This is a genomic window from Streptomyces sp. SKN60 (assembly GCF_026236535.1).
In the GTDB taxonomy this organism is placed as follows: domain Bacteria; phylum Actinomycetota; class Actinomycetes; order Streptomycetales; family Streptomycetaceae; genus Streptomyces.
This window is the reverse complement of sequence record NZ_JAHTMW010000012.1, coordinates 1-54,318: the sequence shown is the minus strand read 5'-3', so window position 1 is coordinate 54,318 and position 54,318 is coordinate 1. Positions and strand designations below refer to the sequence as shown.

The window sequence follows — 54,318 nt, the reverse complement described above, 5'->3', positions numbered from 1 at the left end:
GCGGCCGCCGTCGCCGACCACGGCGAGGGCATGCTGCTCGTCCGTCACCTCGACTCCGCCGTGCAGGGCACCGTGCCCGCCCTGCTCGACGAGGTCCGCGCCGTCGGCCACCCCCGCACCGTCCAGGTCCTGGTGGCCCTCGCCGCCGCCCACCCCGACCCGGCCCTCGCGAAGGCGGTCCGCCGCGCCGCCTTCCAGGTCCACACCGGCGGGGCCTGAGGGGCTTATCCGGCGCTCGCGCCGGGGGCGTACGTCCCGAAGCTCCAGACGTTGCCCTCGGCGTCCCGCGCCATGTAGTCGCGGGAGCCGTAGTCCTGGTCGGTGGGCGGCATGACGATCTTCACGCCGTGGGCGACGGCCCGGGCGTGGTGGTCGTCGACGTCGTCCACCCGCACGTAGATGCCGGTCGGGCCGCCGCCGGACATGATCCTGTCGAAGGTGCTGCCGGTGCCCGTGCTGCCGAGCATCACCATGCCGTTGCCGTAGGACAGCTCGGCGTGCATCACCCGGCCGTCCTCGCCCTCGTACACGGCGTGCACGGTGAAGCCGAAGGCCTCCGTGAGCTGCTTGATCGCGGCCTTCGCGTCCTCGTAGCGCAGGGCGGGGCAGATGTCGGGTGCGTCGGTCATGCCGGTCGTGTCCTCTCGTCGGCCGGTGGTTCACCGGAAGGTGTTGCACTGCGCCATGTCGCCGGTGCGGTAGCCCTGGTAGAACCACTGCCGGCGCTGGGCGGCCGAGCCGTGGGTCCAGTTCTCCGGGGTGACCCGGCCCTGGAAGCGCTCCTGGATCCGGTCGTCGCCGACCGCCGCCGCCGCGTCCAGGCCGTCGCGGATGTCGTCGTCCGTGAGCCGGGTGAGCAGCGGGCGGCCCGTCTTGTCGTCCGGGGTGGTCGTCGCGTGCCGCGCCCACACTCCCGCGTAGCAGTCGGCCTGCAGCTCGACCTTCACCGCGTTGGAGTTCGCGCCGGTCCGGCCGTCCTGGGCGCGGGACAGGGTGCCCATCAGGTTCTGCACGTGGTGGCCGTACTCGTGCGCCACCACATAGGCCTGCGCGAAGGGCCCGCCGGTGGAGCCGAACTTGGTGCGCAGCTCGTCGAAGAAGCCCAGGTCCAGATAGACCTGCCGGTCGCCGGGGCAGTAGAAGGGGCCGACCGCCGAGCTGGCCTGTCCGCAGGCGGTGGGGACCTGTCGGCTGAACATGACGGTCGAGGCGGCGCCGTAGCGGCCGCCGCGCCGCGCGTACTCGGCGCGCCAGTAGTCCTGCAGGCTGTTGACGACCGCCACGATCCGGCAGTCCTCGCGGGTGTTGGCGTCCGCGCCGGTCCGGCAGCTCTGCTGCACCTGGGCGACGGAGGAGGCGCTCGCGGCCGGCTCGTCGCCGCCCGAGGACAGTCCGAGCTGCTCCGGGCCCACCCCGAAGAGCAGGCCGAGGATCAGCGCGATGACGCCCGCGATGCCGCCGCCGACCGTGGCCCGGCCGCCGGGAATGCGGCTGCCCCGGACGTCCTTGACCTCTGATGTGTCCAGGTTGGCGTCGTCGTCGAACTGCATGGCCACCGCCCTCCGCGTCTCTGCCGAGTATCAGCAGACAAGGAACGCTTCACCCGTTTTACGAGGCATGTGAGGTATGTCGCATGGCCGAAAAGCAGTTGCAGGTGCCCGTTAGACTGGCCGCATGGCCATTCTCCCCGTGCATTAGCGGCGTCGAAGCTCCGCCCAGCCGTCCTTCCGCCGTTTCCCACCGCCCTGGAGTCTGTCCGTGATCACCGCTTCCGGCATCGAGCTGCGCGCCGGCGCCCGAGTCCTCATCGAGAACGCCTCCTTCCGCGTCGCCAAGGGCGACCGCATCGGCCTCGTCGGCCGCAACGGAGCGGGCAAGACCACGCTCACCAAGTGCCTGGCCGGCGAGGGCCAGCCCGCCGGCGGCACCATCACCCGCTCCGGCGAGGTCGGCTACCTCCCGCAGGACCCGCGCACCGGCGACCTCGACGTGCTCGCCCGCGACCGCGTCCTGTCCGCCCGCGGCCTCGACGTCCTGCTCCGCAAGATGCGGCAGAACGAGGAGCGCATCGCCAACGGCTCCGGCGCCACCCGCGACAAGGCCCTCAAGCAGTACGAACGCCAGGAGACCGAGTTCCTCACCAAGGGCGGGTACGCCGCCGAGGCCGAGGCCGCGACCATCGCCGCCGCCCTCGGGCTGCCCGACCGGGTCCTCGGCCAGCCGCTGCACACCCTCTCCGGCGGTCAGCGCCGCCGCATCGAGCTCGCCCGCATCCTCTTCTCCGACGCGGACACCCTGCTCCTCGACGAGCCCACCAACCACCTCGACGCCGACTCGATCGTCTGGCTGCGCGACTACCTCAAGACCTACCGCGGCGGCTTCATCGTCATCTCCCACGACGTCGACCTGGTCGAGACCGTCGTCAACAAGGTCTTCTACCTGGACGCCAACCGCTCGGTGATCGACGTCTACAACATGGGCTGGAAGCTCTACCAGCAGCAGCGCGAGGCCGACGAGAAGCGCCGCCGCCGCGAGCGCCAGAACGCGGAGAAGAAGGCCGCCGCGCTCAACTCGCAGGCCGACAAGATGCGCGCCAAGGCCACCAAGACCGTCGCCGCGCAGAACATGGCCAAGCGCGCCGAGCGGCTGCTCTCCGGCCTTGAGGCGGTCCGCGCCTCCGACAAGGTCGCCAAGCTGCGCTTCCCGGAGCCCGCGCCCTGCGGCAAGACCCCGCTCACCGCGGAGGGCCTGTCCAAGTCGTACGGTTCCCTCGAAATCTTCACCGACGTGAACCTGGCCATCGACAAGGGCTCCCGGGTCGTCATCCTCGGCCTCAACGGCGCCGGCAAGACCACCCTGCTCCGCCTCCTCGGCGGCGTCGAGCAGCCCGACACCGGCGAGGTCACCCCGGGCCACGGCCTCAAGCTCGGCTACTACGCGCAGGAGCACGAGACCCTCGACCCCGCGCGCACCGTCCTGGAGAACATGCGCTCCGCCGCGCCCGACCTCGACCTGGTCGAGGTGCGCAAGGTGCTCGGCTCCTTCCTGTTCTCCGGCGACGACGTGGACAAGCCGGCCGGCGTGCTCTCCGGCGGTGAGAAGACCCGGCTCGCGCTCGCGACCCTGGTCGTCTCCTCGGCGAACGTGCTGCTCCTCGACGAGCCGACCAACAACCTGGACCCGGCCAGCCGCGAGGAGATCCTCGGCGCGCTGCGCACGTACAAGGGCGCGGTCGTGCTGGTCACCCACGACGAGGGCGCCGTCGAGGCGCTCGACCCGGAGCGGATCATCCTGCTCCCGGACGGCGTCGAGGACCTGTGGGGCGCGGACTACGCGGATCTGGTCGCCCTGGCCTGACCCGCCGTACTGGATCATTCGGCTCATGGGTGATCCATCATCTGAGTGAGAGCATCTCGTACCTCCGGCGCGGGCCCTGCGGAATCCTTCCGCCAGGGCCCGCGCCGCACTCGTTCCGGCCTCACCGCGCTGACCTGGCACTTCCCGTCCGAGCGCGCCGCCGGGCCGGTTCCGGAGCGTTCGGAACGATCAATTCCGGTCGTGGCGATCGGCGCCGCTCGGCGCAAGCTCGTGGCACGGACCTTGTCGAATGGGTGGCCAGGACGTCCGAGAGGGGTGATCATGAGAAGTCCAGAGCGCACTTCCCATGAGGAGGCACGGGTGGCCGAGACTCTGAAGAAGGGCAGCCGGGTGACCGGCGCCGCGCGCGACAAGCTCGCGGCAGACCTGAAGAAGAAGTACGACTCCGGTGCGAGCATCCGGGCGCTGGCCGAGGAAACCGGCCGCTCCTACGGATTCGTCCACCGGATGCTCAGCGAGTCCGGAGTCACGCTGCGCGGACGCGGCGGAGCGACACGGGGCAAGAAGGCGGCCTCGGCCTGACATCGGGCTGACACAGGGGCGGCTCGACCGGTCCACCGGGTCTCTCGGTGGCCACCCGGTCGGCCGTGCGGTCGACCGGGTGGTTACTGTGCAGTCACTTAGCATCGGATGCAGTGCTGCACCGTAACCGGGAGACGCCCCATGACTACGTTCGACGACTCCGAGCACGCAGAGCTCGTTTTCGACAAGGACGGTGTACGGCTCACCGTCGAGGACGCCGTTGCCACGGTGACCCTGACCAATCCGGCGAAGCGCAACGCCCAGTCTCCCGCTCTGTGGCGGGCGTTGACGGAGGCCGGCCGGTCGCTTCCGGGCAATGTGCGGATCGTCGTCCTGCGGGGTGAGGGCAAGTCCTTCTCCGCCGGACTCGACCGCCAGGCGTTCACGCCCGAGGGCTTCGACGGAGAGCCGTCCTTCCTGGAGATGGCGCGCGGGTCCGAGGCGGACCTCGACGCGCTCATCGCCGAGTACCAGGAGGCGTTCACCTGGTGGCGCCGCAGCGACATCGTGTCGATCGCGGCCGTCCAGGGCCACGCCATCGGCGCCGGATTCCAGCTCGCGCTCGCGTGCGACCTGCGGATCGTCGCCGACGACGTGCAGTTCGCCATGCGCGAGACCAGCCTCGGTCTGGTCCCGGACCTCACCGGCACGCACCCCCTGGTCTCCCTCGTGGGCTACGCCCGCGCCCTGGAGATCTGCGCGACCGGCCGTTTCGTGCACGCCGAGGAGGCCGAGCGCATCGGCCTGGCCAACGTCGCCGTGCCCGCCGCCGAACTCGGCGCGGCCGTACGGGACCTCAGCGCCGCCCTGCTCGCCGCACCGCGCTCCGCCGTCATCGAGACCAAGGCGCTCCTCCAGGGCGCCTCGGGCCGCTCGTACGAGGACCAGCGCACCGCCGAGCGCGCCGCCCAGGCCCGCCGCCTGCGCGACCTCGCGGGCCTCGGCGAGTAACGCCTCCGCCTCCGGCGGGTGACGCGCCTCGGCGGCCGAGCCGGCGCGGTCGGCCCGCCGGCTGCGCCGCCGGCCTTGCCGCCTGTGCCCGCGGTCCTTCAGCCCGGCCGCGGCCGGCGCCGGGCCGGGCGCTGCGGTGTCGCTCCGGCCCCGGGCCGCGCGCGGTCTCACCGCAGTTCCGACACCACCACCGTGACCGTCGTCGCCTCCGGGGCGGCGGCGGTCACGGCCGTGCGCAGGGCGCGGGCCGTGTCGACGGCGCGGTGGTCCTCCGTCACCGCGGCCGCCACCTCGACCCGCAGCCGGCCGTCCGGCAGGCGCAGCACTGGCGGGCCGAAGGCGTCGGTCAGGGCCGCCACCCCGGGGACCGCGAGGGCCGCGAGGGCGGCGGGGTCGTCGGGAGCGGGCGGCGAGGTTCGCCCGGGCGGCCCAGTGGGCGCCGGCGAATCCGGGAGCGCGTCGAGCAGCTCCGTCACCCGGAGGTCCACCTCCGCCACCACAAGGCCCAGCGGGCCCTCCGCCGTACGGAGCAGCGCCGCCCGCAGCCGGTCCGCCAGCTCCGGCAGCGGGCGCCCCGTCACCGCCGCGAAGTCGAGGGTCACCCGCAGCGGCCCGGGCGGCAGCCCGCCCGGCGGTACGGGGAAGGGGGAGTCGCCCGTGTCGTCCGCGAGCCGGAACCGCGGAACGCCCGGGGCCAGGCCCCGTACCCCGCGGGCAGCCGCCAGGAGCGCGCCCCGTACCGCCCGCTCCGCGATCCACGCGCCGTCCGCCGCCTCACCGAGCGGCAACAACCGGTCCGTCGTCATTGCTCCAGCCTGCCGCATCCCCGGCGCGATACCGGGCAAGCCGCCTTAGTGTGGGCGAACAAGGCAAAAGCCTCAGGGAAGGACGGGTGGCGATGGCTGACAACGCACACTCCGACCAGCAGAACCCCGTGACCAGGCGTGGCGGCGGCGATCCGGCCGCCCGGGGCCGCACCACCATCGCGGACGGTGTCGTCGAGAAGATCGCCGGGCTCGCCGCCCGGGATGTCGTCGGCGTCCACGCCATGGGCAGCGGCCTGTCCCGCACCCTCGGCGCCGTGCGCGACCGGGTGCCCGGCGGGGGCGGCAAGTCCGGCGGTGTGACCCGCGGCGTCAAGGCCGAGGTCGGCGAGGTGCAGACCGCGCTCGACCTGGAGATCGTCGTCGACTACGGCGTCTCCATCGCCGACGTCGCCGGCGCGGTGCGCGAGAACGTCATCGCCGCCGTCGAGCGGATGACCGGCCTGGAGGTCGTCGAGGTCAACATCGCCGTCAGCGACGTGAAGCTGCCGGACGAAGAGGAAGAAGAGCCGGAGACCCGGCTCCAGTAGCCGCGGGCGGCACGGCGGAGAGGACACAGCATGAGCATGGCGGTGGTCGGCCTGGTGGCCGGCATGGCGCTCGGCTTCGCCGGGTACTTCGGCGGCTTCGGCGCGTTCGTCCTGGTCGCCGCCCTCGGCGCGGTCGGCTTCGTCGTCGGCCGGTTCCTCGACGGGGACCTGGAGCCGGGCGACTTCTTCCGGGGCCGCGAGCGCGGCGACCGGCGGCGGTGACCCGGGTGCCGGACCTGCTCGACCCGCGGCCCGACCGGGCGGACCCGGTCGGCGCCGCCGCCCGCGGCGCGACCACGATCGCCGACCGGGTGGTGGCCAAGATCGCCGCGCAGGCGGCCCGCGAGGCGATCACCGTCCCCAGGGACGGCAGGCCGCCGCACGCCTCGGTCGTCGTCCACCGGGACGTCGCCCGGGTCTCGGTGAGCCTCGAACTCGACTACCCCGCCGACCTCGGGCACCAGTGCGGCGCCGTGCGCGGCCGGGTCCGCGGGCGGGTGGAGGACCTCACCGGCATCGAGGTCCACGAGGTCGCCGTACACGTCGAACGGCTCCACTCGGCGCACACGGCCCACGACCGGAAACGGGGGCGGCTGGCATGACCGCCGGACCGGAGGCCGACGCGGGCGAGGGGCCCGGGGCCGTGCCCGTCCTGGAGAAGGACCCGCCCCCCGAGGACCACGGACCGCCCGTACGCCGCTTCTGGGCCGTGCGCCGGATCCCCGCCGCCGTCGTCGCGGCCGTCCTCCTCGGCGCCGCCGGACTGCTCCTCTACGACGTCGCCGCCGTCCGCGCCGAGCACACCGCCATGGCCTGGCGCCGCTCCCTCGCCGACGACCTCGCCACCCGCCCCCTCGACGACATCGTGGTGGTGGTCGGCGCGTGCGTCGCCGTGCTGCTCGGACTGTGGCTCCTGGTCCTCGCGCTCACCCCCGGCCTGCGCGCCGTGCTGCCGATGCGCCGTGAACACGCCGACGTGCGCGCCGGGCTCGACCGCGAGGCCGCCGCGCTCGCCCTGCGCGACCGCGCCATGGAGGTCTCCGGCATCCAGTCCGTACGGGTCAGGATGCGCCGGTCCAAGGTCGGCGTCCGGGCCGTCTCCCACTTCCGCGAACTCGACGAGGTCCGCGCCGACCTGGAGACCGTCCTCCACGGCGGCATCGACGAACTGGGCCTCGCGCACCCGCCGGCCCTGACGGTACGGGTGGCCCGCCCGCCCAGGAAGGGGTGACCCGGTGACCGTGGTGCTCCGGCGCGTCAACCGGATCGTGCTCGCCCTCGTCGGACTCGTGCTCGTGGTCGGCGGCGGCGCCGTCCTCGCGGCCGCCCTCGACCTGCCCGTACCGTCCTGGTGGCCCTGGTCGGGCCCCGACGACGTGCTGCTCAGCCGCTCCGAGCGGCAGCACTGGCGCGCCGAGAGCTGGTGGTGGCCGCTGGTCATCGCCCTGCTCGGGCTGATCGTGCTGCTCACCCTGTGGTGGCTGGTCGTCCAGTTCCGCCGCGCCCGGCTCCGCGAGGTCCTGGTGGACAGCGGCGACGGCGAGGAGGCCGTGCTGCGCGGCCGGGCCCTGGAGACCGTCCTGGAGGCCGACGCGACCGCCCAGGAGGGCGTCGCCCGGGCCAAGGTCGCGCTCACCGGCCGCCGCACCGCCCCCCGCACCCGGGTGGCCCTGCTCCTGGAGGCGTACGCCTCCCCGGCCGACGCCCTGACCACCCTGTCCGACGAGGCCCTCGCCCACGCCCGGAGCTCCACCGGCCTGCCCGCGCTGCCCACCGAGGCCCGGCTGCGCGCGGTCAAGCACCGTGCGCGCCGGGTGGCCTGACGCCGGCTCGGAAATCCTGGTGCGGAACCCGGCTCAGAAGCCGCTGCGGGCGCCGCCGTCCACCGGCAGCATCACACCCGTCAGATACGAGGCGGCGGGGGAGAGCAGGAACGCGGCCGTGCGGCCGAACTCCTCCGGGGTGCCGTACCGCCGCAGCGGGATCGTCGCCTCGTTCGCCGTGCGCGAGGCCTCCGCGTCCCCGGACAGCGCGTCCAGCTGGCGCACCCGGTCGGTGTCGATCCGGCTCGGCAGCAGCCCGACCACCCGGATGCCGCGCGGGCCCAGGTCGTTGGCGAGGGATTTCGCGAAGCCGGCCAGGCCGGGCCGAAGCCCGTTGGAGATGGTCAGACCGGGGATCGGCTCGTGCACCGAACCCGAGAGCACGAAGCCGATGACCCCGCCCTCCGGCAGCGTCTCCGCCGCCGCCCGGGCCAGCCGCACCGCGCCCAGGAACACCGTCTCGAAGGCGGCCGCCCACTGCTCGTCGGTGTTGTCGGCGGCGAAGCCCGGCGCCGGGCCGCCCACGCTGATCAGCACGCCGTCGAAGCCGCCGAACCGGGCCCGCGCCTCGGCGATCAGCCGCTCCGGGGTGCCCGGGTCGGAATTGTCCGCCGCCAGGCCCGCCGCGTTCGGCCCGAGTCCGGCCACCGCCTCGGCGACGCTCTTCTCCTCGCGCCCGGTCAGCAGCACCTGCGCGCCCTCGGCGAGCAGCGCCTCCGCCGACGCCCGTCCGAGCCCGCGGGTCGCGCCGGTCACCACGTACACACGGTCCTTCAGTCCAAGATCCATGGACCTATCCTGCCGCCTCCTCGGCGGCCAGCGCGAGGGCGGTGCCCACCAGGCCGATGTGGCTGAAGGCCTGCGGGAAGTTCCCCAGCTGACGGCCCGACGCCGGGTCGTACTCCTCGGCCAGCAGCCCCACGTCGCTGCACAGCCCCACCAGCCGGTCGAACAGCTCCCGGGCCTCCTTCAGCCGGCCGGTCAGCCGCAGCGCGTCCGCCAGCCAGAACGAGCACACCAGGAAGGTGCCCTCCTCGCCCGGCAGTCCGTCGACCGACGAGCCCGAGGTCGAGTAGCGGCGCACGAAGCCGTCGTGCGTCAGCTCCGCCCGTACCGCGTCGACCGTGCCCACCACCCGCGGGTCGTCCGGCGGCAGGAAGCCCACCCGGGGGATCAGCAGCGTCGCCGCGTCCAGCTCGGACGAGCCGTAGTACTGCGTGAAGGTGTTGCGCTCCGGGTCGAAGCCCTTCGCGCACACCTCCGCGTGGATCTCGTCCCGCATCGCCCGCCAGCGCGCCGCGTCCCCCGGCAGCGACGGATCGTCCTGAAGGGTGCGCACCGCACGGTCCGCCGCCACCCAGGCCATCACCTTGGAGTGCACGAAGTGCCGGCGCCCGCCGCGCACCTCCCACAGGCCCTCGTCCGGCTCCCGCCAGGTCGACTCCAGGAAGCCGAGCAGGCTCAGCTGCAGGTTCCAGGCGTGCCGCTGGGCCGGGATGCCCGCCTCCCGGGCCCGGCACAGCGAGTCGAGGACCTCGCCGTACACGTCGAGCTGGAGCTGGTCCACCGCCGCGTTCCCGGTGCGTACGGGGGTGGAGTCGGCGTAGCCGGTGAGCCAGGGCAGGGTCGTCTCGGGCAGTCGCCGCTCGCCCGCCGGGCCGTACATGATCTGCAGGTCGGCCGGGTCGCCGGCGACCGCGCGCAGCAGCCAGTCGCGCCAGGCCGCCGCCTCGTCCGCGTATCCGGCGGACAGCAGCGCGCCGAGGGTGAGCGAGGAGTCGCGCAGCCAGCAGGCCCGGTAGTCCCAGTTGCGCACCCCGCCGAGCTCCTCCGGCAGCGAGGTGGTGGGGGCGGCGACGATCCCGCCGGTCGGCGCGTAGGTGAGCGCCTTCAGGGTGATCAGGGAGCGGACGACGGCGTCCCGGTACGGGCCCTCGTAGGTGCACTGCTCGGCCCAGGCACGCCAGTCGGTGAGCGACTGCTCCAGGGCCTCGAAGGGGTCGACCAGGGCGGGGCGCGGCTCGTGGGAGGGGTGCCAGGTGAGTACGAAGGCCACCTTCTCGCCCTCGCCGACGGTGAAGGAGGAGCAGGTCGCGAACTGCTGGCCCCAGGTCTTCACCGGCGGCTCGCTGCGCAGCCACACCGAGTCGGGCCCGGCGATCGCCACCCGGTGGCCCTCGGCCCGGCGCACCCACGGCACGATCGAGCCGTAGTCGAAGCGCAGCCGCAGCACGCCGCTCATCTCGACGCTGCCGCTGACGCCCTCGATGATCCGGACCAGGTCGGGGGCCTTGTCGCGCTGCGGCATGAAGTCGGTGACCCTGACCGTGCCCGTACGGGTCTCCCAGAGGGTCTCCAGGACCAGGCTGTTCTCCGCGTACCGGCGGCTCGTGCAGCTCGTGGCGCCCTTGGGGGCGATCCGCCAGTGCCCGTTGTCCTCGTCGCCGAGGAGGGCGGCGAAGCAGGCGGCGGAGTCGAAGCGGGGCAGACACAGCCAGTCGACCGACCCGTCGCGGCCGACGAGCGCGGCGGTCTGCAGATCGCCGATCAGGGCGTAGTCGTCGATACGTTGCGTCACGCTTTGGGCTGTTCCCGGAAGCGGGGACGGTCAATCAGGGCGGGCGGACGGCCTCGTGTCGGCTCAGGGGTCGCCCGTCGGCTCAGGCGGTCGCCCCGGTGGGCGCGGGCGTCCCCTCCGGCGCGTCGGCCGCACCGGCCGCCGCCTCCCGGTCGCGCTTCTCGCGCCGCGCCAGGATGAACCAGCCGACCGGCACACCGGCCGAGAACAGCCACCACTGGACCGCGTACGCCATGTGCGCGCCGATCGAGTCGTGGTCCGGGTCCGGGATCAGCTCGGGGGCGTCCCCGGCCGGCTCGGGGCCGGTCTGCTCCAGATAGCCGCCGAGCACGGTGCGGCCCTGCAGAGCGGCCTGCTGCTTGCTGTTGATCAGCATGACCTGACGGTCCGGCAGGCCCTTGAGGTCCTTGATGCCGCTGGCGCCGGTGGTCTCGTCGGCCATCAGCCGGCCGGTGACCGTCACCTCGCCCTTCGGCGCGGGCGGCACGTGCGGGTAGGACCGCTGGTCGCCGGCGGCCTCGATCCAGCCCCGGTTCACCATGACGACCCTGCCGTCCTTCAGGACCAGCGGGGACAGCACGTGCACGCCGACCCGGTCGTCCGAGGAGGTGCGCCGGCGCACCACGACCTCGTGCGCGGTGTCGAAGGTGCCGGTGGCGGTCACGTGCCGCCAGTAGTCCGCGCGCGGCACGGTGTGCCCGGGGGAGGTCAGCTCCTCGACCGGGACGGGCCTGGCCGCGAGGTTGTCCGCGATCAGGGCGTTCTGGGCGACCCGGCGCTCGTGCCGGTGGAACTGCCAGAAGCCCAGCTCGATCATCACGGGGATGAGGACGAGGGCCACGAGGGTGAGGATCACCCACTGCCGGGACAACAGGAAGCGGTACACCCCAAGACCGTACAACTTGGCCAGGGGCGCACCGCAGGGGGGTTCCGGCCGCCGGGGCGGGCGACCAGTGGATCGTTTCGTCACACCTTGTCGACGATGCCCACCCTCCCCTCCGCGCGGGCGCAGTGACCCCCGCAGTACCAGCTGCCCTCGACCTCGACGCCCTGGCCGATGATCTGGACCCGGCAGTGCTCGCAGATGGGTGCCATGCGGTGGATGGCGCAGGCGAAGCAGTCGAAGACGTGCACCGCGCCCTGCGCGTGCACCTCGAAGGACATGCCGTAATCGTTTCCGCAGACCTCACAACGTGCCATGCGCCACAGGGTGGTGCGACGGACGGGCGAAGACCGGGCGGCGCGCCCGGCCCGCGCCCGGCCGTCACCCGTCTGCCGTCAGCCGCGTGGTCACTCGTGCGGGGTCACTCGTCGTCGGCCGGGGCGACGTCCCGAAGCAGCTGGGTGTAGGCGGCCTCGTCGACGATCGGCGTGCCGAAGGACTTGGCCTTCAGGGTCTTGCCGGTGGCGGAGTCCGGGTCGTTGGTGACGAGCAGGCTGGTGAGCCGCGACACACTGCTCGCCACGTGCAGCCCGGCGTCGACCGTGCGGTCCTCCAGGAGCTCGCGGTCGACGGAGGTGTCGCCGGAGAACGCCACCCGCATGCCCTGCTTGAGCGGTTTGTCCGACTCGTACCGCCCGGGGTTGGGGTACGGACAGGCCGGCCGCTTCCGCGACGGGCGCCAGGTGTTCGTCCGGTACGAGGCCGAGGCCTGGTGGCCGATCCGGGGCCGCTCCGGGCTCTGCGCCCACTCGGTCAGCGGGCGGCACTCCAGGAGCGGCAGCCGTACGTTCCGCTCGGCCGCCGCGTGCAGGCTGGGCCGGAAGGCCTCCGCCAGCACCCGCGCGTCGTCCAGGGCGTTGTGCGCGCGCTGCTGGACCACGCCGAAGTGCGCGGCAAGCGACTCCAGCTTGTGGTTGGGCAGCGGCAGCGCCAGCTCCTTCGACAGCGCGATGGTGCACAGCCGCTGCCGCACCGGCGCGGTGGCCTCGGCCCGCGCGTACTCCCGGGCGATCATCTGCCAGTCGAACATCGCGTTGTGCGCGACGAGCACCCGCCCCTCCAGGCGCGCCGAGAACTCCTCGACGATCTCCGGGAACAGCGGCGCGCCCTCCAGGAGGTCGCTGGTGAGCCCGTGGATCCACACCGGCCCGGGGTCCCGCTCGGGGTTGACCAGGGTGTACCAGTGGTCCTCGACATTGCCCTGCGCGTCCAGGCGGTAGACACCGGCCGACACTATCCGGTCGTCGCGGGCGAGGCCGGTGGTCTCCACGTCGACGACCGCGTACCCCTGCGGGTACGCGGTCGGCCACGTCGCTGCTGTCGTACGGTCGTCAAGCACGGTCACTGAGAATACGGGCCGCGACCGACAGCCCCGCGCGCGGTGTCCGCTTCGGTGGCCGGATCCGTGCGTACGGGAGCGGGCGCGAAGCCCGCCGGCGCCCACCGGCGCCCGCCGGTACGCCGGTTGACGTCCTCTCCCGGGGAGCCCTCAGGCGAGCAGTCCCGCCACCAGCGCCCGTACGCCCGCCGTGAAGACCGCCTCCGTGTCGATCGGGGCGGCGAGCGCGGCGGCCAGCTCCGGGTCCGCGTCGGCCGGAGTGCACGCGGCCGCGCCCCACAGGTCCGGCTCGGCGGGGGACTGGGCGGGGGAGCGTTCGCGGTTGCGTTCGACCAGGACGTGGCCGACGACCTGGAACTGGACCGCGCGGACCAGCGCGGCGGCGCGGGCGCCGCGCAGACCGGCCGCGTGCGCCTCGTGGATCAGGGCGCGCTGGGCGGGCAGGAACATGCGCTCCGTCAGGCCGCGCTCGTGGACCATGGCGACCAGATGGGGGCGGTCGCGCAGGGCGCGGCGCAGCAGGGCGGCCACCGAGACGATCCGCTCGGCCGGGTCGCCGCCGCGCGGGCGCAGGGTGCCGAGGTCGGCGACGGTGCGCTCGACGAGGGCGTCGAGCAGCGACTCGCGGTTGCCGACGTGCCAGTAGATCGAGGTGACGGCGGTGCCGAGCTCGGCGGCGAGCCGGCGCATGGTGAGGGCGTCCGGGCCGTGCTCCTTGACCAGGGCGGCGGCCGTGTCCAGGACCCCGTCGCGGGTCAGTGCGCTGCGTGCCATCCGATCAGCTCCCCCAACTCCCGTGCCGTGCACGGGTCTTTACCCTTCCGGGTCGCCGGTGTAACTGTGTTACAGGCGTACAGGCCGATACCTTCCCGAAGGGTGGTACGTCATGGCACGAGTACGGTACGGGGCGCGCACCGAGGCGGAGATCGCCGCGACGCGGGCGAAGAGCGCGAAACTCCCCGACATCTGGTCCACCGGGGTCGTCGCCGTCTGGGAGACCGACCCGGACGTCGTGGCGGCCGTCCTGCCGCCGCCGCTCAAACCCACCGGACGCCCGCTGGTCCGGGTCAATATCAGCAAGGTCGACCTCCCCGGCTACCCCCTCGGAGCCGGCTCCGTCGCCGTCGCCGCCGCCCACGGCGACCGGGAGGGCTGGTACCCGCTGGTCATGCCGATGACCCACGAGCGCGCCCTCACCGGCGGCCGTGAGGTCTTCGGCGAGCCGAAGAAGCTCGGCGAGGTGCTCGTCGAGCGCGACGGACTGACGGTCCGCGCCTCCCTCGCCCGGCACGGCATCGCCTTCGTCGAGGTGCGCGGCGCCGTGTCCGGCGCGCTGCCGCTGCCGGAGCCCACCGAGAAGGCCGACTTCTACTTCAAGTTCCTGCCGGCGGTGGACGGTTCGGGCTTCGACACCGAACCCGTCCTGGTCCACTGCCTGCGCAACGAGAAGGTACGCCGACTGGAGCGGGTCACCGGGGACGTGGTGCTCCGCGAGTCGATGTACGACCCGGTGGCCGATCTGCCGGTGCGCCGGCTGGTCGAGATCACCATCGGCGAGAAGACCACCGACCAGCGCGGCCGGGTCGTCGAGCGGGTCGACCCCGCCGCCCTGCTGCCCTATCTCCACCAGCGCTACGACGACCCGCAGCAGACCCTGGACGCCCCGCCGGAAGGGAGCGCCGTCTGATGGAACTGCGCGAGGGACAGGTCGCCGTCGTCACCGGCGCCGCCAGCGGCATCGGCCTCGCCATGGCCCGCCGCTTCGCCGCCGAGGGACTCGCCGTCGTCCTCGGGGACGTCGAGGAGGAGCCGCTGGCCAGGGCCGCCGAGGAGCTGATGGAGGGCGGGGTGCAGATCCTCGCCCGTACCGTCGACGTCAGCGAGCCCGACTCCGTACGGGCCTTCGCCGACGCCGCGTACGACACCTTCGGCGCCGTGCACGTGCTGTGCAACAACGCGGGCGTCGGCTCCGGCGCCGAGGGCCGCATGTGGGAGCACGAACCCAACGACTGGAAGTGGGCCTTCGCCGTCAACGTGTGGGGCGTCTTCCACGGCATCCAGGCCTTCGTGCCCCGGATGCTCGCGGGCGGCGAGCCCGGCCATGTCGTCAACACCTCCTCCGGCGACGGCGGCATCGCCCCGTTGCCCACCGCCTCCGTCTACGCCGTCACCAAGTCCGCCGTCGTCACCATGACCGAGTCGCTCTACGCCCACCTGAAGGCGGAACGGGCCCTTGTCGGTGCCTCCGTGCTCTTCCCCGGGCCGCACATGCTGCGCACCGGCCTGTGGGAGTCGCACCGCAACCGGCCCGAGCGCTTCGCCAAGGAGCGCCCCCGGAAGACGCCGTACCGCAGCCTCGACCAGTGGGAGGCGGCGATGAAGGAGGCCGGGCACGAGGTCGCCTTCACCCCGGTCGAGGAGGTCGCCGGGCACGTCGTCGACGGCATCAGGGCCGACCGGTTCTGGATGCTCCCGGCGAGCGAGCACAGCGACCGGCAGATCAGGGCGCGCTCGCAGTCGATGCTCGACCGCGCCAACCCGTCCTACCTGGAGAACTTCATCCTCGACTGACCGGCCAAGGAGCCGACATGAGCGTCGACGACCCGTACCTGGACCCGTATCTCATCATCTCCTCCGACTGTCACGCCGGTCTGCCCACCGAGGAGTACCGGCCCTATCTCGACCCCCGCTTCCACCGCGCCTTCGACGAGTTCCTCGCGGGCCGGGACGCCCGCCGCGAGGCCATGACCCGGCTCGGGGTGCGCAACGAGGCCTTCGCCGACAAGTGGTTCAGCGACCACGAGGAGGGGCTGCGCGGCGGCTGGGACGCCGCGCAGCGCATCAAGGAGCTCGACGGCGACGGAGTGGCCGCCGAGGTCGTCTTCCCCGACGCGGACGCCGTCGACAGCCGCACCGCCGCGCCCTTCGGCGTCGGCCTCGGGCTCTCCGGCGACCAGGACCCCGAGCTCGGCATGGCGGGCGCCAAGGCCCACAACCGCTGGCTCGCCGACTTCGTGTCCCAGCACCCCGAGCGGCACTGCGGGGTCGCGCTGCTGCCCGTCACCGCCGACCCGGCCGAGGTCGTCGCCGAGATCCACCGGGCCAGGGAGTCCGGGCTCGGCGCGCTGATGATCCCCTCCATGTGGGTGGGCAAGGTGCCCTACCACGACCGGCGTTACGACCCGGTGTGGGCGGCCGCCGCCGAGACCGGGATGCCGGTGGTCACCCACTCCGGCGCCGCGCCCCGCCACGAGTACGGCGACCACCTCGGGATCTACGTCTCCGAGGTCACCTGGTGGCCGGCCCGGCCGCTGTGGTTCCTGCTCTGGTCCGGCGTCTTCGAGCGGCATCCGGGGCTGCGCTTCGGCGTCGCCGAGTCCGGCTGCTGGTGGCTGCCGAACCTGCTGTGGTTCATGGACCGGCTCTACCTCGGCGCGCACGGCGGCAAGAAGCTCTCGCCGTTCGCCGAGCTGAAGCGCCCGCCCAGCGAGTACCTGGACCGGCAGGTGTTCGTCTGCGCCACCAACACCAAGCGGCGCGAGCTGGCCCAGCGGTACGAGATCGGGGTCGACAACATCCTGTGGGGCTCCGACTTCCCGCACCCCGAGGGCACCTGGCCGCGCACGCGCGCGTGGCTGCGGGACACCTTCCACGACATCCCGGTCGCCGAGACCCGCCGGATGCTCGGCCTGGCCGCCGCCGAGGTCTTCGGCTTCGACCCCGGGAAGCTGGCGCCGATCGCCCGGCGGATCGGCCCCACCCCGGCCGAGCTCGGCCAGGACCCCGACCAGGCCGCCGTCGAGGCCTCCTGGGCCCGCTCCCGGGAGGTCGGCCGGCACTGGCTCACCGAGCACGACTTCCCGGTCCTGGGGGTGAACCCGTGACCCCGGCCGCGCCCACCGACCGCTACACCGTCATCTCCGCCGACTGCCACGCCGGCGCCGACCTCCTCGACTACAAGCCGTACCTGGCCAGGAAGCACCACGACGACTTCGACGCCTGGGCGGCGACCTACGTCAACCCGTACGAGGACCTGCTCGCCGACACCGCCGACCGCAACTGGAACTCGCGGCGCCGGCTGCGCGAACTGGAGGCGGACGGCATCGTCGCCGAGGTCGTCTTCCCCAACACCATCCCGCCGTTCTTCCCCAAGGCCTCGCTGATGGCCCAGCCGCCGGACCGGGCCGAGTACGAGCAGCGCTGGGCCGGGCTGCAGGCGCACAACCGCTGGCTCGCCGACTTCTGCGCCGACGCGCCGGGGCGGCGGGCGGGCGTCGCGCAGATCCTGCTCAACGACGTGGACGCGGCGGTCGCCGAGATCCGCCGGGCCCGCGCGGCCGGGCTCACCGGCGGCATCCTGCTGCCCGGCGTGCCGCCCGGTTCGCCCGTGCCGGAGCTGTACTCGGCGGCGTACGACCCGATCTGGGCGGTCTGCGCGGAGCTCGACGTCCCGGTCAACCACCACGGCGGCTCGGCCTCGCCGCCGCTCGGCGACGAACCGGCCGCGCGGGCGGTGTTCATGGTGGAGACGACCTGGTTCTCGCACCGGGCGCTGTGGCACCTGGTGTTCGGCGGCGCGTTCCGGCGCCACCCGGGGCTCAAACTGGTCCTGACCGAGCAGGGCTCGGGCTGGATCCCGGGCGTGCTCGACATGCTGGACTACTACCACGGGCGCCTGGTCGCGGCCTCGGCGAAGGCGGCCACGGCCGAGTCCAAGTTCGGCGCCGGGCTCGCCGAGTCGATGGGGAAGGGGCCGCGCGAGGTGTGGCGGGACAACTGCTTCGTCGGCGCGAGTTTCATGCGCCCGCACGAGGTGCCGCTGCGCGACCGGATCGGCCTCGACAAGATCATGTGGGGCAGCGACTACCCGCACGACGAGGGCACCACTCCGTACTCCCGGGAGGGCCTGCGGATCGCCTACGCGGGGCTGCCGCCGGACGAGGTCGCCGCCATGGCCGGCGGCAACGCGGCCCGCGTCTACGGCTTCGACCTCGACCTGCTCGACGCCCTGGCCGCGGTGCACGGCCCGACCGTCGCGGAGATCGCCGAGCCGCTCACCGAGGTCCCGGCCGCCGCCACCAGCCCGGCCTTCGCGAAGGGCGGGTCGGTCCGCGTCTGGTGAGGCGGCGGGTGCGACCCTCCAGGGGTGACCGACGCACCCGTGCCCGCCCCCGCACACGACGAGGCCCACGGCGGCGGCCTCGGCTCCCGGCTCAACTGGCTCCGGGCCGCCGTGCTCGGAGCCAACGACGGAGTCGTCTCCACCGCGGGTCTCGTCGTCGGCGTCGCCGGCGCCACCGGATCCCGGGACACCCTGCTCACCGCGGGCCTCGCCGGACTGCTCGCCGGCTCCATGTCGATGGCCGCGGGGGAGTACGTCTCCGTCTCCACCCAGCGCGACTCCGAGAAGGCCGCCCTCGCCCAGGAGCGCCGGGAGCTGCGCGAGCAGCCCGAGGCCGAACTCGCCGAGCTCACCGGACTGCTCGCCCGCCGCGGCCTCAGCCCGGACGTGGCCCGCGAGGCCGCCCTCCAGCTCACCGAGCGCGACGCGCTGCGCGCCCACGCGCGCGTGGAGCTGGGCATCGACCCCGACGAGCTCACCAACCCCTGGCACGCGGCCGGCGCCAGCTTCCTCGCCTTCACGGCCGGCGCGCTGCTGCCGCTGCTCGCGATCGTGCTCCCGCCGGCCGACCACCGGCTGTGGATCACGGTCGTCTGCGTGCTCGCCGCCCTCGCCCTCACCGGCTGGTCCTCGGCCCGGCTCGGCGCCGCCCCCGTCCCCCGCGCCGTCCTGCGCAACGTCGCCGGCGGCGCGCTGGCGATGGCGGTGACGTACGCGGCGGGTTCGCTGCTGGGAGCGGCGGGCGTCTGAGCAGCCGCCCCATCATGCTCTTGTTGTGAGAAGGCGCCAAAGCTTGCTGACATCTGGTCTTACTTACTTGTTGGTAAATACGTCTGGTCGCCACCACGCCCCGCCTCTACCGTCATCGGCATGCCGAACCTGCCCGATGTCGTGCTCTGGTCCATACCGGCGTTCGTCCTGCTCACCGTCGTCGAGATGGTCAGCTACCGCATCCACCCCGACGAGGACGCCGCCGGATACGAGACGAAGGACGCCGCCACCAGCATCGGGATGGGGCTGGGCAGTCTCGTCTTCGACGCCCTGTGGAAGATCCCGGTCGTCGCGATCTACACCGCCGTCTACGAGCTGACGCCGCTGCGCGTGCCCGTGCTGTGGTGGACGATCCCGCTGATCCTGCTCGGCCAGGACTTCCTCTACTACTGGTCGCACCGCGGCCACCACGTCATCCGCATCCTGTGGGCCTGCCACGTCGTGCACCACAGCAGCCGCAGGTTCAACCTCTCCACCGCGCTGCGCCAGCCCTGGACCGGCCTCACCGGCTGGCCGTTCTACCTGCCGCTGATCGCGCTCGGCGTGCACCCGGCGGCGCTGGCCTTCTGCTACTCGGTCAACCTGGTCTACCAGTTCTGGGTCCACACCGAGCGGATCGGCAAGCTCTGGGCGCCCTTCGAGTACGTGCTCAACACGCCCTCGCACCACCGCGTCCACCACGCCTCCCAGGGCGGCTACCTGGACCGCAACTTCGGCGGCATCCTCATCGTCTGGGACCGGATGTTCGGCTCCTTCGTCGCCGAGACCGAGCGGCCCGTCTACGGGCTCACCAAGAACATCGCCACCTACAACCCGCTGCGGGTGGCAACCCACGAGTACGCCGCCATCGCCCGCGACCTCAGGGCCGCGAGCAGTTGGCGCGAACGGGCCGGCCGGGTGTTCCGCGGACCGGGCTGGCAACCGGGGCCCGGGCCCGAGGCGCAGGGCACGCCGGTCGGCGCCGCGCCGGAGGGAGCGGCGTGAGCCGGCTCGGCCGCGCGCTCCTCGGCGCCTTCCTGCTCGCGGCCCTCGTCGACCTCGGCTCGCTGCTCGCCGGAGCCGACGCCGGCCACCTGGCCGCCAAGCCGCTCCTGATGCCGCTGCTCGCCGCGTACGCCGTCACCCGGGGCGCGCCGAAGCCGCTGATCGCCGCGCTGCTGTGCGGCTGGGGCGGTGACGTGTTCCTGATGTCCGACGCCGACGGGGCCTTCCTCGTCGGCATGGGCTGCTTCGCCGCCGGACACCTTTGCTACCTCGTGCTCTTCGGCCGTCGCCGGAGCTCCCCGCTGCTCGGCCTCGTGTACGCGCTCGCCCTCGGCGGCACCGTCGTCGCGCTCTGGCCCGGCCTCCCGGCCGACCTGCGCGTCCCCGTCGCCGGCTACTCGCTGCTGCTCACCGCGATGGCCTACCGGTCGAGCGCGCTCGGCGTCATGACCGGCACCGGCGGCGCCCTGTTCCTGCTGTCCGACACCCTGATCGCCACCGGCATCGCCGCATGGCCCCAGCTGCCCGCGCCCGACTTCTGGGTCATGCTGACCTACATCGCGGCGCAGTACCTGCTGACCGAGGGAACCCTGCGCACGATGTACGGTGAACGTCGTACAACCAGCTGACCCGGACGAGGAACCATGCGCGCCACCACCATCCACGCCCCCTTCGACATGCGCGTGGAGGACGTGCCCGACCCCGTGATCAAGGAGTCCACGGACGTCGTCGTCCGGGTGCTCCGCGCCTGCATCTGCGGCAGCGACCTGTGGGCCTACCGCGGCGAGTCCGCCCGGCAGCCCGGCCAGCGGATCGGCCACGAGTTCCTCGGCCTGGTCGAGGAGGCCGGCACCGACGTCCGCGGCTTCGCCAAGGGCGACCTCGTCGTCGCCCCCTTCGTCTGGTCCGACGGCACCTGCGAGTACTGCGCCGAGGGCCTCCAGACCTCCTGCCCCAGCGGCGGCTTCTGGGGCTCCGTCGGCTCCGACGGCGGCCAGGGCGAGGCCGTCCGCGTCCCGTACGCCGACGGCACCCTCGTCAAGCTGCCCGCCGCGGCCGCCGCCGACGACCACCTGCTCACCGCGCTCCTCGCGCTCTCCGACGTCCTGGGCACCGGCCACCACGCCGCCCTCGGCGCGGGCGTCACCGCCGGCTCCACCGTGGCCGTCGTCGGCGACGGCGCCGTCGGCCTGTGCGGCGTCCTCGCCGCCAAGCGGCTCGGCGCCGAGCGGATCATCGCCCTCGGCCGGCACACCGCCCGCACCGACATCGCCCGCACCTTCGGCGCCACCGACGTCGTCGCCGAGCGCGGCGAGGCCGCCGAGGCCGCCGTCCGCGAACTCACCGGCGGCCAGGGCGCCCACGCCGTCATCGAGGCCGTCGGCACCGAGCAGTCCATGCGCACCGCCGTGAACATCACCCGCGACGGCGGCGCCATCGGCTACGTCGGCGTCCCGCACGGCTCCGGCACCGGCCTCGACCTCTCCGTCATGTTCGACCGCAACATCGCCCTCCGCGGCGGCGTCGCCCCCGTCCGCGCCTACATCCCCGAGCTGCTCCCCGACGTCCTGGCCGGCACGATCGACCCGTCCCCGGTCTTCGACCTCACCGTGGACCTGGCCGGCGTCCCCGGCGGCTACAAGGCGATGGACGAGCGCACGGCGCTGAAGGTCCTGGTCAAGCCGTAGCTCAGGCCCCGAGCCACTCCGGGGCGTCCGCCCCCGCGATGCCCGGCGGGCGCTGCCAGCCCGTCGGGCCGCCCTCGTACGAGACCGGCGAGAGCGCGTGCCGCAGCCGGCCCAGCGGGCCGGCCGACTCGGTGAGCCAGCGCTCCGGTTCGTACCGGGGGAGCGTGTGGGTCAGCCAGTGGCCGGTCTGGGCGAGGGCCAGGCGGACGAGACGGGTGCCGCCGTCCCGGTTCTGCTCGGTCAGGGAGCGCAGGACGGCCGCCGCGAGCAGGTAGCCGGTGCCGTGGTCGAGGGCCTGGGCGGGAAGCGCGCCGGGGTCGTCCGGCGAGCCCTCCGTGACCGCGATGCCGGTGGCCACCTGCACCAGGCTGTCGAAGCCGCGCCGGCCGCCCCAGGGCCCGTAGTCGCCCCAGGCCGAGAGGCGGGCGGTCACCAGGCCGGGCCGGTGCAGGTCGAAGCGGTCGAGGGCGCCGGGCCGGTAGCCGGTGACCAGCACGTCGGCCGCGTCGAGGAGTTCGTCGAAGGCGCGCCGGTCCGACGGGCTGTCCAGGTCCAGGGCGGCCGTCCGCTTCCCGACGTTCGTGTCGGCGTGCTGGTCCGGCAGTTCCGGGTTGCCCGGCGGGTCGATCCGGAGCACGTCCGCGCCGAGCAGCGCGAGGGTCCGGGTGGCGACCGGGCCCGCGATCACCCGGGTCAGATCGAGCACCCGCAGCGGCCGGTCCGAGCGGCGGCGCGGCGCGGCCTCGTCCAGGCGGTCCCGGGTCAGCAGCGGGCGGGCGGCCACCTCCCGGCCCTGCTCGTGGGCGGCCCACTCCTCGGGCGTGCGCAGCGCGACGGCCAGGCCCCCGGCCGCGTACACCGCCGTCTCCACTTCGACGGCCTTCCGCTCGCCGATCGCCGCCGCCACGCCGTCCACGGAATCGTCCGAGCGGCCCAGCGCGCCGAGCAACGCGGCCTTGTGGTGCGGGTAGTTGGCGTGGGTGCGGACCCAGCCGTCGGCCGCCCGCCAGAACCGGGACAGCGGCGCGAAGTTCACCGGCGCCCGCCCGTCCACCCGCAGATGCCGCTCGCTGACGAAGGCTGTCGCCACCGCCCCGTCGTCCACCCGCACCGGCCCCGGCAGCCCGGCCCGCTCCACCGCCGCGAGCCCCGCCACCGCGACCGTCGCCCGGGCCAGGTCCATGACGGGCAGCCGGGCCGGCAGGAGACCCGAGGGCCCGCCGTACGCCACCCGGTCGAGCAGCGCGGGATCGCCGCCCAGCTCGGCCCACAGCAACTCCGTACCCGTACGCACTGTGTTGTCCATGAGCACACCATAGAACCGCCCGTGGCACTCAGTGCCACGGGCGGTTCTGCGGAACAGCGGGAGACTACTTGCGGACCGCGTCCAGCGCGTCCACCAGACCGGCCCCGTAGAAGCCGTTGTCGCCCTTCTCGCCCTCGCACACCGCGTCGACGGTGCCGTCGCCCTCGATGTCGTACGGGTTGGTGCAGGCGCGTTCGTCGGCCTGCGCGTAAAGGAGCGCCTTCAGCGCGGCCGGGCTCGCCTTCGGGTGCGTCGACTTCAGCAGCGCGAGGACGCCCGCCACGTGCGGCGAGGCCATCGAGGTGCCGGCCTTGTAGTTGTAGCCGCCGTTGACCGTGGTCGACAGGATGCGGCCGTTGACCGCCGGGGCGTCCGGGGTCTGCCACTCGGTCTTGTCGCCGCCCGGCGCCGCCACGTCGATGACGCCCAGACCGTAGTTGGAGTAGGACGCCTTCAGGTCCTTGGCGCCGGTCGCGGAGACGGTCACCATGCCCGGCAGCATCCCCGGGTAGATGAAGCACTCCTTCGGGTCGATGACCCGGTCGCCCGAAGTGGTGTCGTTCGGGCTGCTGGTGTCCAGGATCGAGTCCGCCGCCAGGTCGAACTTGGAGTTGCCGGCCGCCGCCACGTTGACGGTGCCCTTCTTCTCCGCGTACCGGGTCGCGCGGGTGACCGCCTCGATGAGGGCCTTCTGGTCCTCGTCATTCTTGCAGGCGAACATCCACGGGTCGGTGTAGTAGCTGTTGTTGGTGACGTCGACACCGTGCTCGGCCGCCCACACGAAGCCGCAGACCACGGCCTCCGTGTAGAAGAAGCCGTCCGGCGTGGACACCTTGATGCCCGCCAGCTTCACGCCGGGCGCGACGCCCGTCACGCCGATGCCGTTCTTCGCGGCGCCGATGGTGCCCGCCACGTGCGTACCGTGGTCGCTCTCGCCCGGCTTCGGACGCCACGAGCCGGGCGTCGTGTCGGCCTTGCCGCTCACGCAGTTGGCGGAGGCGGCGGCGTCGAAGTTCGGCGCCAGGTCCGGGTGGGTGTCGTCCACACCGGTGTCGATGATGCCGACCGTGACGTTCTTGCTGCCGAGGGTCTTCTCGTGCGCCTTGTCGGCCTTGATGGCCGGCAGGTCCCACTGCAGCGGCTCCAGCGGGTCCTGCTCGCCGGAGGCGGCGGCCGTCGCGGCCTTGATCTCCGCCGGGGTCAGCTCCTGCGCGCCCTCGCCGACCGAGTCGTCCGTCGCGGCCTGCAGCGGCGCCGTACGGGTCGCGCCCGCCGACACCACACCGCGAGCCTTGCGGATCGTCTGCGCGAACGCGGGGTTCTGGGAGTGGACGACGATCACGCCTATCCGGTCGTAGGACACGACCACCTCACCGCCCGCGGCGGCTATCGCCTTGCGCACCATCGCCGGCGTCTTGCTGCCGCCCGCGACGTTCACCACGTAGCTGAGCTTCGGCCCGTCCGTGGCCACGGCGGCCGCCGGGGCGTCGGACAGCTCCGCGGCCGAGGCGGCGCCGGCGGGAAGGAAGCCGAGCGAGGCCGTGAGCGCGAGACCGGCCGGCAGAGCGAGTACTCGACCGCGCCGCGATCCCAGATGAGCCATGGGTTCTCCACATCATCCGTCCGTGCTGCCCGGGCGCCGATGTGCGGCCGGGCAGGTGCATGACGAGTGAAGCTATCGCCGATCTTCCCCGCTCATCAATGAGTTGAGAAGACTTCATGAAGATCCCGGCTGAGAAAACCACTCCGGTGAACCACTTCGCCGCGCGCTCCGTGCCGTTGATCAGGGGAGGGGTTCCGGTCGGAACCCCGTCCTCCCCATCCCCAGCGAGGCCCCCATGTCCCTGCCCACCGCCCGAGGAGATTCCGTGGCCACCGACGCCCCGCCGCCACCCCGAACCAGCACGGACGCCGCAACCCCGGCCGGCCCCACCACCGAGGAGTTCACCGAGGTGCAGCAGAGCGCCGAGTTCGGCGAACTGCGCCGCACCTACCGCTCCTTCGCCTTCCCCCTGACGATCGCCTTCATCGCCTGGTACCTGCTCTACGTGCTGCTCTCCAACTACGCGGGCGGCTTCATGGGCACCAAGGTCTTCGGCAACGTCAACGTGGCCCTGGTCCTCGGCCTCGCCCAGTTCGCCACCACCTTCCTCATCGCCTGGCTCTACTCGCGGCACGCCGCCAACCGCCTGGACCCGCAGGCCGAGGCCATCAAGCAGCACATGGAATCCCGTACGGAGGCCGACGCATGAGCACCGCCCTCGGCAGCCCCCTCGCCGACCCCGTCCACCTGCTCGCCGCCGGCAACGCGACCAGCGAGCACCGGACGCTGATCATCTCCCTGTTCGCGGCCTTCGTCCTCGCCACCCTCGTCATCACCGTCTGGGCCGGCCGGCAGACCCGCTCCGCCGCCGACTTCTACGCCGGCGGCGGCCAGTTCACCGGCTTCCAGAACGGCCTCGCGATCTCCGGCGACTACATGTCCGCCGCGTCCTTCCTCGGCATCAGCGGCGCCATCGCCCTCTACGGCTACGACGGCTTCCTCTACTCCATCGGCTTCCTCGTCGCCTGGCTCGTCGCGCTGCTCCTGGTCGCCGAACCGCTGCGCAACTCCGGCCGGTTCACCATGGGCGACGTCCTCGCCTACCGGATGCGCCAGCGCCCCGTCCGCACCGCCGCCGGCACCTCCACCATCGTCGTCTCGATCTTCTACCTGCTCGCCCAGATGGCCGGCGCCGGCGTCCTCGTCTCGCTGCTCCTCGGCATCACCAGCGACGGCGGCAAGATCGCGATCGTCGCCCTGGTCGGCGTCCTGATGATCGTCTACGTGACGATCGGCGGCATGAAGGGCACCACCTGGGTCCAGATGGTGAAGGCCGTGCTCCTCATCGCGGGCACCGTGCTCATCACCTTCCTCATCCTGTGGAAGTTCCACTTCAACCTCTCCGACCTGCTCGGCGCCGCCGCCACCCACAGCGGCAAGGGCGACGCGTTCCTGGAGCCCGGCCTCAAGTACGGCGTCACCGCCACCTCCAAGCTGGACTTCCTGTCGCTCGGCATCGCGCTCGTCCTCGGCACCGCCGGCCTGCCGCACATCCTCATCCGCTTCTACACGGTGCCCACCGCCAAGGCCGCCCGGAAGTCGGTCAACTGGGCCATCGGCATCATCGGCGCCTTCTACCTGATGACGATCGTCCTCGGCTTCGGCGCCGCCGCCCTGCTCGGCAGCGACACCATCCTGGCGTCCAACAAGGCGGGCAACACGGCGGCCCCGCTCGCCGCCATGGAGGTCGGCGGCGGCGCCGACTCCACCTCCGGCGCGATCCTGCTCGCCGTCATCTCCGCCGTCGCCTTCGCCACCATCCTCGCCGTGGTCGCCGGCCTGACCCTGGCCTCCTCCTCGTCCTTCGCGCACGACATCTACGCCAATGTGATCAAGCGCGGCAAGGCCACCGAGAAGGAGGAGATGCGGGCCGCCCGCTGGTCCACCGTCATCATCGGCATCGTGTCGATCGCGCTCGGCGCCCTCGCCCGCGACCTCAACGTCGCCGGCCTCGTCGCCCTCGCCTTCGCCGTCGCCGCCTCGGCCAACCTGCCGACGATCCTCTACTCGCTCTTCTGGAAGCGGTTCACCACCCAGGGCGCGCTCTGGTCGATCTACGGCGGCCTGATCTCCTCCGTCGTCCTCGTCATCTTCTCCCCGGTCGTCTCCGGCGGACCCGCCTCCATGATCAAGGGCGTCGACTTCCACTGGTTCCCGCTGGAGAACCCGGGCCTGATCTCCATCCCGCTCGGCTTCCTCCTCGGCTGGCTCGGCTCCCTCCTCTCCAAGGAGGAGCCGGACAAGGGCAAGTACGCCGAACTGGAGGTCAAGTCCCTCACCGGCGTCGGCGTCGCCTCCGCGATCAAGCACTGACCGGAGCGCAGCGGGTCGTATACGCTCCGCGATGAACCACCGGCCGCGTCGTAGAGTTCTACGACGCGGCCGGCCCCGTCCTCGTGACAATCGGCCCGTGTCCAGTGTCCGAGGCGTCACGTAGGCTCGAACACGAAGCGAACCGTCAGAGAGGGAGGGGGCCCAGTGCTCATCGACACCTACGGCCGCGTGGCCACCGACCTGCGGGTCTCCCTCACGGACCGGTGCAATCTGCGCTGCACCTACTGCATGCCGGAAGAGGGCCTGCAGTGGCTGGCCAAGCCCGATCTGCTCACCGACGACGAGATCGTCCGGCTTGTCCGGATCGCCGTCACCGAGCTCGGCGTCACCGAGGTCCGCTTCACCGGCGGCGAGCCGCTGCTCCGCCCCGGCCTCGTCGGCATCGTCGAGCGCTGCGCCGCCCTCGCCCCCCGCCCCAAGCTGTCGCTGACCACCAACGGCATCGGGCTCAAGCGCACCGCCGCCGCCCTCAAGGCGGCCGGCCTCGACCGGGTCAACGTCTCGCTCGACACCCTGCGCCCCGAGGTCTTCAAGACCCTCACCCGCCGCGACCGGCACCACGACGTCCTCGACGGCATGGCCGCCGCCCGCGACGCCGGCCTCACCCCGGTCAAGATCAACGCCGTCCTGATGCCCGGGCTCAACGACGACGAGGCCCCCGACCTGCTCGCCTGGGCCATGGAGCAGGGTTACGAGCTCCGCTTCATCGAGCAGATGCCGCTCGACGCCCAGCACGGCTGGAAGCGCGACGGCATGATCACCGCCGGAGACATCCTGGAGTCGCTGCGCACCCGCTTCACCCTCGAAGCCGAGGGCGCCGGCGAGCGCGGCTCCGCCCCCGCCGAGCGCTGGGTCGTCGACGGCGGCCCGCACACCGTCGGCGTCATCGCCTCCGTGACCCGGCCCTTCTGCCGCGCCTGCGACCGCACCCGCCTCACCGCCGACGGCCAGGTCCGCACCTGTCTGTTCGCCACCGAGGAGACGGACCTGCGGGCGGCACTGCGCTCGGACGCGCCCGACGCGGTGATCGCCGAGATCTGGAAGAAGGCCATGTGGGGCAAGAAGGCCGGCTCCGGCCTCGACGACCCGGACTTCCTCCAGCCCGATCGCCCGATGTCGGCGATCGGCGGCTAGAGAGCCTCAGCGGCTAGGGGGCCTCGGAGTCGCCGGAGTCCCAGTCGGCGAGCGCGACGACGTCCTTCAGGAAGCCCCGTACCCCCAGGAACTGCGACAGATGTTCGCGGTGCTCGTCGCACGCCAGCCACGTCTTGCGCCGCTCCGGCGTATGCAGCTTGGGGTTGTTCCAGGCGAGGACCCAGACCGCGTCGGCCCGGCACCCCTTCGCGGAACAGATCGGCTTGTCTTCGCTCACTGGACCCAGGATCACCCGATCATTGTCCAGCAAGGGCGATGCCGAGCAGCCACGGGGGGAGCTGCCCGGCATCGGTCCGTCGCTCCGACGGGGGATGCGGAGCGCGTAGGCAGTATGTCACGGGGGATGGGGTGCGGTGCACCGGAACTTCATGATTGATCTGAGCTTTTCCTGAGCTTTCCGCTCACGCTGTGTGATCGCTCGGCGTCGCCGTTCCGGTGTCCGATTCGGCATCCTTCGAGGGCTTCGCCGTCAGTGCCGGCCGCAGCGGAGTCGGGACGAACGTGGACGGGAGGGACGGAGCGTTCTCCCGGCCGGCGTTGGCGATCACCACCGCGATGTACGGGAGCACGGCGCCGACCACCAGCGCCACGATCGCCACGTACCGCTCCACGTTCCACAGCGAGGCCGCGGCGATCACCGAGAGGGTGCGGATCGCCATCGAGATCACGTACCGGCGCTGCCGCCCGCGCACGTCCTCGGCAAGGCCCTGCCGGGCCCCGGTGATCCGGAAGACCTCGCCACCGCCATGCTTCAGCATCACGTTCCACCACCCGCACACCGTGCCGGACCCTCCCCGGTCCGGTCCTCCTTCCACCGTACGCCCGGCGTCCCCCGCCGAGGAGGCCGGGGCACGTATGGCCTCCTCCGTACGGCCTCGTCCGACATGCGCCGTATGGCGGACGGACCGACACTGGGCACACCTGTGCACGAGGAGGCGACGATGAGTTGGTTGTGGGCGATCATTGTGGGCTTCGTCCTGGGACTGATCGCCAAGGCGATCCTGCCGGGCAAGCAGCAGATCCCGCTGTGGCTGACGACCGTGTTCGGCATTCTGGGCAGTGTGCTCGGCAACGCGGTCGCGACCTGGATCGGGGTCAACGACACCAGGGGCATCGACTGGACCCGTCACCTCCTGCAGCTCATCGGTGCCGTCGCCGTGGTCGGCGTGGGCGACATGCTGTGGGCCTCGATCAAGGGCGGCAGACAGCGGGCCTGATCGCGCGGCCCTGATCGCACGGGCGGACACGACCGGAGGCCCGGTACGGCGCGGGAACGCGCGTACCGGGCCTCCGGCGTAAGCCCTTGCGTGTACGAGGGGCTAGGCGCCGACCTCGATCGCCGCCAGGTTCTTCTTGCCCCGGCGCAGCACCAGCCAGCGGCCGTGCAGCAGCTCGTCCGCCGTCACGACGGCGTCCTCGGCGGTCACCTTCACGTTGTTCACGTAGGCGCCGCCCTCCTTCACCGTGCGGCGGGCGGCCGACTTGCTGGCCACCAGACCGACCTCGGCGAACAGGTCCACGACCTGCCCGAGCTCCGTCACGCGCGCGTGCGGCAGCTCGGAGAGGGCCGCGGCCAGCGTGGCCTCGTCGAGCTCACCGAGCTCGCCCTGGCCGAACAGCGCCTTCGACGCGTCGATCACGGCCCGGCACTGGTCGGCGCCGTGCACCAGGGTGGTGAGCTCCTCGGCGAGCGCCCGCTGCGCGGCGCGCGCCTGCGGCCGCTCCGCCGTCAGCTTCTCCATCTCCTCAAGCTCCTCGCGGGACTTGAAGGACAGGATCCGCATGTACGTGGAGATGTCGCGGTCGTCGACGTTCAGCCAGAACTGGTAGAACGCGTACGGCGTGGTCATCTCCGGGTCCAGCCAGACGGCGCCGCCCTCGGTCTTGCCGAACTTGGTGCCGTCGGCCTTCACCATCAGCGGCGTCGCAAGCGCGTGGACCTGCGCCTCCGGCTCCAGCTTGTGGATCAGGTCGAGCCCGGCCACCAGGTTGCCCCACTGGTCGGAGCCGCCCTGCTGCAGCGTGCAGCCGTGCCGCCGGTACAGCTCCAGGAAGTCCATGCCCTGGAGCAGCTGGTAGCTGAACTCGGTGTAGCTGATGCCCTGCTCGGACTCCAGGCGCCGGGCCACGGAGTCCTTGGTCAGCATCTTGTTGACCCGGAAGTGCTTGCCGATGTCCCGCAGGAACTCGATCGCCGACATGCCGGCGGTCCAGTCCAGGTTGTTCACCATGACCGCGGCGTTCTCGCCCTCGAAGGACAGGAACGGCTCGATCTGCGAACGCAGCCGGTTCACCCAGTTCGCGACCGTCTCCGGGTCGTTCAGGGTGCGCTCGGCGGTCGGCCGCGGGTCGCCGATCTGGCCGGTGGCCCCGCCGACCAGCGCCAGCGGCCGGTGCCCGGCCTGCTGGAGCCGGCGGACGGTGAGGACCTGGACCAGGTGGCCGACGTGGAGACTGGCCGCGGTCGGGTCGAAACCGCAATAGAACGTGACGGGACCGTCCGCGAGGGCCTTGCGCAAGGCCTCCTCGTCGGTGGACTGGGCGAAGAGCCCACGCCACTTCAGCTCGTCGACGATGTCCGTCACGTCGTCCGTCTCCTCGTGATGCGTATACGACAGAGTTGTCCCGGCCAGTCTAGGCCGTGTCCGACCGGGTCAGACGCCCTTGCTGACCGAGCTCATGTTGAAGTCCGGCACCCGCAGGGCGGGCATCGCGGCCCGGGTGAACCAGTCGCTCCACTCGCGCGGCAGCGTCTGCTCGGTGCGGCCCGCCTCGGTGGCCCGGGACAGCAGGTCGACCGGCGACTCGTTGAACCGGAAGTTGTTCACCTCGCCGACCACCTCGCCGTTCTCGACCAGGTACACACCGTCCCGGGTGAGGCCGGTGAGCAGCAGCGTCGCCGGGTCGACCTCGCGGATGTACCAGAGGCAGGTGAGAAGGAGGCCGCGCTCGGTCGCCGCGACCATCTCCTCCAGGGACTTCTCGCCGCCGCCGTCCAGGATCAGGTTCCCGGCGGCCGGCGCCATCGGCAGCCCGGTGAGCCCCGCGGTGTGCCGGGTGGTGACCAGATGGGCCAGCTTCCCGTCCCGTACCCAGTCGACCGGACCGACCGGCAGACCGTTGTCGAAGACGGAGGAGTCGTCGCCCGAGCTGTGCGCGATCAGGAACGGCGCGGACTCCAGGCCCGGCGCGTGCGGGTCGCTGCGCAGGGACAGCGGCAGCGGCGACAGGGTCTCGCCGATCCGGGTGCCGCCGCCGGGCTTGGAGAAGACGGTGCGGCCCTCGGCCGCGTCCCGGGCCGCCGACGACCACAGCTGGTAGATCATCAGGTCGGCCACGGCGGTCGGCGGCAGCAGCGTCTCGTACCGCCCGGCCGGCAGGTCGATCCTCCGCTCCGCCCAGCCGAGCCGGGTGGCCAGCTCGGCGTCGAGCGCGGCCGGGTCGACGTCCTTGAAGTCCCGGGTCGAGCGCCCGGCCCACGCGGACCGGGTCCGGTCCGGGGACTTGGCGTTGAGCTCCAGGGTGCCGTTCGGCTGGTCGTGCCGCAGCCGGAGCCCGGTCGACGTGCCGAGGTAGCTGGAGGTCAGCTCGTGGTTGGCGAAGCCGTACAGCTCCCGGCCGCCCGCACGCGCGCGTGCGAAGGCCTCGCCGAGCGCCGGCGCGAAGGCGTCGAAGACGGCCGAGGAGGTCTCGACCGGCGCGTCGGTGAAGTCCGGCGACACCGGCACGCCCTCGATCAGCGGCTGCGCGTCCTCGGCCGGCCCGGCCGCCCGCGCCGCCTCCTCGGCCGCGCGCACCAGCGGCTCCAGGTCGTCCGCGGTCACCGCCGAACGCGACACCACACCGGAGGCCGCGCCCTGGGCGCCGTCCACGGTCGCGATCACGGTGAGGGTGCGGCCCCGGGTCACCCCGTTGGTGGTGAGCGCGTTGCCGGCCCAGCGCAGATTGGCCGAGGACTCCTCGTCGGCGATGACGACACACCCGTCGGCGCGGGACAGCTCAAGGGCCCGCTCGACGATCTCGTACGGCTTGCTGACGCGGCTCATCGACCGGCCTCCTGCGTCGTGTTGAGGATGTTCACACCCCGGAACAGGGCGGACGGGCAGCCGTGTGAGACCGCGGCGACCTGGCCCGGCTGGGCCTTGCCGCAGTTGAACGCGCCGCCGAGGACGTACGTCTGCGGGCCGCCGACCTGCTCCATGGAGCCCCAGAAGTCGGTGGTCGTCGCCTGGTACGCGACGTCCCGCAGCTGCCCCGCGAGCCGCCCGTTCTCGATGCGGAAGAAGCGCTGCCCGGTGAACTGGAAGTTGTAGCGCTGCATGTCGATCGACCAGGACCGGTCGCCGACCACGTAGATGCCGCGCTCCACCCCGCCGATCAGGTCCTCCGTGGACAGCCCGCCCGGGTCCGGCTGCAGCGACACGTTCGCCATCCGCTGCACCGGCACATGGCCGGGGGAGTCGGCGAAGGCGCAGCCGTTGGAGCGGCCGAGGCCGGTCAGCTTCGCGATCCGGCGGTCCAGCTGGTAGCCGACGAGCGTGCCGTCCTTCACCAGGTCCCAGCTCTGCCCCTCGACGCCCTCGTCGTCGTACCCGATGGTCGCCAGGCCGTGCTCGGCGGTCCGGTCACCCGTCACGTTCATGATCGAGGAGCCGTACTCCAACTTGCCCAGCTGGTCGAAGGTGGCGAAGGAGGTGCCCGCGTACGCCGCCTCGTAACCGAGCGCCCGGTCCAGCTCGGTGGCGTGGCCGATCGACTCGTGGATGGTCAGCCACAGGTTGGACGGGTCCACGACCAGGTCGTAACGCCCGGCCTCGACGCTCGGCGCGCGCATCTTCTCGGCGAGCAGCCCCGGGATCTCGTCGAGCTCCTTGTCCCAGTCCCAGCCGGTGCCCGTCAGATACTCCCAGCCCCGCCCGACCGGCGGCGCGAGCGTCCGCATCGAGTCGAACTCACCGGTCGACGCGTCCACCGCGACCGCCGTGAGCTGCGGGTGCAGCCGGACCCGCTGCTGGGTGGTGACGGTGCCCGCCGTGTCCGCGTAGAACTTGTTCTCGAAGACCGTGAGCAGCGAGGCGTCCACGTGCGCCACGCCCTCGGCCCGCAGCAGCCGCTCGCTCCACTCGGCGAGCAGCCCGCTCTTCTCCTCGGCGGAGATGGCGAAGGGGTCGATCTCGTACGAGGAGATCCACACCTTGTCGGCGTGCACCGGCTCCTCGGCCAGCTCCACCCGCTCGTCCGACCCCGCCGCCGCGATCACCTTCGCGGACAGCTTGGCCATGGCCACCGCCTGCGAGGCGACCCGCGCGGCCCCGTCCATGGTCAGGTCCACGCCGGACGCGAACCCCCACGCGCCGCCGTGCACCACCCGCACCGCGTAGCCGAGGTCGGTGGTGTCCGACGACCCCGAGGGCTTGGCGTCGCGCAGCCGCCACGCGGCGCTGCGCACCCGCTCCAGGCGGAAGTCGGCGTGCTCGGCGCCGAGCGCCCGGGCCCGCGCGAGCGCCGCGTCGGCCAGTGCCCGCAACGGAAGCCGGGTGAAGCCCTCGTCGAGGGAATGGGTCCCAGATTGCACAGCTGTCTCCTGTCGTGTGAGACCGGTCGCCCCCGATCATGTCGTGCTTTCGGCCGTGATGCCCAGAGCTTTCTGTAGGGACCCGACAGCGACACCAGGACGCCACTGTCAGGGCTCGATTCTCCGTATCGAGGAAGGGACCGATAGGTTTTCGACATACCAGACCGCTATCGAAAGGGTGATCCGTTGAGCCGCTCGGTTCTCGTCACCGGAGGCAACCGGGGCATCGGCCTCGCGATTGCCCGCGCGTTCGCCGAGGCCGGCGACAAGGTCGCGATCACGTTCCGCTCGGGCGACCCCGCGGAGCTGGAGAAGCAGGGCTTCCTCGCCGTCAAGTGCGACATCACCGACTCCGAGCAGGTGGAGCAGGCCTACAAGGAGATCGAGGAGAAGCACGGCCCGGTCGAGGTCCTCGTCGCCAACGCCGGCGTGACCAAGGACCAGCTCCTCATGCGCATGTCCGAGGAGGACTTCACGTCCGTCCTCGACACCAACCTCACCGGCACCTTCCGGGTCGTGAAGCGCGCCAACCGCGGCATGCTGCGCGCCAAGAAGGGCCGCGTCGTGCTGATCTCCTCCGTCGTCGGCCTGCTCGGCTCGGCGGGCCAGGCGAACTACGCCGCCTCGAAGGCCGGCCTGGTCGGTTTCGCGCGGTCCCTCGCCCGGGAGCTCGGCTCGCGCAACATCACCTTCAACGTCGTCGCGCCCGGTTTCGTCGACACCGACATGACCGCGGTGCTCACCGACGAGCAGCGCGCCGGCATCGTCTCCCAGGTCCCGCTGGGCCGCTACGCCCAGCCCGAGGAGATCGCCGCCGCGGTGAAGTTCCTCGCCTCGGACGACGCCTCGTACATCACTGGAGCCGTCATCCCGGTTGACGGCGGACTGGGAATGGGTCACTGAACACCATGGCTGGAATCCTCGAGGGCAAGAAGATCCTCATCACCGGTGTGCTGATGGAGTCCTCCATCGCCTTCCACGCCGCGAAGCTGGCCCAGGAGCAGGGCGCGGAGATCATCCTCACCGCCTGGCCCCGGCCGACGCTGACCGAGCGCATCGCGAAGAAGCTGCCCCACCCGGACAAGGTCAAGGTCCTGGAGCTCGACGTCTCCAACGACGAGCACCTCGCCCGCCTGGAGGGCCAGGTCCGCGAGCAGCTGGGCGACCGCCTCGACGGCATCGTCCACTCCATCGGCTTCGCCCCGCAGGACGCCCTCGGCGGCAACTTCCTCAACACGCCGTTCGAGTCCGTCGCCACAGCCATGCACGTCTCGGCCTTCTCCCTGAAGTCCCTGACCATGGCGCTGCTGCCGCTGATGACCGAGGGCGGTTCCGTCGTCGGCCTCACCTTCGACGCGCAGTTCGCCTGGCCGCAGTACGACTGGATGGGCCCGGCCAAGGCCGCCCTGGAGGCCACCAACCGTTACATGGCGCGTGACCTGGGCGAGCGGAACATCCGCTGCAACCTGATCTCCGCCGGCCCGATCGGCTCCATGGCCGCGAAGTCCATCCCGGGCTTCAGCGAGCTCGCCGCCGTCTGGGACTCCCGCTCCCCGCTGGAGTGGAAGCTGGAGGACCCGGAGCCGGCCGGCCGCGGCATCGTCGCGCTGCTCTCCGACTGGTTCCCGAAGACCACCGGCGAGATCATCCACGTGGACGGCGGTCTGCACGCGATCGGCGCCTGATCTCAAGTGACACCTGGGGCCGGGGGCCCGCCTTACCGGCGGGCCCCCGGCCCTCGTCGTTTCTCCGAGTCGAAAAGTCGGCCGACTCACCCCAGACTGGTCGGAGCGTGACATTCCGGCTACTGCATGGGGAGGAGGTACGGACATGCGCACGCCGCTCTTCCGGGCGCCCGCGCTCGTTCCGGCCGCCGCACTCCTCGCGGGTCTGGCCGGCCTCGCCGTCGCCGCCGAGGTCCGCGCCGCTCCCGCCCCCGCCGAGGACGGCACCGCGCACTCCGCCCCCGTGACCGGGGACCCCGAGAACTTCGGGGCCTCCTGCCGGACCCTCGTCCAGGGCTCGGCCGTCACCGTCCACTGCCAGAACCCCTACCCCCGCACCGACCGGGTCCGCCTCCACGTGGAGTGCGCGCGCTGGTGGGACGTGGACACCGACAGCGCCCCCGTCGAGGTCGGCCCCGCCGACTACGCCCAGGTGACCGGCCGCTGCTGGAAGGAGGTCCGGGCCGCCTGGATCACCCACGAGCCGGCGGCTCGGGGCTCCTGAGGCACATGAAGGGATAGCCGGCCGCCTCGGTCGCGGCCCGCTCGGCGTCGCCCTCGTGGATCGCCGCCACCAGGCGCGCGTGGTCCATGTGGTTCTCCGGGCGTAGCTCCGGGCCCACGTCCTCGCGCAGCCAGGTGCGCAGTACGTGCCCCAGGTCCGAGTAGAGCTCGGTCAGCACCTCGTTGTGCGAGGCCACCACGACCGCGTGGTGGAAGGCCGCGTCCGCGGTCACGAACTCCTCCGCGTCGCGCGCCGCCCAGGCCTCCTCGCGGCGGGCGAGCAGCGCGTCCAGCTGCCCCAGGTCCCGGTCGGTGCGGCGCTGCGCGGCAAGCCGGGCCGCCGAGGACTCCAGGGTGGCGCGCAGTTCGGCCACGTCGCGCGGGTCGGAGCCGGCGAACCTGCGGTGCATCACCCCGGCCAGCTCACTGGTCGCCACCACATAGGTGCCCGAGCCCTGCCGGATGTCGAGCAGCCCGTTGTGGGCGAGCGCGCGGACCGCCTCGCGCACGGTGTTACGGGCCACCCCGAGCTGTTCGACCAGCTCGGGCTCGGTCGGGATGCGGGTGCCGACCGCCCACTCGCCCGAGGTGATCTGGTTCCGCAGCTGGGCGATCACCTGGTCGGAGAGTCCGCTGCGCCGCGGATGCCCGAGGGCCATGCCACACCTTCCGTCCCTTGGTCCTGCCGTCAGTACTGCCGTCGGTCCTGACGTGGTTCTGCCGTCGGTCCTGGTTGTTCAGAACTGGACAACCAATCATCCCATGATTCTATGATGGGTCTCATGTCAGAGGAGCCGCAGACACTCGCCCCCACCAGGAAGCAACCGCACCGCAGCGCCGTCCCTGATTCTCCCGCACCTGCCGGTCCCGCCCGCTGGGTCGGCGCGCTCGTCGCTGTCGGACTCGTCCTCGCCGCGTTCAACCTGCGCCCCGCGATCACCAGCCTCGGCGCCCTCCTCGAAGAGGTCAGCGCGAGCCTCCACATGAGCGGCAGCGTGGCCGGCGTCCTCACCTCCGTGCCGCCGCTCTGCTTCGCCGTCTTCGGCATCGCCGCCCCGCGGCTCGCCCGCCGCTTCGGCCCCGCGGCCGTGGTCTGCGCCGGCATGGCCGCGATCGCCGCCGGCCTGCTGCTGCGCTCCGTCGCCGACAGCACCCCGGCCTTCCTCGCCGCCAGCGCGCTCGCCCTCATGGGCATCGCGCTCAGCAACATCCTCATGCCGGTCCTGGTCAAGCGGTACTTCCCGGACCGCGTCGGCAGCATGACCGGCCTCTACTCGATGGCCCTCGCGCTCGGCACCTCCGTGGCCGCCGCCGCGACCGTGCCGCTGACCGGCGCCCTCGGCGGCGGCTGGCGGCTCGGCCTCGGCATCTGGGCGGTCCTCGCCGCCCTCGCCGTCCTGCCCTGGATCCCGCTGATCCGCGGCCGCGCGGCCGGTACGGGCGGGGGAGGAATGGGCGCCGACCGCTTCCGTGGAAGGGGAAGCGGAAGCGGTACGGGCCGGGCGGCCGCCGTCGGGATCCCGGCCGCCCCGCGGGTCGCCCGCAGCCGCACCGCCTGGGCCCTCGCCGCCTTCTTCGGCCTCCAGGCCACCGGCGCGTACATCACCATGGGCTGGATGCCGCAGATCTTCCGCGACGCCGGCGTCCCCGCCTCCACCGCGGGCGTGCTCCTCGCCGTCACCATGGTCATGGGCGTGCCACTCGCCTTCGTCATCCCCCGCCTCGCCTCCCGGCTGCGCCACCAGGGCCCCATCGTCGTCGGCCTCGGCCTGTGCGGCCTCGCCGGCTACACCGGCCTCTATCTCGCGCCGGCCGGCGGCGCCTGGCTCTGGGCGGTCCTCCTCGGCGTCTCCAACTGCTCCTTCCCGCTCGCCCTCACCATGATCGGCATGCGCTCGCGCACCGGCGCCGGGGTCGTGAAGCTGTCCGCCTTCGCACAGAGCGTCGGCTACCTCATCTCCATCCCCGGCCCGCTCGTCGTCGGAGTCCTCTACCAGCACAGCGGCGGCTGGGGCCTGCCCGTCGCCCTCATGGGCGGCCTGATGGTCCCGCAGATGATCGTGGGCGTCCTGGCCGGCCGGGACCGCATCGTCGAGGACGAATGCTGAGATGCGAGACTGAGGGCATGCCCGTACTCGAACCGAATCCCCCCAACGGCCAGAAGGCGCTCCTCGTCATCCTCGGCGCCATGCTCGGCATCACGGCGATCATCGCCGTCATCGCGACCTTCGCCTCGCCCTGACCCCCGAGGGTGGGGACAACCCCCGCATCCCCTAGGGGGCAGGTGTCAGGGTCAAGTGGGTGGATCACCTGATGGGCCGGAGGCCGCCCGCTCCGTACGTTGGTGTCATCGCGGAAAACGCGAGGAACCCATCCCACGGAGGCGGCCATGACGGCGCGAACCCCCACCGGTGTCCGGACCCGGCAGGCCGGCGTCGACACCCGGCTGCCCTGGTGGGCACTCGCCCTCCCGGTGGCCGCGTTCGTCGCCCTCTTCCTGCTGATAGCGGGCCCGGGGGAGGCCCAGGCGGTCGGCCGTGACCCCGGCATCGCGCACATCCTGGAGCAGCTGCAGCAAACGCTCTCTCTCTGAGTCAACCCGGGCGGTTTCGTGCGAAGCTGTCCAGCATGAGCGTCGACACACCCCGCAGGATCGTGCTGCTCCGACACGCCAAGGCGGACTGGCCCCAGACCTCCGACCACGAGCGCCCGCTCGCCGAGCGCGGCCGCACCGACGCCCCCGTCGCGGGCCGCAGGCTCGCCGACACCGGCATCGGCTTCGACCTCGCCCTCTGCTCGACCGCCGTGCGCACCCGGGAGACCTGGAAGCTCGCCGTGCACGAGCTCCCCGAGCGCCCGAAGACGGTGTACGAGGACCGGCTGTACGAGGCCTCCCTCGGCGAGCTCCTCGCCGTGGTCAACGAGACCCCCGAAACCGTCGACAACCTGCTGCTCATCGGCCACAACCCGGGGATGCACGCACTCGCCGACGCCCTCTCCGGAGCGTCGGAGGGCGACGCGCTGGCCCGGATGAACCGCACCGGCTTCCCGACCTCCGCCTTCGCCGTCGTCAGCTTCAACGGCTCCTGGAAGTCGGTCGAGCACGGCATGGCGGGCACCCTGGTCGAGTTCTGGACCCCGCACGACTGAGTCGTACGTGAAGGGGCCCGGCCGTCCTGCGACGCCCGGGCCCCTTCGCGTACGGACAAGGATCAGTGCGGCAGGTCCTCGGCGCCGTCGTCCGCCGCCTCGACCTCCTCGCGCGTGATGCCGAGCAGATAGAGCACGGTGTCCAGGAAGGGCACGTTCACCGCGGTGTGCGCGGCCCGCCGCACCACCGGCTTCGCGTTGAACGCCACGCCCAGACCGGCCGCGTTCAGCATGTCCAGGTCGTTCGCGCCGTCGCCGATCGCCACCGTCTGCGCCAGCGGCACCCCGGCCTCCGCGGCGAAGCGGCGCAGCAGCCGCGCCTTGCCCGCCCGGTCGACGATCTCCCCGGTGACCCGGCCGGTCAGCTTCCCGTCGACGATCTCCAGGGTGTTCGCCTGGGCGAAGTCCAGACCGAGCCGCTCCTTCAGGTCGTCCGTGACCTGCGTGAAGCCGCCGGACACCACACCCACCTGGTAGCCGAGCCGCTTGAGCGTACGGATCAGGGTGCGGGCGCCGGGCGTCATCCGTACCTCGGACCGCACCTTGTCCACCACGGACGCGTCCAGACCCGCGAGCAGCTTCACCCGCGCGTGCAGCGACTGCTCGAAGTCCAGCTCGCCGCGCATCGCGGCCGCCGTCACCTCGGCGACCTCGTCCTCGCAGCCGGCGTGCGCCGCGAACAGCTCGATGACCTCGTCCTGGATCAGCGTCGAGTCGACGTCCATCACGACGAGCCGCTGCGCCCGGCGGTGCAGCCCGGCGGACACCACGGCCACGTCCACGCCGATCGAGTGCGCCTCGGTCGCGAGCGCGGTCCGCAGCTCCTCGGTGCCGCAGCCGGAGACGGCGAACTCGACCGCCGTCACCGGGTACTTGGCGAGGCGGAAGATCCGGTCGATGTTTCCGCCGGTCTCCGCGATCCTGGCCGCTATGGCCGCCGTCTGCTCGGCGGTCAGCGGGTGCCCGAGCACGGTGACGTGCGAGCGGCCCTCGCCGCGCGGACGGTTGTCACCGGTGCCCGAGATGATCTCGGCCTGCAGCTTCAGGGACTCGGCCCAGCTGTGCACGGTCGCCCGCAGCTCGCCCTGCGTGGCGACGGTCGGCTCGGTGACCAGCGCGCACAGCACGAGCCGGCCGCGGGACACCACCTGCTCGATGTCCACGACGTCGACGGAGTAGGCGGCGAGGGTGTCGAAGAGTCCGGCGGTGATCCCGGGACGGTCCTTCCCGAAGATCTTGACGAGGAGAGTCGGCACGTCCGAGGCGGGAACGCCCGGGGCGGGAACGGCCGAGGCGGAAGCGTCTGGGGTCTGCGATGCGCTCATGGTACGTCCACCGTATCGGGCACCCGGTGCCACCAGACCCCCCGTCCCGCCTGCCGGACACCCGAGTGGCCGCGGGCTTGCGTCCGGCTGCGCCGGGTGATCCGCGTCGGACGACCCCGCGACCGGTGATCTCGGGCTCATGCGCAAGCTCTTCACGCGGCCCGACTTTCGGATACGGGCCGGGGCCTGAAATAGTTCCCCCGGATGTTCACCATCCCTGGGCTCCCGAAGACGGGGGTGCATCGGGGGACAAGTAGTGGGGCATGGAGTGCCAGAACTCGTACTGGAATTGAATGGAAGGACCTGGACCCTCGATCCGTCCAGGTCGTACACCCTGGGCCGCGATCCCCAGGGCGACCTGGTGATCGACGATGCCAGGGTCTCGTGGCGACACGCCACCATCAGCTGGGGCGGCCGGAGTTGGGTCATCGAGGACCACGGCTCCACCAACGGCACCTTCGTGCAGGGGCAGCGGATCCACCAGGTGGAGATCGGCCCCGGCTCTGCCGTCCACCTCGGCAACGCCACCGACGGCCCGCGGCTGAACCTGGCCGCCACCGGCGCGCCGGCCCAGCAGCAAATGCAGCAGCAGGTGCCGTACCAGCAGGCGCCGCAGGTGCAGCAGCCCGCCCACCAGGGCGTGCATCAGGAGGTCACCCACCAGGCCCCGCCGCAGCACCAGCAGCCGGCGCAGCAGCAGGGCTGGCCGCAGCAGCCCCAGCAGCACCAGGGCCAGGCCGCGCCGCAGGTTCCGCACCAGCAGCCGCCGGCCCAGCAGGGCGGGTACCCGCAGGGCGGCGCGCCGGCGCATGGCGGCGACCACCGCAACCCCACGACCTTCTACCAGCTGAACCTCGGCCGGGAGATGAGCATCGGTCGTGCGCTGGAGAACGACCTGGTCGTCTCCGACCTCCAGGTGTCCCGTCAGCACGCCACGTTCCACGCGCTGCCGGACGGCCGCTTCGAGATCCGCGACCTCGGCTCGCACAACGGCACGTACGTCAACGGTCAGCCGATCGCCAAGGGCGGCTCCGTCCTCATCGGCCCCAACGACGTCGTCGGCGTCGGCCACTCGACGTTCCGGATCGTCGGCAACCAGCTCGAGGAGTTCGTCGACACCGGCGACGTCTCCTTCTCGGCCCGTCACCTCACGGTGACCGTCGACGGCGGCAAGCAGATCCTCAAGGACGTCACCTTCGGCGTCCCGGAGAAGTCGCTCATCGGCGTCATCGGCCCCTCCGGCTCCGGCAAGTCGACCCTCCTCAAGGCGCTCACCGGCTACCGGCCCGCCGACCAGGGTGACGTCCTCTACGACAACCGCAGCCTGTACAAGCAGTTCGCCGAGCTGCGCCAGCGCATCGGTCTGGTCCCGCAGGACGACATCCTGCACAAGGAGCTGACCGTCCAGAAGGCGCTCAAGTACGCGGCCAAGCTCCGCTTCCCCGGCGACACCGCCGAGTCCGAGCGCGAGGCCCGGATCGACGAGGTGCTGCGCGAGCTCAAGCTCGACATCCACCGCGAGAAGAAGGTCACCTCCCTCTCCGGTGGCCAGCGCAAGCGCGTGTCCGTCGCCCTGGAGCTCCTCACCAAGCCGTCGCTGATCTTCCTGGACGAGCCGACCTCCGGCCTCGACCCGGGCATGGACCGCGACGTCATGCAGCTGCTGCGCGGCCTCGCCGACGACGGCCGCACGGTGCTGGTGGTCACCCACTCGGTGGCCGAGCTCGCCCTGTGCGACAAGCTGCTCGTGATGGCGCCGGGCGGCTCGGTGGCCTACTTCGGTCCGCCGGACGAGGCGCTGAACTTCTTCGGCTACTCCACCTGGGCCGATGTCTTCTCCGCGTTCGAGAACTACCGCGACTACGACTGGGCGGGCCGCTGGAAGGGCTCGCAGCACTACCAGATGTACGCGGCCGAGATCGACGCCGTCGCCGCCCAGCCGGTGCAGATGCCGCAGCAGGCGCAGCAGGCGATGACCAAGCCGCCCAAGCCGCAGGGCTGGGGCTCACAGCTGTGGACGCTGATCCGCCGCTATGTCTCGGTGATCGTCTCCGACAAGGGCTTCCTCGCCCTCATGGTGATCCTGCCGGCCGTCATCGGCTCGGTCTCTGTGGTCATCCCCGCCGACTTCGGCCTGGCCCCGCCCAAGCCGCCGTCCCGGTTCAACGGCGACGCCGGCATCATCATGCTGATCCTCGCGGTCGGCATGTGCTTCTCCGGCGCCGCGAACTCGGTCCGCGAGCTGATCAAGGAACGGGTCATCTACGAGCGGGAGCGCGCCACCGGCCTGTCCCGTTCGGCGTACCTGATGTCCAAGGTGATCGTCCTCGGCGTCATCACGGCCTTCCAGGGCGTCATCCTCTGCGCCATCGGCTTCGCGATCCGCGACCTGCCCGCCGAGGGCCTGATCATGCCGCCGGCCGTCGAGCTCTGCCTCGTGGTCATCGCGCTCGGCCTCACCTCGATGATGGTGGGCCTGGTCATCTCCGCGCTGGTGAAGACCGCCGAGAAGACCATGCCGCTGCTCGTCATGTTCGCCATCGTCCAGGTGGTCTTCACCGGCATCCTGTTCAAGGTCTACGGCTCGCCCGGCCTGGAGCAGTTCGCCTGGCTGATGCCGTCCCGCTGGGCCATCGCCGGCTCCGGCACCACCCTGGACCTCGCGCACCTGATGGCGCCGTGGGACCCGAAGAACCCGACCGACCTGGACCCGCTGTGGGAGCACAGCGCCGGGCAGTGGTTCTTCAACGTCGGCGTGCTGCTGTTCATGACCACGGTGCTCGGCATCCTGGTCGCGCGACTGCTGCGCCGCCACGAGCCGGAGGTCATGCGGAAGTAGCCGCACCCCGGTCAGTACGGCGAACGCGCCGAAGGGCGGCACCCCGCACAGGGGGTGCCGCCCTTCGCCGTATCCGTACCGGCTCAGTACGCGCTGTTGACGTTGTCGATGGTGCCGTAGCGGTCGGCCGCGTAGTTGCAGGCGGCGACGATGTTGGCGACCGGGTCGTACTGGTCGAACTTGGTGCCGGGGATGTGGTACGCCTTGAAGGTCGGGTAGATCACCTGGAGCAGGCCCTTGGACGGGACGCCGTTGATGGCGTTGATGTCCCAGTTGTTGATCGCGTACGGGTTGCCGCTGGACTCGCGCATCACGTTCTTGTAGATGCCGTTGTAGGTGCCCGGAATGTTGTGCTTGTCCATGATGAACAGCGCCTCGCGGATCCAGCCGTCGAGGTTGTTCGCGAAGACGGGCGTGCGGGCGGCGGAGCGGCTCGCGGCGGCCTTGGCGGCGGCGCGCTTCTTCGCCTCGGCCTTCGCCTTGGCGGCGGCAGCGGCCTTGGCCTTCGCGGCGGCGTCGGCCTTCGCCTTGGCGGCGGCCTGAGCGGCGGCCTTGGCCTTGAGGTCGGCCTCCTGCTTCGCCTTGAGGGTGAAGGCGGAGGACTGCTGGTCCAGGCTGGCGGCCAGCGCCTTGGCCTGCGGGCTGGAGGCGTCGTACGACCAGGCGACCTGCTGGGTGTTCGCGAGGGCCTGGGGCTCGGTCTCGGTCGAGCCGCCGCCGCCCTGGAGGAGGGAGAGGCCGAGCGCCGCGGCGCTGAGGGTGGCGACGCCGGCGATCGCGGCCTTGTGGGTCTTCTTCAGACCACGACTGTGGCCAAGGTTGTTCGCAGACATGCAGGACTACCTCTTCGAATCGCTGGGGGTCGCTCAGGCCGGGGCGGCGCTGCGCCATGCTCGGCGGCGACGGACGCAATTCTTAGCGGCAGCAAAATCCGCTGGCAAAGGTGTGACCTACGATCCGGGGTAGTGGATCAGGGCCCCGGCCGGACGCCCTCCGGACCGGTTTGCGACCAGTTCTGACGGCCCTGATCCCGCCTTTATCCGTCCACTAGGGACATTCGTAAGTGACCTGGGTCCTATGCGCGGGCTCACATCGACCACGTAACAACCTCACCGCGCGTTGCGTGAGCAATGCGCACAGTGACCCCCCTCCACCCTCAGCAGGAGAAGCCCCCCACCACCCCCTCCCAGAGTCGGACCCGGGACCGCCCCCAGGGACCCACACAGCCCACGCGCCCCGCACGGCGGCCCTCGACACCGCGCCCGCGGGTACGCCCGCACGCGCGCGTGGTCCCCTTTCAGTCCGGCGCCCCCGCCCGTACCCCGGCCACGCCACCGGTCGCCCGACCTAGGTCCCGGGTCCCGGGCCGTCGCCGTCCACGGGTGGATACGGACTGTCACATCCCGCCGGTACGGTGGAACACATGAGCCACCGTCCGAGCTCCGGCCTCGCCGCCGTGAGCAGCGCCCTCCTGGCGATGAACCGCCAGATGGAGGTCCGCGACGTCCTCAAGACGATCGTCGTCTCCGCGCGCGAGCTCCTCGACGCCGAGTACGCGGCGCTCGGCGTCCCCGACGACCACGGCGGCTTCGCCCAGTTCGTCGTGGACGGCGTCAGCGACGCCCAGTGGCGCGCCATCGGCCCGCTGCCCCGGCAGCACGGCATCCTCGCGGCCATGCTCCACAAGGCCGAGCCCGAGCGGCTGGCCGACGTCCGCAGGGACCCCCGCTTCGAGGGCTGGCCCGACGCCCACCCCGAGATGTCCGACTTCATCGGCCTCCCGGTCCGCGACGGCGACGAGACCCTCGCCGCCCTCTTCCTCGCCAACAAGCGCTGCCCCAAGCCCGACGGCTCCTGCGGCTTCACCGCCCAGGACGAGGAGCTCCTCACCCTCCTCGCCCAGCACGCCGCCATCGCCCTCACCAACGCCCGGCTGTACGAGCGCAGCCGCGAGCTCACCATCGCCGAGGAGCGCTCCCGGCTCGCCCACGAGCTGCACGACGCCGTCAGCCAGAAGCTCTTCTCCCTCCGGCTCACCGCCCAGGCCGCCGCCGCCCTCGTCGACCGCGACCCCGCCCGCGCCAAGGGCGAGCTCCAGCAGGTCGCCGCGCTCGCCGCCGAGGCCGCCGACGAGCTGCGCGCCGCCGTCGTGGAGCTGCGCCCCGCCGCCCTCGACGAGGACGGCCTCGCGCACACCCTGCGCACCCAGATCCAGGTCCTCGACCGCGCCCACACGGCCCGCGTCACCTTCGACGGCACCGGCGTCCGCGCATTGCCCGCCGCCCAGGAGGAGGCGCTGCTCCGGGTCGCCCAGGAAGCCCTGCACAACGCGCTGCGCCACTCCGGCGCCGATCGCGTCACCGTCGCCCTCACCCGCAGCGGCCCCGGCGGCGCCCGGCTCACCGTCACCGACGACGGCAAGGGCTTCGAGCCGTCGACCGTGCGCAGCGCCGGCCGCCACCTCGGCCTGGTCTCCATGCGCGACCGCGCCGCGGGCGTCGGCGGCGCCCTCACCGTGACATCGGCCCCCGGACGGGGCACCGTGATCGAGATGGAGGTCCCCGGTGGCTGACAAGGTCATCCGCGTGCTCCTGGTCGACGACCACCAGGTCGTCCGCCGCGGCCTGCGCACCTTCCTGGAGGTCCAGGAGGACATAGAGGTCGTGGGGGAGGCCTCCGACGGCGCCGAGGGCGTGGCGCGCGCCGAGGAACTGCGCCCGGACGTCGTCCTCATGGACGTGAAGATGCCGGGCACCGACGGCATCGAGGCGCTGCGCAAACTGCGCGAGCTGGCGAACCCGGCCCGGGTCCTGGTCGTCACCAGCTTCACCGAGCAGCGCACGGTGGTGCCCGCGCTGCGCGCCGGCGCGAGTGGATACGTCTACAAGGACATCGACCCCGACGCCCTCGCCGGCGCCATCCGCTCCGTCCACGCCGGGCACGTGCTGCTCCAGCACGAGGTCGCCGACGCGCTCCTCAGCCAGGACGAGCAGGGCGGCGGTCCGGGCGGCGGCTCGGGCCGCGGCTCCACGCTGACCGAGCGGGAGCGGGAGGTCCTCGGCCTGATCGCCGACGGCCGCTCCAACCGGGAGATCGCCCGCGCGCTGGTCCTCTCCGAGAAGACGGTGAAGACCCACGTCTCGAACATCCTGATGAAGCTGGACCTCGCCGACCGGACGCAGGCCGCGCTCTGGGCCGTACGGCACGGGCTGACGTCGTAGCGGGGGCGGGGCCCCGGGCCGGGGGCACGGCCGTTCCCCTCTTCATACAGTCGGGTGTATGTCCCCCACATGGCGCAACCCGGCGGGGCCGGCGGCGTTCTTCATGGCGTGCCGCGGCGGACCGGTCGCGGCGATGACCAGGAGGAAACCTCTCGTGAACAAGCTCAAGAAGGCCGCTGCCCTCACCATGGTCGCCGGTGGCATCGTCGCCGCTGGTGCCGGTGTCGCCTCCGCGAACGCGGGCGCCCAGGGCGAGGCCGTCCACTCCCCGGGCGTCGCCTCCGGCAACCTGGTGCAGGTCCCGGTCCACGTCCCGGTGAACGTCTCCGGCAACACGGTCAACGTGATCGGCCTGCTCAACCCGGCCTTCGGCAACGGCGCCGTCAACCACTGACCCCCCGCCCCGCCTCCGGCCCCCGGACGATCCCCCGGGGGCCGGAGGCGCCCCTCCCACTCGACGCGAGGTCGCCCCGCTGCGCCGGCCTCCGGCCGTCGGTCGTGGCCCTGGGCAGCCCGGCCCCCCACGGGGGTCTAGAACCCCCGTTCCCGTTCCTGTTCCTCTACGTACGCGTTGTACGCGGCGACCTGCGCCCTCCGCGCCACCCGCTCCACCGGCCGCAGCGCAGCTCCCCGCGCCGCCAGCCCCTCCTTCTCGGTGCGCGGCTCGCGCCGCTCGGCGCCGGGGGCGCCTCCCGGGCTTCGCCCCGCTGCGCCGGCCTCCGGCCGTCGGCTGTGGGCTCGGGCCCACGGGGGTCTAGAACCCCCGCTCCCGTTCCTGTTCCTCTACGTACGCGTTGTACGCGGCGACCTGCGCCCTCCGCGCGACCCGCTCCACCGGCCGCAGCGCAGCTCCCCGCGCCGCCATTTCGCCCGCGGTCACCGCGCCGCCGTGGCCGTCGTACGCCAGGTCGACCAGGAGGCCGATGCGCTGGGCCAGCTCCAGGACCCGTACCGCGCGAGGCGGGTAGCCGGGGGCCAGGACCTCGCGGCCGGCCTCCGCGCGGGCGCGGTAGGCGTCGCGGGCGGCTTCCGCCGCCGGGCCCGCGGCCGCCACGTCCAGCCGGGTCAGCACCGTCGTCGCCTCCCGGAGGGCCTCCGCGAGCTCCCGCTCCGCCTCGCCGAGCGACGGCACGTCCGCCGGCGGCGCCTCCCGCACCGGAAGGCAGTGCCAGACCACCTCCACGTGCACGTCACCCACCGGGCCCGCCTCCGACACCTCCGGCACCAGACCGTACGGCGCGCCGAAACCGACCACCGCCTCCTCCGCGTCCAGCGCCCGCGTGTTGAACTCCGGCGGACCGCTCAGCCCCAGCGGATGCCCCGGCGCCGGCAGCGCCACCCGCCACCCGGTCACCCCGAGCCGCCGCAGCCGCCCCAGCGCGAGCGTCAGACCGACCGGCCCCGCCTCACCCGGCAGCCCCTCCACGCGGTGCACCGCGTCCTCACCGACAATGGCCTGCGCCGCATCGTCCGGCGACACCGCACCGGCCAGCAGGGCATTGCCCCAAGCGGCCAGCCGTCCTGAGCGTGGTTCCGAAAGCATGCCCCCAGCCTAGGGACTCGAACGCGCCCCCAAGACGCAAAGCCGCCCCTTAGCAAGCCCTAGAGACCGGCCCGGCCACCCGGTGGCGTAGGTTTTCCCTGGACGCCGCGCCCACACCCGCACGGCGGTGACACGACTCGACCGCAAGGGGAGACAACGCGCTCATGAGCGATGTACTGGAGCTGGTGGACGTATCGGTGGTCCGCGACGGACGCGCTCTGGTGGACGAGGTCTCCTGGTCGGTCAAGGAGGGCGAGCGCTGGGTCATCCTCGGCCCCAACGGCGCGGGCAAGACCACCCTCCTCAACGTCGCCTCCAGCTACCTCTTCCCCACCAAGGGCAGCGCCACCGTCCTCGGCGAGCGCCTCGGCGGCGTCGGCACCGACGTGTTCGAGCTCCGCCCCCGCATCGGCGTGGCCGGCATCGCCATGGCCGAGAAGCTGCCCAAGCGCCAGACCGTCCTCCAGACCGTCCTCACCGCCGCCTACGGCATGACCGCCACCTGGCACGAGGACTACGACCCGGTCGACGAGGAGCGCGCCAAGGCCTTCCTCGACCGCCTCGGCATGAGCGACTACCTCGACCGCCGCTTCGGCACCCTCTCCGAGGGCGAGCGCAAGCGCACCCTCATCGCCCGCGCGATGATGACCGACCCCGAACTGCTGCTCCTCGACGAGCCCGCCGCCGGCCTCGACCTCGGCGGCCGCGAGGACCTCGTCCGCCGTCTCGGCCGCCTCGCCCGCGACCCGTACGCGCCCTCCATGATCATGGTGACCCACCACGTCGAGGAGATCGCCCCCGGCTTCACCCACGTCCTGATGATCCGTCAGGGCAAGGTCCTCGCCGCCGGCCCCATGGAGACCGAGCTCACCTCCCGCAACCTCTCCCGCTGCTTCGGCCTCCCGCTCGTCGTCGAGCACGTCGGCGACCGCTACACCGCGCAGGGCCTCCCCCTCAAGTAGCCCCGCACGGCGCCGAGTCCGCACAGCTACGGCGCCCTGTCACACCGGACCCCACCGCCCTACCATGACCATGTGGACATCGACGCATGGATCTGGTGGCTGATCGGCGCGGTGGGGCTCGGCATTCCCCTCGTCCTCACCGCGATGCCCGAGTTCGGCATGCTCGCCGTCGGCGCGGTCGCCGGCGCCGTCACCGCCGCCCTCGGCTTCGGCATCGTCGCCCAAGTGGTCGTCTTCGCCGTGGTCTCCGTCGCCCTCATCGCCGTGGTGCGCCCCGTCGCCGCCCGGCACCGCGACGGCCGCCCCGGACTCGCCACCGGAGTCGACGCCCTGAAAGGCCGGCAGGCCGTCGTCCTGGAACGGGTGGACGGCCAGGGCGGCCGCATCAAGCTGGCCGGCGAGGTCTGGTCAGCCCGCACCCTCGACACCGGGCAAAGCTTCGAACCCGGCGAACAGGTCGACGTCGTCGACATCGACGGGGCGACCGCCGTCGTGATGTGACCGAACCTCGCCCATGACCCCCCACGGTCTGGGAAACTCGATCATCGAGATCAACATCGAGATCAGCATCTGGTCATCAACCCGGCAGCGAAGGGCACAGGGAGCGCGATGTCAGCAGTCATCATCGTCCTGATCATTCTGGTGGTGCTTGTCTTCATCGCCCTGATCAAAACGATCCAGGTCATCCCCCAGGCGAGCGCCGCCATCGTCGAGCGCTTCGGCCGCTACACCCGCACGCTCAACGCCGGCCTCAACATCGTGGTCCCGTTCATCGACCGCATCCGCAACCGCATCGACCTCCGCGAACAGGTCGTGCCGTTCCCGCCGCAGCCGGTGATCACCCAGGACAACCTGGTCGTCAACATCGACACCGTCATCTACTACCAGGTGACCGACGCCCGGGCCGCCACCTACGAGGTCGCCAGCTACATCCAGGCCATCGAGCAGCTCACCGTCACCACCCTCCGCAACATCATCGGCGGCATGGACCTGGAGCGGACCCTCACCTCCCGCGAGGAGATCAACGCCGCGCTCCGCGGCGTCCTCGACGAGGCCACCGGCAAGTGGGGCATCCGCGTCAACCGCGTCGAGCTCAAGGCCATCGAACCGCCCACCTCCATCCAGGACTCGATGGAGAAGCAGATGCGCGCCGACCGCGACAAGCGCGCCGCGATCCTCACCGCCGAGGGCATCCGCCAGTCCCAGATCCTCACCGCCGAGGGCGAGAAGCAGTCCGCCATCCTCCGCGCCGAGGGCGAGGCCAAGGCCGCCGCCCTCAAGGCCGAGGGCGAGGCCCAGGCCGTCCGCACGGTCTTCGAGGCCATCCACGCCGGCGACCCCGACCAGAAGCTGCTCTCCTACCAGTACCTCCAGATGCTCCCGAAGATCGCCGAGGGCGACGCCAACAAGCTCTGGATCGTGCCCAGCGAGATCGGCGACGCCCTCAAGGGCCTCTCCGGCGCCTTCGGCAACGTCGCCCCGGGCGTCCCCGGCTTCAACACCAAGAACGCCCCGACCGCGGACATCCCCGCCCGCCGCGAGGAACCGCCGGTCGACTGAGCGCGGTCGACCGCACCCCGATTGACTGACACGTACACGTAATCTCGAAAACTCGGGCATGATCGGCGCGAGCCCCTCGATCCCGCCGCACGCGGGACGGGGAGGCGACTCACCGAACCCGTTAGGAGATGGCGTTGTCCATCTGGGAAATGCTCGCGGTCTTCGCCGCCGGCACCGCCGCCGGAGCCATCAACACCGTCGTCGGATCGGGAACGCTGATCACGTTCCCGGTCCTGCTCGCCACCGGCCTCCCGCCGATCACCGCGAACGTGTCCAACACCCTCGGCCTGGTCTCCGGATCCATCAGCGGCGCCATCGGCTACCGCAGCGAACTCAAGGGCCAGAAAGCCCGCGTCCTGCGCCTCGGCACCACCGCCCTGCTCGGCGGACTCGTCGGCGCGATCCTGCTTCTCGCCCTGCCCTCCGAGGCCTTCGACGCGATCGTCCCCGTCCTCATCGGCATCGCCCTGATCCTCGTCCTCTTCCAGCCCCGCATCGCCGCCGCCGTCCGGCGCCGCCGCGAGGCCAAGGGCACCGAGGCCCACCCCCACGGCGGCGCCGCACTCATCGTCGGACTCTTCCTCGCCAGCATCTACGGCGGCTACTTCGGCGCCGCCCAGGGCGTCCTCTACATCTCCCTCATGGGCCTGCTGCTCACCGACAGCCTCCAGCGCATCAACGCCGTCAAGAACATCCTCGGCGCCGTCGTCAACGGAGTCGCCGCCGTCTTCTTCCTCTTCGTCGCCGACTTCGACTGGACCGCCGTCCTCCTCATCGCCGTCGGCTCCACCATCGGCGGCCAGATCGGCGCCAAGGTCGGCCGCCGCCTCTCGCCCACCGTCCTGCGCGGCGTCATCATCGCCGTCGGCATCGTCGCCATCCTCCAACTCACCCTGAAGTAGGCAGGGAACGCGGCAGGGCCCGCCCCGACCGGGGCGGGCCCACACCACGACGAGAAGGACGACGAGAAGAGTTACGCGGCGGCCTGCGCGGCCAGCCAGTCCGGCAGCGCCGAACGCTCCGCCGCCCGCAGCGCGAACAGCATCGCGTCCGCCGGCGTCGGCTCGAACGGCTGGTGCAGCAGCGGCATCCCCGCCTGCTCCGGAGTCCGGTCCGCCTTGCGGTGGTTGTCCTCCGCGCAGGACGCCACCGTGTTCAGCCAGCTGTCCCCACCACCCTGCGCCCGCGGCACCACGTGGTCCACCGTCGTGGCCCGCCGCCCGCAGTACGCGCACCGGTGCTGGTCCCGCACCAGCACACCCCGCCTCGACCACGGAGCCTGTCTTCGGAAGGGCACCCGGACATACCTGCACAGCCTGATCACCCGCGGCACCGGCATGTCCACGGCGGCCGCACGGACCCGAAGACCGGGGTGTTCCTGCTCCACGACGGCCTTGTCCTGCAGGACAAGCACCACCGCACGGTTGAGTGTGACCGTCGAAAGCGGCTCGAAGCTCGCGTTCAGTACCAGCGTGTCCCGCATGTTGCCCACCTCCCGTGTGCCGGCCCACCCCCGTGGCGGGCTTGGATCAACTCTGGCCGGGCGCGCCGGGTAGGACAACGCAATATCCGCGTAAAGAAAGATGCCCGCTTCTGATCTCTCCAAGACCAGAAGCGGGCAAACAACAGACGAACGGTGAGCCTTACGCGGGGTTCTCGTACTCCGCCACCAGCTGGGCACGCCCCAGCGTGTGGAACCGCAGATTGAAACCGACCGCCGCCGGCGAGGTGTCCGCGTCCGGACCCAGCTTCTCCTGGTCCACCGCGTACACCGTGAAGACATAACGGTGCGGCCCGTCGCCCTTCGGCGGAGCGGACCCGCCGAAGTCCTTCGACCCGTAGTCGTTACGGGCGTGCACGGCACCCGCCGGCAGCCCCGCGAACGACCCCGCGCTCGAACCCGCACCCGCCGGCAGCTCCGTCACCGACGCCGGGATGTCGAACAGCACCCAGTGCCAGAACCCGCTGCCGGTCGGCGCGTCCGGATCGAAGCACGTCACGGCGAAGCTCTTCGTCTCCGCCGGGAAACCCTCCCACCGCAGATGCGGCGAGGTGTTCCCCTTCGCGTACACCTGCGCGTCCGGCACCACACCACCGTCCTGCAGGTCGTCGCTCACCACGGTGAACGCCGCCACCGGCGGGTGGAAGTCATGGGGGAGCGGTGCCCGCTTGCCCTCGGCCACGTCTGAACCTCCGTATCGCTGACCGGTCGGACCGGTCGGACCGGCCCTACGGGGACCGAGCCTAGATCCCGTTCCTAGAACCAGTTGCGACGCCCGCCGACCTCGGCGAGCCACTGGTTCAGGTACGCCGCCCAGTCGGTCGTGTGGAAGTCGTGCAGCCCCACCGTGAACGAGCGGTACGAGTCGCTGCCCTCCACGAACAGACCCGGCTTCTTGTCCATCTCCAGGACGACGTCCATCTCGCGCTCGTCCGCGACGAAGCTGACCTCGACCTGGTTCAGACCCCGGTACTGCTGCGGCGCGAAGAACTCGATCTCCTGGTAGAACGGCAGCCGCTGCCGCGTCCCCCGGATGTGCCCGCGCTCCATGTCCGCGTTCTTGAAGCGGAAGCCCAGCTGGATGAAGGCGTCCAGGATCGCCTGCTGCGCCGGCAGCGGGTGCACGTTGATCGGGTCCAGGTCACCGGAGTCCACCGCACGGGCGATCTCCAGCTCCGTCGTCACCCCGATGTGCATACCGCGCAGCTGCTGCCCGGCGATCGCGGTGACCGGCGTCTCCCACGGGATCTCCAGACCGAACGGCACCACGTGCACCGCCCCGGCCTGCACCTCGAAGGCCCCACCCAGGCGCACCTTCACGAACTCGATGTCCTGTTTGTACTCCTGGTCGTTGCCCTCGACCTCGACCCGCGCCTGCAGGCCGACCGAGAGCCCCTCGATCTGCTGGGCGACCGAACCGCCCTGGATCCGCACCTCACCCTGCACGACACCGCCGGGGACCACGTTCTCCTCGGTGAGCACGGTCTCCACGGACGCCCCACCGGCACCCAGGCTCGCGAGCAGCTTCTTGAACCCCATGTCCTGCGTCCTCTCCTAAGAAGGTCTGACCCCTACATACGCGCAACGAAGGTAGCCGGTTCCCCGTACCCTCGGACGCCATGAGCGAGAGCCCCGACCGTACGCCGCTCCCGCGGAGCTTCTTCGACCGCCCCGTCCTGGAGGTCGCCCCCGATCTCCTGGGCCGCACGCTGGTACGCAACTCCCCGGACGGCCGCATCGAGCTCCGCCTCACCGAGGTGGAGGCGTACGCCGGCGCGATCGACCCCGGCTCCCACGCCTTCCGCGGCCGCACGGCGCGGAACGCCGTCATGTTCGGCCCGCCCGGACACGCGTACGTCTACTTCACCTACGGCATGTGGCACTGCCTCAACCTGGTCTGCGGCCCCGAGGGCGAGGCGAGCGGAGTACTGCTCCGAGCGGGTGAAATCCTGACCGGCGCCGAACAGGCCCGGAAGCGACGCCTTTCGGCCCGTTACGACTCCGAGCTCGCGAAGGGCCCGGCCCGCCTGGCCACCGCCCTCGACGTCGCCCGCACCCTCAACGGCACCGACGCCTGCGCCGGCCCCGACTCCCCGCTCACCGTCCTCACCGGCACCCCACCCACCCCTGACCTGGTCCGCAACGGCCCCCGTACCGGTGTCGGCGGCGACGGCGCCCCGCACCCCTGGCGCTTCTGGATCGACGGCGACCACACGGTCAGCCCCTACCGGGCCCACGCGCCGCGCAAGCGCCGCCCTGAGTCGCCTTGACTCGGGCGCCACAGATGCGTAATGTGGCCCGAGCCGCTTGAGACGGGAAGTGCTCACTGAAGCCTCTCGGAAGCGGCCATCCACTCCTTACAACGATCTCCCACCGGGGCTCATTTCGGCGTGCCGAAATTTGTTTCGAAAGGCTCGATTATGAGTCGCCAGGGAAATCCGCTAACGTAGTGGACACGCCGGAAGGCCTCGAAAACGAAAGTAATCGGGACCGGAAAGCACCGAGGAAATCGGATCGGAAAGATCTGATAGAGTCGGAAACGAAGGAAGCGCCCGGAGGAAAG

General features: G+C 72.0%; 60 protein-coding genes (1 of these 60 only partly in view). 37 read left to right on the top strand and 23 right to left on the bottom strand.

The window, feature by feature from the left end:
• Positions 1-219 carry the final stretch of a hypothetical protein gene (locus tag KV205_RS21025; RefSeq protein ID WP_374214703.1) on the top strand. It extends 1,161 nt beyond the left edge of the window, so 219 of the gene's 1,380 nt are visible here — the last part of the coding sequence; its start codon lies off the left edge, out of view; the stop codon is at positions 217-219.
• Positions 220-224: 5 nt separating this feature from the next.
• On the opposite strand, the gene KV205_RS21020 is transcribed toward KV205_RS21025, so the two are convergent.
• Together KV205_RS21020 and KV205_RS21015 are read right to left on the bottom strand one after the other, a co-directional pair.
• On the bottom strand, positions 225-629 hold the full coding sequence (locus KV205_RS21020; protein WP_265866037.1) for a VOC family protein: 405 nt from the start codon (positions 627-629) through the stop codon (positions 225-227).
• A gap of 30 nt (positions 630-659) precedes the next feature.
• On the bottom strand, positions 660-1,550 hold the full coding sequence (locus KV205_RS21015; RefSeq protein WP_265866036.1) for a neutral zinc metallopeptidase: 891 nt from the start codon (positions 1,548-1,550) through the stop codon (positions 660-662).
• A gap of 208 nt (positions 1,551-1,758) precedes the next feature.
• Here KV205_RS21015 and KV205_RS21010 point away from each other — a divergent pair, with 208 nt between their 5' ends.
• From KV205_RS21010 to KV205_RS21000, 3 genes are all read left to right on the top strand, one after another.
• Positions 1,759-3,357, top strand: coding sequence for an ABC-F family ATP-binding cassette domain-containing protein (locus tag KV205_RS21010; RefSeq protein ID WP_265866035.1), 1,599 nt, complete (start codon positions 1,759-1,761; stop codon positions 3,355-3,357).
• Positions 3,358-3,678: 321 nt separating this feature from the next.
• Entirely contained in the window at positions 3,679-3,900 is a 222-nt protein-coding gene (locus KV205_RS21005) for a helix-turn-helix domain-containing protein (protein ID WP_006123601.1), read from the top strand.
• A 141-nt stretch (positions 3,901-4,041) separates the two neighbouring features.
• On the top strand, positions 4,042-4,851 hold the full coding sequence (locus tag KV205_RS21000; protein WP_265866026.1) for an enoyl-CoA hydratase/isomerase family protein: 810 nt from the start codon (positions 4,042-4,044) through the stop codon (positions 4,849-4,851).
• A gap of 167 nt (positions 4,852-5,018) precedes the next feature.
• Here the strand turns inward: KV205_RS21000 and KV205_RS20995 are convergent, their stop codons facing one another.
• The gene (locus KV205_RS20995) at positions 5,019-5,657 is read right to left on the bottom strand and encodes a hypothetical protein (protein ID WP_265866024.1); all 639 of its coding nucleotides are present in this window, start codon (positions 5,655-5,657) and stop codon (positions 5,019-5,021) included.
• Between the two features lie 92 nt (positions 5,658-5,749).
• Here KV205_RS20995 and KV205_RS20990 point away from each other — a divergent pair, with 92 nt between their 5' ends.
• Genes KV205_RS20990 through amaP form a run of 5 tightly spaced genes read left to right on the top strand, consistent with a single transcriptional unit; the run spans position 5,750 to position 8,028 of the window.
• Entirely contained in the window at positions 5,750-6,205 is a 456-nt protein-coding gene (locus KV205_RS20990) for an Asp23/Gls24 family envelope stress response protein (RefSeq protein WP_265866023.1), read from the top strand.
• 30 nt (positions 6,206-6,235) lie between these two features.
• Entirely contained in the window at positions 6,236-6,427 is a 192-nt protein-coding gene (locus KV205_RS20985; RefSeq protein WP_265866021.1) for a hypothetical protein, read from the top strand.
• A complete protein-coding gene (locus KV205_RS20980) occupies positions 6,424-6,807 on the top strand; it encodes an Asp23/Gls24 family envelope stress response protein (RefSeq protein ID WP_374214702.1) in 384 nt (127 codons plus the stop codon). Before KV205_RS20985 ends, KV205_RS20980 begins: the two co-directional genes overlap by 4 nt.
• A complete protein-coding gene (locus KV205_RS20975; protein WP_265866020.1) occupies positions 6,804-7,436 on the top strand; it encodes a DUF6286 domain-containing protein in 633 nt (210 codons plus the stop codon). Before KV205_RS20980 ends, KV205_RS20975 begins: the two co-directional genes overlap by 4 nt.
• A gap of 4 nt (positions 7,437-7,440) precedes the next feature.
• On the top strand, positions 7,441-8,028 hold the full coding sequence (amaP, locus tag KV205_RS20970; protein ID WP_265866019.1) for an alkaline shock response membrane anchor protein AmaP: 588 nt from the start codon (positions 7,441-7,443) through the stop codon (positions 8,026-8,028).
• A 33-nt stretch (positions 8,029-8,061) separates the two neighbouring features.
• Here amaP and KV205_RS20965 read toward each other — a convergent pair whose 3' ends face one another.
• The 6 genes from KV205_RS20965 to KV205_RS20940 form a co-directional block, all read right to left on the bottom strand.
• The gene (locus KV205_RS20965) at positions 8,062-8,817 is read right to left on the bottom strand and encodes an SDR family oxidoreductase (protein WP_265866018.1); all 756 of its coding nucleotides are present in this window, start codon (positions 8,815-8,817) and stop codon (positions 8,062-8,064) included.
• Between the two features lie 4 nt (positions 8,818-8,821).
• Entirely contained in the window at positions 8,822-10,606 is a 1,785-nt protein-coding gene (locus KV205_RS20960; protein WP_265866017.1) for a glycoside hydrolase family 15 protein, read from the bottom strand.
• Positions 10,607-10,688: 82 nt separating this feature from the next.
• Positions 10,689-11,492, bottom strand: a complete 804-nt coding sequence (locus KV205_RS20955; protein WP_265866016.1) for an SURF1 family protein — start codon at positions 11,490-11,492, stop codon at positions 10,689-10,691.
• An 80-nt stretch (positions 11,493-11,572) separates the two neighbouring features.
• Positions 11,573-11,806: a hypothetical protein gene (locus KV205_RS20950; protein ID WP_265866015.1), complete on the bottom strand. Its 234-nt coding sequence runs from the start codon at positions 11,804-11,806 to the stop codon at positions 11,573-11,575.
• A 104-nt stretch (positions 11,807-11,910) separates the two neighbouring features.
• Positions 11,911-12,894 carry a DEDDh family exonuclease gene (locus KV205_RS20945; RefSeq protein WP_265866014.1) on the bottom strand — a complete coding sequence of 328 codons (984 nt, stop codon included), beginning with the start codon at positions 12,892-12,894 and terminating at the stop codon, positions 11,911-11,913.
• Between the two features lie 144 nt (positions 12,895-13,038).
• Complete coding sequence (locus KV205_RS20940; RefSeq protein WP_265866013.1) at positions 13,039-13,662, bottom strand: TetR/AcrR family transcriptional regulator; 624 nt, start codon at positions 13,660-13,662, stop codon at positions 13,039-13,041.
• A 112-nt stretch (positions 13,663-13,774) separates the two neighbouring features.
• Here KV205_RS20940 and KV205_RS20935 point away from each other — a divergent pair, with 112 nt between their 5' ends.
• The 8 genes from KV205_RS20935 to KV205_RS20900 all read left to right on the top strand — a co-directional run bounded on the left by KV205_RS20935 (position 13,775) and on the right by KV205_RS20900 (position 21,453).
• Entirely contained in the window at positions 13,775-14,575 is an 801-nt protein-coding gene (locus tag KV205_RS20935) for an acetoacetate decarboxylase family protein (RefSeq protein ID WP_265866012.1), read from the top strand.
• Positions 14,575-15,459, top strand: a complete 885-nt coding sequence (locus KV205_RS20930) for an SDR family NAD(P)-dependent oxidoreductase (RefSeq protein ID WP_265866011.1) — start codon at positions 14,575-14,577, stop codon at positions 15,457-15,459. The genes KV205_RS20935 and KV205_RS20930 overlap by 1 nt, the downstream gene beginning before the upstream one ends.
• A 17-nt stretch (positions 15,460-15,476) precedes the next feature.
• On the top strand, positions 15,477-16,772 hold the full coding sequence (locus KV205_RS20925; RefSeq protein ID WP_265866010.1) for an amidohydrolase family protein: 1,296 nt from the start codon (positions 15,477-15,479) through the stop codon (positions 16,770-16,772).
• Positions 16,769-18,010 (top strand): amidohydrolase family protein, encoded by a 1,242-nt coding sequence (locus tag KV205_RS20920; protein ID WP_265866009.1) that lies wholly within the window; start codon positions 16,769-16,771, stop codon positions 18,008-18,010. The genes KV205_RS20925 and KV205_RS20920 overlap by 4 nt, the downstream gene beginning before the upstream one ends.
• Before the next feature lie 39 nt (positions 18,011-18,049).
• Positions 18,050-18,760, top strand: coding sequence for a VIT family protein (locus KV205_RS20915; RefSeq protein WP_265866252.1), 711 nt, complete (start codon positions 18,050-18,052; stop codon positions 18,758-18,760).
• Positions 18,761-18,880: 120 nt separating this feature from the next.
• Positions 18,881-19,765, top strand: a complete 885-nt coding sequence (locus tag KV205_RS20910) for a sterol desaturase family protein (protein WP_265866008.1) — start codon at positions 18,881-18,883, stop codon at positions 19,763-19,765.
• Positions 19,762-20,394, top strand: coding sequence for a lysoplasmalogenase (locus KV205_RS20905; RefSeq protein WP_265866007.1), 633 nt, complete (start codon positions 19,762-19,764; stop codon positions 20,392-20,394). Before KV205_RS20910 ends, KV205_RS20905 begins: the two co-directional genes overlap by 4 nt.
• A 15-nt stretch (positions 20,395-20,409) precedes the next feature.
• Positions 20,410-21,453 carry a zinc-dependent alcohol dehydrogenase family protein gene (locus KV205_RS20900; protein ID WP_265866006.1) on the top strand — a complete coding sequence of 348 codons (1,044 nt, stop codon included), beginning with the start codon at positions 20,410-20,412 and terminating at the stop codon, positions 21,451-21,453.
• A gap of 1 nt (position 21,454) precedes the next feature.
• Here KV205_RS20900 and KV205_RS20895 read toward each other — a convergent pair whose 3' ends face one another.
• Together KV205_RS20895 and KV205_RS20890 are read right to left on the bottom strand one after the other, a co-directional pair.
• A complete protein-coding gene (locus KV205_RS20895; protein ID WP_265866005.1) occupies positions 21,455-22,759 on the bottom strand; it encodes a CoA transferase in 1,305 nt (434 codons plus the stop codon).
• Between the two features lie 64 nt (positions 22,760-22,823).
• Complete coding sequence (locus tag KV205_RS20890; protein ID WP_265866004.1) at positions 22,824-24,362, bottom strand: S8 family serine peptidase; 1,539 nt, start codon at positions 24,360-24,362, stop codon at positions 22,824-22,826.
• 265 nt (positions 24,363-24,627) lie between these two features.
• Here KV205_RS20890 and KV205_RS20885 point away from each other — a divergent pair, with 265 nt between their 5' ends.
• From KV205_RS20885 to moaA, 3 genes are all read left to right on the top strand, one after another.
• Complete coding sequence (locus KV205_RS20885) at positions 24,628-25,011, top strand: DUF485 domain-containing protein (RefSeq protein WP_265866003.1); 384 nt, start codon at positions 24,628-24,630, stop codon at positions 25,009-25,011.
• Positions 25,008-26,675 carry a cation acetate symporter gene (locus KV205_RS20880; protein WP_265866002.1) on the top strand — a complete coding sequence of 556 codons (1,668 nt, stop codon included), beginning with the start codon at positions 25,008-25,010 and terminating at the stop codon, positions 26,673-26,675. Before KV205_RS20885 ends, KV205_RS20880 begins: the two co-directional genes overlap by 4 nt.
• A 165-nt stretch (positions 26,676-26,840) precedes the next feature.
• A complete protein-coding gene (moaA, locus tag KV205_RS20875; RefSeq protein ID WP_265866001.1) occupies positions 26,841-27,830 on the top strand; it encodes a GTP 3',8-cyclase MoaA in 990 nt (329 codons plus the stop codon).
• Positions 27,831-27,843: 13 nt separating this feature from the next.
• Here the strand turns inward: moaA and KV205_RS20870 are convergent, their stop codons facing one another.
• Positions 27,844-28,068 (bottom strand): hypothetical protein, encoded by a 225-nt coding sequence (locus KV205_RS20870; protein ID WP_265866000.1) that lies wholly within the window; start codon positions 28,066-28,068, stop codon positions 27,844-27,846.
• Positions 28,069-28,252: 184 nt separating this feature from the next.
• The gene (locus tag KV205_RS20865) at positions 28,253-28,609 is read right to left on the bottom strand and encodes a DUF3099 domain-containing protein (RefSeq protein WP_265866251.1); all 357 of its coding nucleotides are present in this window, start codon (positions 28,607-28,609) and stop codon (positions 28,253-28,255) included.
• Between the two features lie 183 nt (positions 28,610-28,792).
• On the opposite strand from KV205_RS20865, the gene KV205_RS20860 reads away from it, so the two are divergent.
• Entirely contained in the window at positions 28,793-29,068 is a 276-nt protein-coding gene (locus KV205_RS20860) for a GlsB/YeaQ/YmgE family stress response membrane protein (RefSeq protein WP_265865999.1), read from the top strand.
• A 102-nt stretch (positions 29,069-29,170) separates the two neighbouring features.
• Here the strand turns inward: KV205_RS20860 and tyrS are convergent, their stop codons facing one another.
• The 3 genes from tyrS to KV205_RS20845 form a co-directional block, all read right to left on the bottom strand.
• Positions 29,171-30,436, bottom strand: a complete 1,266-nt coding sequence (tyrS, locus tag KV205_RS20855) for a tyrosine--tRNA ligase (protein ID WP_265865998.1) — start codon at positions 30,434-30,436, stop codon at positions 29,171-29,173.
• Between the two features lie 69 nt (positions 30,437-30,505).
• Positions 30,506-31,897, bottom strand: a complete 1,392-nt coding sequence (locus KV205_RS20850) for a metallopeptidase TldD-related protein (RefSeq protein ID WP_265865997.1) — start codon at positions 31,895-31,897, stop codon at positions 30,506-30,508.
• Positions 31,894-33,426: a TldD/PmbA family protein gene (locus KV205_RS20845; RefSeq protein ID WP_265865996.1), complete on the bottom strand. Its 1,533-nt coding sequence runs from the start codon at positions 33,424-33,426 to the stop codon at positions 31,894-31,896. Before KV205_RS20845 ends, KV205_RS20850 begins: the two co-directional genes overlap by 4 nt.
• A 186-nt stretch (positions 33,427-33,612) precedes the next feature.
• Between KV205_RS20845 and fabG the strand changes: the two genes are divergently transcribed.
• The 3 genes from fabG to KV205_RS20830 all read left to right on the top strand — a co-directional run bounded on the left by fabG (position 33,613) and on the right by KV205_RS20830 (position 35,655).
• Positions 33,613-34,329, top strand: coding sequence for a 3-oxoacyl-[acyl-carrier-protein] reductase (gene fabG, locus KV205_RS20840; RefSeq protein WP_265865995.1), 717 nt, complete (start codon positions 33,613-33,615; stop codon positions 34,327-34,329).
• Between the two features lie 5 nt (positions 34,330-34,334).
• Positions 34,335-35,111, top strand: coding sequence for an enoyl-ACP reductase FabI (gene fabI / locus KV205_RS20835; protein ID WP_265865993.1), 777 nt, complete (start codon positions 34,335-34,337; stop codon positions 35,109-35,111).
• Positions 35,112-35,256: 145 nt separating this feature from the next.
• The gene (locus KV205_RS20830; protein WP_265865992.1) at positions 35,257-35,655 is read left to right on the top strand and encodes a hypothetical protein; all 399 of its coding nucleotides are present in this window, start codon (positions 35,257-35,259) and stop codon (positions 35,653-35,655) included.
• Here the strand turns inward: KV205_RS20830 and KV205_RS20825 are convergent.
• On the bottom strand, positions 35,624-36,313 hold the full coding sequence (locus tag KV205_RS20825) for a FadR/GntR family transcriptional regulator (protein ID WP_265865991.1): 690 nt from the start codon (positions 36,311-36,313) through the stop codon (positions 35,624-35,626). The two genes, KV205_RS20830 and KV205_RS20825, sit on opposite strands and share 32 nt — an antisense overlap.
• A 123-nt stretch (positions 36,314-36,436) precedes the next feature.
• Between KV205_RS20825 and KV205_RS20820 the strand changes: the two genes are divergently transcribed.
• The 4 genes from KV205_RS20820 (at position 36,437) to KV205_RS20805 (ending at position 38,804) form a co-directional block, all read left to right on the top strand.
• Positions 36,437-37,762, top strand: coding sequence for an MFS transporter (locus KV205_RS20820; RefSeq protein ID WP_265865990.1), 1,326 nt, complete (start codon positions 36,437-36,439; stop codon positions 37,760-37,762).
• A 17-nt stretch (positions 37,763-37,779) separates the two neighbouring features.
• Positions 37,780-37,896 (top strand): SGM_5486 family transporter-associated protein, encoded by a 117-nt coding sequence (locus KV205_RS20815; RefSeq protein WP_265865989.1) that lies wholly within the window; start codon positions 37,780-37,782, stop codon positions 37,894-37,896.
• 147 nt (positions 37,897-38,043) lie between these two features.
• Positions 38,044-38,247 (top strand): hypothetical protein, encoded by a 204-nt coding sequence (locus tag KV205_RS20810; protein WP_265865988.1) that lies wholly within the window; start codon positions 38,044-38,046, stop codon positions 38,245-38,247.
• A gap of 35 nt (positions 38,248-38,282) precedes the next feature.
• Positions 38,283-38,804, top strand: coding sequence for a histidine phosphatase family protein (locus KV205_RS20805; protein WP_265865987.1), 522 nt, complete (start codon positions 38,283-38,285; stop codon positions 38,802-38,804).
• A gap of 62 nt (positions 38,805-38,866) precedes the next feature.
• Here KV205_RS20805 and serB read toward each other — a convergent pair whose 3' ends face one another.
• Complete coding sequence (serB, locus tag KV205_RS20800; protein ID WP_265865986.1) at positions 38,867-40,129, bottom strand: phosphoserine phosphatase SerB; 1,263 nt, start codon at positions 40,127-40,129, stop codon at positions 38,867-38,869.
• Positions 40,130-40,385: 256 nt separating this feature from the next.
• Between serB and KV205_RS20795 the strand changes: the two genes are divergently transcribed.
• Positions 40,386-42,968: an FHA domain-containing protein gene (locus KV205_RS20795; protein ID WP_265865985.1), complete on the top strand. Its 2,583-nt coding sequence runs from the start codon at positions 40,386-40,388 to the stop codon at positions 42,966-42,968.
• 83 nt (positions 42,969-43,051) lie between these two features.
• Here KV205_RS20795 and KV205_RS20790 read toward each other — a convergent pair whose 3' ends face one another.
• Positions 43,052-43,801: a transglycosylase SLT domain-containing protein gene (locus KV205_RS20790; protein WP_265865984.1), complete on the bottom strand. Its 750-nt coding sequence runs from the start codon at positions 43,799-43,801 to the stop codon at positions 43,052-43,054.
• A gap of 590 nt (positions 43,802-44,391) precedes the next feature.
• Here KV205_RS20790 and KV205_RS20785 point away from each other — a divergent pair.
• The 3 genes from KV205_RS20785 to KV205_RS20775 all read left to right on the top strand — a co-directional run bounded on the left by KV205_RS20785 (position 44,392) and on the right by KV205_RS20775 (position 46,583).
• Positions 44,392-45,540: a GAF domain-containing sensor histidine kinase gene (locus tag KV205_RS20785; RefSeq protein ID WP_265865983.1), complete on the top strand. Its 1,149-nt coding sequence runs from the start codon at positions 44,392-44,394 to the stop codon at positions 45,538-45,540.
• Positions 45,533-46,189, top strand: a complete 657-nt coding sequence (locus KV205_RS20780; RefSeq protein ID WP_265865982.1) for a response regulator transcription factor — start codon at positions 45,533-45,535, stop codon at positions 46,187-46,189. Before KV205_RS20785 ends, KV205_RS20780 begins: the two co-directional genes overlap by 8 nt.
• A 154-nt stretch (positions 46,190-46,343) precedes the next feature.
• Positions 46,344-46,583: a chaplin gene (locus KV205_RS20775; protein WP_265866250.1), complete on the top strand. Its 240-nt coding sequence runs from the start codon at positions 46,344-46,346 to the stop codon at positions 46,581-46,583.
• A gap of 360 nt (positions 46,584-46,943) precedes the next feature.
• Here the strand turns inward: KV205_RS20775 and KV205_RS20770 are convergent, their stop codons facing one another.
• Entirely contained in the window at positions 46,944-47,732 is a 789-nt protein-coding gene (locus tag KV205_RS20770; protein WP_265865981.1) for a hypothetical protein, read from the bottom strand.
• A 164-nt stretch (positions 47,733-47,896) separates the two neighbouring features.
• On the opposite strand from KV205_RS20770, the gene KV205_RS20765 reads away from it, so the two are divergent.
• From KV205_RS20765 to KV205_RS20750, 4 genes are all read left to right on the top strand, one after another.
• Positions 47,897-48,694, top strand: a complete 798-nt coding sequence (locus tag KV205_RS20765; RefSeq protein ID WP_265865980.1) for an ABC transporter ATP-binding protein — start codon at positions 47,897-47,899, stop codon at positions 48,692-48,694.
• A 72-nt stretch (positions 48,695-48,766) separates the two neighbouring features.
• Entirely contained in the window at positions 48,767-49,195 is a 429-nt protein-coding gene (locus tag KV205_RS20760) for an NfeD family protein (RefSeq protein ID WP_265865979.1), read from the top strand.
• A 108-nt stretch (positions 49,196-49,303) separates the two neighbouring features.
• Complete coding sequence (locus KV205_RS20755; RefSeq protein ID WP_265865978.1) at positions 49,304-50,254, top strand: SPFH domain-containing protein; 951 nt, start codon at positions 49,304-49,306, stop codon at positions 50,252-50,254.
• 128 nt (positions 50,255-50,382) lie between these two features.
• Positions 50,383-51,156, top strand: a complete 774-nt coding sequence (locus KV205_RS20750) for a sulfite exporter TauE/SafE family protein (protein WP_265865977.1) — start codon at positions 50,383-50,385, stop codon at positions 51,154-51,156.
• 71 nt (positions 51,157-51,227) lie between these two features.
• On the opposite strand, the gene KV205_RS20745 is transcribed toward KV205_RS20750, so the two are convergent.
• The 3 genes from KV205_RS20745 to KV205_RS20735 form a co-directional block, all read right to left on the bottom strand.
• Complete coding sequence (locus tag KV205_RS20745; RefSeq protein WP_265865976.1) at positions 51,228-51,737, bottom strand: HNH endonuclease; 510 nt, start codon at positions 51,735-51,737, stop codon at positions 51,228-51,230.
• Between the two features lie 160 nt (positions 51,738-51,897).
• Positions 51,898-52,437 (bottom strand): YbhB/YbcL family Raf kinase inhibitor-like protein, encoded by a 540-nt coding sequence (locus tag KV205_RS20740; RefSeq protein WP_265865975.1) that lies wholly within the window; start codon positions 52,435-52,437, stop codon positions 51,898-51,900.
• A 74-nt stretch (positions 52,438-52,511) separates the two neighbouring features.
• On the bottom strand, positions 52,512-53,294 hold the full coding sequence (locus KV205_RS20735) for a sporulation protein (protein ID WP_265865974.1): 783 nt from the start codon (positions 53,292-53,294) through the stop codon (positions 52,512-52,514).
• Positions 53,295-53,374: 80 nt separating this feature from the next.
• Here KV205_RS20735 and KV205_RS20730 point away from each other — a divergent pair, with 80 nt between their 5' ends.
• Positions 53,375-54,025 carry a DNA-3-methyladenine glycosylase gene (locus KV205_RS20730; RefSeq protein WP_265865973.1) on the top strand — a complete coding sequence of 217 codons (651 nt, stop codon included), beginning with the start codon at positions 53,375-53,377 and terminating at the stop codon, positions 54,023-54,025.
• The last annotated feature ends 293 nt before the right edge of the window (positions 54,026-54,318 follow it).

What these genes read in the sequence shown, in the direction of transcription:
- KV205_RS21020 (WP_265866037.1), bottom strand. Translation starts at nt 629, where the DNA reads ATGACCGACGCACCCGACATCTGCCCCGCCCTGCGCTACGAGGACGCG.
- KV205_RS21015 (WP_265866036.1), bottom strand. Translation starts at nt 1,550, where the DNA reads ATGCAGTTCGACGACGACGCCAACCTGGACACATCAGAGGTCAAGGAC.
- KV205_RS21000 (WP_265866026.1), top strand. Translation starts at nt 4,042, where the DNA reads ATGACTACGTTCGACGACTCCGAGCACGCAGAGCTCGTTTTCGACAAG.
- KV205_RS20995 (WP_265866024.1), bottom strand. Translation starts at nt 5,657, where the DNA reads ATGACGACGGACCGGTTGTTGCCGCTCGGTGAGGCGGCGGACGGCGCG.
- KV205_RS20990 (WP_265866023.1), top strand. Translation starts at nt 5,750, where the DNA reads ATGGCTGACAACGCACACTCCGACCAGCAGAACCCCGTGACCAGGCGT.
- KV205_RS20985 (WP_265866021.1), top strand. Translation starts at nt 6,236, where the DNA reads ATGAGCATGGCGGTGGTCGGCCTGGTGGCCGGCATGGCGCTCGGCTTC.
- KV205_RS20975 (WP_265866020.1), top strand. Translation starts at nt 6,804, where the DNA reads ATGACCGCCGGACCGGAGGCCGACGCGGGCGAGGGGCCCGGGGCCGTG.
- KV205_RS20965 (WP_265866018.1), bottom strand. Translation starts at nt 8,817, where the DNA reads ATGGATCTTGGACTGAAGGACCGTGTGTACGTGGTGACCGGCGCGACC.
- KV205_RS20950 (WP_265866015.1), bottom strand. Translation starts at nt 11,806, where the DNA reads ATGGCACGTTGTGAGGTCTGCGGAAACGATTACGGCATGTCCTTCGAG.
- KV205_RS20940 (WP_265866013.1), bottom strand. Translation starts at nt 13,662, where the DNA reads ATGGCACGCAGCGCACTGACCCGCGACGGGGTCCTGGACACGGCCGCC.
- KV205_RS20935 (WP_265866012.1), top strand. Translation starts at nt 13,775, where the DNA reads ATGGCACGAGTACGGTACGGGGCGCGCACCGAGGCGGAGATCGCCGCG.
- KV205_RS20930 (WP_265866011.1), top strand. Translation starts at nt 14,575, where the DNA reads ATGGAACTGCGCGAGGGACAGGTCGCCGTCGTCACCGGCGCCGCCAGC.
- KV205_RS20925 (WP_265866010.1), top strand. Translation starts at nt 15,477, where the DNA reads ATGAGCGTCGACGACCCGTACCTGGACCCGTATCTCATCATCTCCTCC.
- KV205_RS20910 (WP_265866008.1), top strand. Translation starts at nt 18,881, where the DNA reads ATGCCGAACCTGCCCGATGTCGTGCTCTGGTCCATACCGGCGTTCGTC.
- KV205_RS20900 (WP_265866006.1), top strand. Translation starts at nt 20,410, where the DNA reads ATGCGCGCCACCACCATCCACGCCCCCTTCGACATGCGCGTGGAGGAC.
- KV205_RS20895 (WP_265866005.1), bottom strand. Translation starts at nt 22,759, where the DNA reads ATGGACAACACAGTGCGTACGGGTACGGAGTTGCTGTGGGCCGAGCTG.
- KV205_RS20890 (WP_265866004.1), bottom strand. Translation starts at nt 24,362, where the DNA reads ATGGCTCATCTGGGATCGCGGCGCGGTCGAGTACTCGCTCTGCCGGCC.
- KV205_RS20880 (WP_265866002.1), top strand. Translation starts at nt 25,008, where the DNA reads ATGAGCACCGCCCTCGGCAGCCCCCTCGCCGACCCCGTCCACCTGCTC.
- KV205_RS20865 (WP_265866251.1), bottom strand. Translation starts at nt 28,609, where the DNA reads ATGCTGAAGCATGGCGGTGGCGAGGTCTTCCGGATCACCGGGGCCCGG.
- KV205_RS20860 (WP_265865999.1), top strand. Translation starts at nt 28,793, where the DNA reads ATGAGTTGGTTGTGGGCGATCATTGTGGGCTTCGTCCTGGGACTGATC.
- KV205_RS20850 (WP_265865997.1), bottom strand. Translation starts at nt 31,897, where the DNA reads ATGAGCCGCGTCAGCAAGCCGTACGAGATCGTCGAGCGGGCCCTTGAG.
- fabI (WP_265865993.1), top strand. Translation starts at nt 34,335, where the DNA reads ATGGCTGGAATCCTCGAGGGCAAGAAGATCCTCATCACCGGTGTGCTG.
- KV205_RS20830 (WP_265865992.1), top strand. Translation starts at nt 35,257, where the DNA reads ATGCGCACGCCGCTCTTCCGGGCGCCCGCGCTCGTTCCGGCCGCCGCA.
- KV205_RS20825 (WP_265865991.1), bottom strand. Translation starts at nt 36,313, where the DNA reads ATGGCCCTCGGGCATCCGCGGCGCAGCGGACTCTCCGACCAGGTGATC.
- KV205_RS20820 (WP_265865990.1), top strand. Translation starts at nt 36,437, where the DNA reads ATGTCAGAGGAGCCGCAGACACTCGCCCCCACCAGGAAGCAACCGCAC.
- KV205_RS20815 (WP_265865989.1), top strand. Translation starts at nt 37,780, where the DNA reads ATGCCCGTACTCGAACCGAATCCCCCCAACGGCCAGAAGGCGCTCCTC.
- KV205_RS20810 (WP_265865988.1), top strand. Translation starts at nt 38,044, where the DNA reads ATGACGGCGCGAACCCCCACCGGTGTCCGGACCCGGCAGGCCGGCGTC.
- KV205_RS20805 (WP_265865987.1), top strand. Translation starts at nt 38,283, where the DNA reads ATGAGCGTCGACACACCCCGCAGGATCGTGCTGCTCCGACACGCCAAG.
- serB (WP_265865986.1), bottom strand. Translation starts at nt 40,129, where the DNA reads ATGAGCGCATCGCAGACCCCAGACGCTTCCGCCTCGGCCGTTCCCGCC.
- KV205_RS20790 (WP_265865984.1), bottom strand. Translation starts at nt 43,801, where the DNA reads ATGTCTGCGAACAACCTTGGCCACAGTCGTGGTCTGAAGAAGACCCAC.
- KV205_RS20785 (WP_265865983.1), top strand. Translation starts at nt 44,392, where the DNA reads ATGAGCCACCGTCCGAGCTCCGGCCTCGCCGCCGTGAGCAGCGCCCTC.
- KV205_RS20770 (WP_265865981.1), bottom strand. Translation starts at nt 47,732, where the DNA reads ATGCTTTCGGAACCACGCTCAGGACGGCTGGCCGCTTGGGGCAATGCC.
- KV205_RS20765 (WP_265865980.1), top strand. Translation starts at nt 47,897, where the DNA reads ATGAGCGATGTACTGGAGCTGGTGGACGTATCGGTGGTCCGCGACGGA.
- KV205_RS20755 (WP_265865978.1), top strand. Translation starts at nt 49,304, where the DNA reads ATGTCAGCAGTCATCATCGTCCTGATCATTCTGGTGGTGCTTGTCTTC.
- KV205_RS20750 (WP_265865977.1), top strand. Translation starts at nt 50,383, where the DNA reads ATGGCGTTGTCCATCTGGGAAATGCTCGCGGTCTTCGCCGCCGGCACC.
- KV205_RS20745 (WP_265865976.1), bottom strand. Translation starts at nt 51,737, where the DNA reads ATGCGGGACACGCTGGTACTGAACGCGAGCTTCGAGCCGCTTTCGACG.
- KV205_RS20735 (WP_265865974.1), bottom strand. Translation starts at nt 53,294, where the DNA reads ATGGGGTTCAAGAAGCTGCTCGCGAGCCTGGGTGCCGGTGGGGCGTCC.
- KV205_RS20730 (WP_265865973.1), top strand. Translation starts at nt 53,375, where the DNA reads ATGAGCGAGAGCCCCGACCGTACGCCGCTCCCGCGGAGCTTCTTCGAC.